Raw genomic sequence first — 57,671 nt, 5'->3', positions numbered from 1 at the left:
ACCCCTCATTTATTATAAGTGTGAAACTAATCTATTTTGATAAAAAAGAAAAACCCAGTCCTAAAAAAGGACGGAGTTTATTTATCCGCGGTACCACCTTTGTTGGTAATCTACTATACCCACCTCAACCTATAACGCTGGTTAAGCGTTAGTTATACTAACTAATAGCTCAAGGACAGGTTCAATAGGGTCTGTACGAAGGAATTTTCCAGCCAATGAATTCCTATCTCTGTTGCAAGACGATCTATTTACTAATCCCTCTCATTGCATTTAAATTTGAAAGAAGCTAACAAGCTAATTTTTTATAATTATCTGATATTTGCACAACGAAAGTCAATAGGATTTAATAAAATGTAATAAAATTATTCTATATGCTTTTTTTAGTGTAAAGAATAAGAATTATTGGTACTATGAAATAACTATTTTGTTTAAATAAAGGGGGAAAGGAAGATGGAAAGGGAAAAAGAAGATTTACTTCGTACAATAACCGCAGCAAGTAATAGTGATCTCGTTGATCTAGTAATTAAGAATGGAAAAATTGTGGATGTTTTTAACCATGAAATTATCCACGAAGATGTTGCAGTTCAAGACGGTATTATTGTAGGTTTAGGTACTTTTAAGGAAAAAAAAGAAATTGACGCAAAAGGAAAATATGTAACACCTGCATTTATAGATAGTCATGTACACATTGAATCCTCCATGGTTACTCCATCAGAATTTGCAAAAGTAGTCCTTCCTCATGGAGTAACAACTGTTGTAGCCGATCCTCATGAAATTGCCAATGTATCAGGTAAAGATGGAATTCAGTTTATGCTAGATTCTTCAGAAGGACTGCCATTGAATGTTTATGTAATGCTTCCATCTTGTGTTCCAGCAACCCCCTTTGAGAATGCTGGTGCATTATTGGGAAAGAATGAATTAGAAAGCTTTTATAGTCACCCAAGAGTACTAGGATTAGGGGAAGTGATGGATTATCCATCCGTTTTGAATAAAGAAGATAGTATGATGGAAAAAATTTATGATGCTAGGAAGAAGGATGTCCCAATTGACGGGCATGGTGCAGGACTAAATGCTGCTGCACTTAATATATACACTGTAGCAGGTATAAAGACAGATCATGAAGCAGTAACTGTTGAAGAAGCGAAAGAACGTTTAAAACGAGGAATGTATTTAATCATCAGACAAGGTTCTGTAGCTAAGGATTTACCAAATTTAATAAAAGCAGTAACAGATAAAAATAGTCGAAGATGTATTTTTTGTACAGATGATAAACACATTGAAGACCTTATTCAAGAAGGCAGTATTAATTTTAATGTGAAGCTTGCGATTGAAAATGGATTAGAGCCTATATCCGCTATACAGATGGCTTCATTAAATGCTGCAGAATGTTATGGATTGAAAAACACAGGAGCAATAGCACCAGGTTACAGAGCTGATTTTTTACTACTAAATGACTTAGAAACTGTAGACATTGATAAAGTATATAGTGCAGGGACATTAGTAGCTGAAAATGGATCTATCGTGAAAAGATGGGATGAAGGGAAGACAAATGAATGGAAGGGACTTATAAAATCGGTAAATATGAAACCGATAATCAAAAAGGATTTGGAAATATACCTAAATAAAGTTGAGATGGCAAATGTAATTGAAATTATTCCAAATAGTTTAATTACAAGGCATATTGTAGAAAACGTACCAACTAAAAATGGTCTTTTCCAGCCATCTACTTCAAAGGACTTATTAAAACTAGCAGTTATAGAAAGACACAATCATACCGGTAATGTGGGGTTAGGAATTGTAAAAGGATTAAATTTAAAGTCAGGAGCAATTGCTACAACAATTGCCCATGATTCTCATAATGTAATTACTGCAGGGACAACGGATGAGGATATGTTACTTGCAATTGAAAGAATTAATGAAATTGGGGGCGGATTAGTAGTAGTGAAAAACAGGAAGGTAATATCATCATTATCTTTAAAAATTTCTGGCTTGTTGTCAGAAAACGGATTTGAAGTTGTTAATGATCAACTAAAAGAGATTAGTGATGCCCTCAAGGATATAGAGGCATCGGAAAAATTTAATCCTTTTTTGACCCTTTCGTTTCTTGCGTTACCGGTAATTCCGGAAATAAAATTAACAGATAAAGGTTTGTTTGATGTAAAGAAATTTAAGCATATTGATATTAACTGAGATAATTCTAAAATTTATCAACAATCAACAATATCACTTGTATTTTTATGAAGTAATTTTTACAATAGTTTGAACAGGGTCTTTTCATTCTTTAGTACTAATGAAAAGTTGTGAATGTTTAATGAGGAGAGATAAGTATGAGTAAAGAACTAACAATAGTACAAGCAACAAATCCAAAGCCGAAGCCACACCCCGACCATTTAGGATTTGGAAAGTATTTTACAGATCACATGTTTGTTATGGACTATCATAAAGATAATGGCTGGTATAATCCCCGGGTGATTCCTTATGAACCGATTACACTAGATCCAGCGGCAATGATTTTTCATTACGGACAAACCGTTTTTGAAGGGCTAAAGGCTTATCCTACAGTAGATAACCGAACATTATTATTTCGTCCTGAAAAAAACTTTGAAAGATTAAATCGTTCATGTGAAAGACTAAGTATTCCTCTAATAGATGAAGAATTCGTATTGAGTTCATTAAAGGAGCTTATAAAGCTTGACAAAGAATGGATTCCAACGTCCGAGGGGACTTCTTTATACATACGTCCTTTTATCATTTCAACAGAAACAAATTTAAGAGTTTCCCCAGCAAATACGTATCGTTTAATAATAATATTATCACCAGTAGGTTCCTATTATCCTGAAGGAATTCATCCTGTAGGCATTAATGTAGAAAAAGAATACACAAGGGCTGTTAAAGGTGGAACAGGTACGGCAAAAACAGCAGGAAATTATTGTGCAGGATACAAAGCACAAGCAAGTGCTAGTGAACAAGGGCAAGCACAAGTTCTTTGGCTTGATGGTATTGAAAAAAAATATGTAGAAGAAGTAGGAAGTATGAATGTATTCTTTAAAATAAAAGGTGAAGTCGTTACTCCAGAGTTAAATGGTAGCATATTAGAGGGTATTACAAGAATGTCTATTATTGAGATGTTAACTGACTGGGGAATTCCAGTTGTAGAGAGAAAAATTTCTATTGATGAAGTGCTTCAATCATACGAAAATAATTCCTTAGAAGAGGCCTTTGGAACTGGAACAGCAGCGGTTATCTCTCCAATTGGTGAATTGAACTTCGAAGGGAAGCAAATGCTCATTAACAAAAGAAATACAGGACAGCTTTCTAAAAAGCTATACGAATCAATTACTGGAATTCAAACAGGAAAACTTCCAGACCCATATAAATGGACAGTTGAAGTAAAATAAAGCCAGCATTATAAAAAGCCGCCCTTTATATATAAAGGGCGGCATACTATTATGAAGCAGATGGTTGTGGTTGTGGAGATACCTCTGTCGTTGAATGTTTAATGGCGATTTTTCCTTTAAAAATATTAATGATTAAAGATATCATAAATACTGACATGATGGAATAAAAACCCCCTAATAAGCCAATCGAATATACTCCTGTCAAGATTACAAAAAAGTCAAAAAAAAACGTTGTTAAGCCAGGATTTAGTTTATACATCTTCTGTAAATCTTTGGATTTATGGGGAGAGGTTCAGAAGGATTCATGCAACACAATGTATTTTGTAAGGAGATGTGTTTTTTGACAAAAAAATTATATTATGATGATCCGTACATAAAGTCTTTTTCAACAAAATGTAAGATGAAAGTACAAGATGAGGAAGGTTGGTTTGTTGTTTTAGAGGAAACAGCTTTTTATCCAACTGGTGGTGGGCAACCTTATGATGTTGGATTATTAAACAATGTAGGAGTATACAGAGTGGAAGAAAGGAAAGGGGAGGTACGTCATTACATAAAGGATCCATTACCAATTAATGAAGGTGACAGAATAGAAGGCTCCATTAATTGGACGAGAAGGTTTGATCATATGCAGCAGCATGCTGGGCAGCACCTTCTTTCAGCTGCATTCGAGGAATTATTTCAATATGAAACAGTTGGATTTCACCTAGGGGAAACGCATTTAACGATTGATTTAAATATTGATCAATTAACAATAGACCAAGCATTTAAAGCGGAACAATTATCAAATCAAATCATTTTAGAGAATAGACAAATAGACACTAGATGGGTGAATGAGCAAGACCTTTCAGACTATCCACTGAGAAAAATGCCGACAGTATCAGAGGATATAAGATTAGTGGTAATAGATAATTTTGACTACAACGGATGTGGTGGAACACACCCTTCTTCAACTGGTCAAATAAGGGCAATCAAAATATTAGGTTGGGAACGACAGAGGACAAAAATCAGGATACAATTCATTTGTGGCGAACGTGTTTTAAGTCAATTTCAATCAAAGCATAAATTACTTGTATCCTTAGGGAGTTTATTGCATTCATCAGAAGAAACAATGGTAGAAGCAGTGGAACGATTGCAACAAAAAGAAAAGAACCTGGAGAAATCCTTAGAAAGTGAAAAAGAAAAGGTCATGGAGGCTGAAGTACAAGGATTAATGAAAAATAAAATGAATGTTAATGGACATTCATTAATTTGTACTGTGTATAAAGGTCGTTCTATGCAAGATTTACAAAAGATTACCCGTATGATCGTTGAAAATAATGAATATGTGATTGCATTTGTTGTGTGTGAATATGAGAAGCAATTACGTTTTGTACTAGGTAGAGGTAAGAATGTAGAGGTTAATGTAAAAGAAATTGGTAATCACCTAATAAAACACATTAATGGAAAAGGGGGAGGAAATGAAGCATTTATACAAGGTGGTGGAGAAAAAGTAGTATTAGGAGAAGAGTTATTGGAGTTTGGATTAGTCCTTTTTAAACAATTAAAAAATTAGAAAAAATAAAATCCTAAAAGATTTAATGGTAATCTTTTAGGATTTTTACTCTTAATAAATTGTTTTCACTTCAAAAAGTTTAAACCTTTATATAGCAATGTTGAAAGCGTTTTAGTAAATAAACATTGAAGTGACGCTATTTAAATACCTTGTTAGATAATCTTACGGATTTGTTGTTTCAGAAAATTTCAAAAGTATAATTGGACTTAACAAAGGATGTTAACAACATTCACACAAAAAGGGAGAGGTGTAAGATGGATCCAATTTACTTAATGAATAACGTCTTTATTATTGTTTGTTTTACTTTAGTACTACTGATGCAAGGTGGATTTATTTTATTGGAAGCAGGATCCACAAGAATGAAAAACGCCGGTCACATTGCCGGTAAAACGATCTTTACAGTTGGGGTAGCATCCATTGTGTTCTGGGCTGTAGGGTATGGATTTATTTATGGAGAAGGAAACGCATTTATAGGCTTATCCGATTTCTTCTTTGGTGACTTTACTTCTGAAGTCGATGGGTTAGCAGGCTCTACGGACTTTATGTTCCAACTTGCATTCGCAGCCATTGCCTTAACGATTGCCTTCGGTGGTTTTGCTGAAAGGGCGAAACTTACTGCTTATGTTGTTTTCGCTATCGCGTTCTCAGCAATCGTCTATCCAGTTGTTGCTCACTGGATTTGGGGAGACGGATGGTTAGCAGATCTTGGAAAACAAGACTTTGCAGGTTCAACCGTTGTTCATTTAACTGGTGCTATGGCAGCATTAGCAGCAACGATAATTTTAAAACCACGTATTGGGAAATTCAACAAAGATGGTTCACCAAACGACTTAGCTGGACATAACCAAGTATATACAGCATTAGGTGTTCTAGTCCTTTGGGTAGGTTGGTTTGGATTTAACGCAGGTAGTACATTAGGTGTAGATGGTGCCTTCTTCGGTTATGTAGCACTTAACACACAATTAGCAGCAGCAGCAGGTGCTATTGCAGCCATGTTTATCGTATGGGCGCTTTCTGGAAAAGCAGACATACCAACAACTTTAAATGGTGCTTTAGCAGGTTTAGTTGCAATCACAGCATCTTGTGCTTTCGTAGCACCTTGGGCAGCAGTAGTAATCGGTGTGATTGGTGGATTAATCGTATATGCGAGCATGAAATTCTTTGAGAAAATGCAAATTGATGACCCAATATTCGCTTTATCTGTTCATGGTATTGCAGGTATTTGGGGAACCATTTCCACCGGCTTCTTTGCAACACCTGAATTAGCAGCAATGAACGGTGGAGAAGCGGGCCTATTCTACGGTGGTGGTTTAACACAGTTAGGTGTTCAAACTATAGGGGTTGTATCTTCAGGTTTATTCGCTTTCGTATTATCATTTATTATCTTAAAGGTAATGGTAACAATCATGGGTGGTATCCGAGTATCTGAGGAAGAAGAGCTAATTGGGCTTGATATGGCAGAGCACGGAAGCTACGGTTACCCAGAGAATATGCCTACTGAGGAAAATAAAGCTCCGGGAGCATAATAGATATACCTCTATAAACAAAGGGGTGATAGAAGATGGATATTCTTCACAAGGTATGAGGTATGAGGACATAAAAGAGTTACGGTCAGATCGGATTAAAGTGATAACAGAAGATCACATATTACTAAATGAAATACACGATGAGTTAATGCAATCTATTGTAGAAATAGCTGTTGCAGAAGTTAAAAGTGAGTTGGGGTCGCCCCCTTCTCGCTTTGCTTTCTTTCTAATGGGAAGCGCAGGTAGGTTTGAACAATCATTTTGGAGTGATCAAGATCATGGAATCATATATGAGAAATCAAATAATGAGAATGCTAACTATTTTATAAGGCTTGGAAAAGAAATATCAAAAGGGCTATCTATTTGCGACTATGATTTGTGTGATGGGAAAGTTATGGCTTCTAATCCGTTGTGGTGCAAATCTATTGATGAATGGGAACGGCAGGTAAGCGGGTGGTTAACGGAAGATAGCTGGCAGTCCCTTCGAAACATTTCTATTTTATTTGATTCCAGAGTGCTAGTAGGAGAGAGTGATTTTTTAAGAGTTTTAAAAGATATCATTTTTAAAAGATTAGACAAAGAACAGAACATAATATTTCGATTGTTAGATAATGTGGGGTATGTAAAAAAAGGTATAGGTTTCTTTGGACAGCTACTCCCTGAAACGAATAGTAAAGGAAAAGGGCATATTCATATAAAAGAAAAGATATTATTCCCATATGTGAATTCAGTCCGATTACTTGCATTTAAAGAAAGAATTTATTTACCTTCCACTTTATCGCGATTTAATCATTTAACAGCATTTTATAAGGATATGAAAGAATATGAAGAAACTTTTCATAGAATTCTTGAATTGCGTTTGCATTTTCAAAAAAGGTTGAATGAAGATGATAATGTAAATTTAATAAGTATTGAAGCATTATCATCAAATGAAAAGAAAGAAATTAAAATAATGATGAAAAATGGTTACAAGTTGTTTCAAAAGACAAAGGGGATTATACAACAAAGGGGTTAAAGATATATGAATCCAATGATTCAATTTATAAAACAGCTATCAGGAAAGTTAAATCCAAATGTATACTCTACTGTCTTAAATCAAACAGATGCTCGACAGGTAGCGTATCTCAGACAACTACAAAGGGAAATAAAAAGAGAAGATTCCCTTGAGATACCCTTTTCAGATCTGAATGTCATCGTGTTCGATTTAGAGACTACAGGTTTTTATCCTAGTAAAGGGGATAAAATTTTATCAATAGGAGCTGTTAAAGTAAATGGCGATCATGTTTTGGAGGACGATGTGTTTTATTCCTTAATATTAAGTCAAGATGCCCCTTCAAAAGAAATTGAAGAATTAACTGGAATTACAAAAGATCAATTAGAGAAGGCTCCCCCAATTGAGAAGGTACTTATAGACTTTTATAAATATATACAAGGGAACACCCTTGTAGCACATCACGCTACGCATGAAAGAAACTTTATGCAACATATGACCTGGAATGTTTTAAGAACACAGTTTGAACACCGGATTGTTGATACAACCTTTTTAACAAAGATTATCGAGCCAAGTGGCAATTTAATAACGTTAGATGATTGTTGTAATCACTTTGGTATTACAATTAATCAGAGACATCATGCCTTACATGATGCTATTGGAACTGCAAAGCTATGGGCAGAAAATATTGGAACGATTCAAAAGTTAGGGTTTAGTAATTTAAAAGATGTGTACACATATTTAGCTAACAGTAGATAACAATTTCTTAATTTTTGCTTCTACGTGCTAAAAATACGCCTAAGAGCTGCTTATGTCCAGTAGGCAAGGGTGTACCTAACACACAGACAACCCTTGGGGAGAATTATCTTTCAGTTTGCTCTGTCTCTTCTTTTGCAAGTTTTGCTCTGAAGCTAAATCCGTTGAGACAATTGGCAAATAAAGGGTGATATAAATGCTCGTAGCTATTGCTCTTCCCGCTGGAATCTGACATCATCTGGAAAAAATCAAATTTCTATTAAACAAAACCATCTTTTATCACAGCCTATTAAAAAGAAAATTAGATTCAATGAAAAGGGGGGGAGGTGTCGTGTTAAATCATATACCAAATCATTTAGCAATATTTCCGATGCGCTTTGTTGAAGATGTAACAAATTTATCAGGAAGACAAATTCGTTACTATGAGGAGCAAAATTTAATCACTCCTGTAAGGAATAAAGGAAATCAAAGAACATTTTCCCTTAATGATATAGAACGTTTAACGGAAATAAAATATTTAATTGATAAGAAAGTAAACATTGCTGGAATTAAGGCAATTATTGCTTCTAAGGAACAAAAAGAAAATGTATTCATTAAGGATGAAGTAGTTCATTCCTTTACTTATGAAGAATTAATGGAACTTCTATATCAACAAGATAAATTAGAATAATTTTTCTGTGTCAGGTTCTCCTAATAGAGAACCATTTTTTATGATGGTTTAAAGTCAAGTATGTTCGTATCTATTGCTTTTCCCGCTAGAGTCGCCTCCCTTCACTACTGAACTATTTTTGGTACAATAATTCATTTTCTATATTTATCAACTTCTATTTTCAGGGTAGACCGCCTATGCAAGTGTAAATTTGCACCATGGGGATGAAAATTTTCTATCTAAGGAGGTATACTACCTTCCGCAAATCCAATCTCATACCGTTTGCGGGAAGAATATCGGCTTCATCATCCCGCAATTCTGCTTTTCTGCCATTTGCGGTAACAAAGGAGGCTTCTTTTATCCCGCATTTTTGTTTTTCCGCCGTTTACGGTAACAATGGCCGCTTCTTTCTTATTTTCAGGGTAGACCTCCGATGTAAGCAAAACTTTCACCATGGAGGATGAAAATACTCATCAGGAAGTTCATCCGTTCTATGCGGAACAATTATACCTAAGGGAAGCCCACGTCCTGTGGGCAACGGCATAATCCTGCCATCCTGGCTGTGCGGGCAACGCCTCAGCCTCCCCCCTTCCCACTTACGTGGCGAAGGGTCGAGTCTTCGCCTGTTGCTTTCTCCGCTAGAGTCGCCGCATTCCACTCCTGAACTAACGCTTATTTTCAGGGTGAGACTTTGTGATAAAAGGATATTTACCATTTATGTAGAATACAGTGTTATACGAGAAAAGAGGACAAATCATACAGTTAAAGGAGAATTGCATGGTTAATTTAATCGAGATCAAAGAGGTTTCAGAAAAAGTTAAAGAAAACATTTCAAAAGTAATGATTGGAAAAGATGACGTAGTGGATCTACTACTTGTATCCTTGATTTCGTCAGGTCACGTCCTCCTTGAAGATGTACCTGGTACTGGAAAGACACTCCTTGCAAAATCTTTAGCGAAATCGATTGATTCAACGTTTAAGCGTGTACAATTTACCCCTGATTTACTCCCGACAGATGTAAGTGGAATAAACTTCTTTAATCAGAAAAAAGGAGAGTTTGAGTTTAGACCAGGACCTATATTTTCAAATCTAGTACTTGCAGACGAAATTAATCGCGCTACACCTCGAACGCAATCTATTCTTTTAGAATGTATGGAAGAGAGACAAGTAACGATTGAAGGGGTAACCAGAAAATTAGAACGCCCTTTTCTAGTCATTGCAACGCAAAATCCAGTTGAAAATCAAGGAACATTTCCTCTACCAGAAGCACAATTAGATCGCTTTTTACTTAAAGTTAATCTAGGTTATCCTTCACCAGAAGAAGGAATAGAAATTTTAAAACGATTTAAAGAAAATAATCCTATAGAAAATTTGCAACCTATCGTTTCAGAGGAGGAAGTAATATTAGCACAAAACCATTATTCAAAGGTGTATGTTAGTGATGAGATATTAGCATATATTATGGATATTGTGGAAGCAACAAGGAATAATTCACAAGTGAAATTAGGGGTTAGTCCAAGGGGGAGTCAAGCACTTCTTAAGTCAGTACAGGCATATGCTGCAATTAAGGGAAGGACTTATGTGATACCAGATGACGTGAAGAGGATGGTGAAACCTGTATTAAGTCATCGATTGGTATTAAGTCAGTCGATGAGGATGAATCCCAATGAGGCTAATCTTATATTAGATAGACTTTTGGAGGAAGTAACTGTTCCATCAGAAGAAACATTGGAAAAGGAGTTACAGAAACGATGACTCTCCAATGGTTAATCTTCTTAACAGTTGTCATCATTTTCTTGCAACGAGTCCTTTATGAAAAAAGAGCTCTAAAGCATATTTATTACAACCGCTACTTTAATAAGGACGCAATATTTGAAGGGGAAGAGCTAAAAATGATTGAAGAAATCGTTAATCGGAAGCTGTTACCGGTTCCATGGTTACGATTAGAATCAAAATTTAGTGAACACCTTCAATTTCAAACCAAATCGACCTTAGATATTGCACATGATCAGTTTCACCGAAGCTTATTTAGCTTACTTCCTTTCCAAAAAATTAAACGACATTATTATTTAAAAGGGGAAAAAAGAGGACACTATTGGCAAAAGCATGTTTCAATGACAAGTGGTGATCCTTTTGGTTTGGTAAATAAAAAAGAAACAATTAATATATCAGCGGAAGTATTTGTATATCCAAAGTTACTTTCTCTTGATGAAATACCACTTCCGTCAAGAAGTTGGCAAGGGGATATTACGGTTCGAAGATGGATTATGGAAGACCCCTTTATTATTGCAGGTGTTAGGGAGTATTCCTATGGAGATCCGATGAAAACAATTAACTGGAAGGCTACAGCAAGAACAAATACTTTGCAGGTAAGTAAGAACGACTATACTGCAGATCACCACTTAATGATTTATCTTAATTTTGATCTTACAGAGGATATCTGGATGCCTATTCAAAATGAGGGGCTCATTGAGACTGGTATTTCATATGCTGCTTCTATTGCTCAGAATGCCATTGAACAAGGAATTTCAACAGGCTTTGGTTGTAATTCATACATTATTGAACCTGGTGCCAAAGTTGAACGGATAAAGAAATCGGTCCGTGTTGAACCGAACTACGGCTCAGATCACTTGCATTACCTTTTTCAAACGATGTCAAAATTAAAGATGGATAGGAGCAAGAGCTTCAATCGCTTCTTGGAAGAGGATGTAACAAGTAAAAGAAGAGATACTGATATTTTATTTATTACGTCTATGATGACAAGAAAAATGGAAGAACATATTTGGGAGCTTGAAAAGGAAGGGAATGCAGTTGAGATTCTTTGGTTGCAAGACAGCAAAAACATAGATGTCGGAATAGAGCAGGGTGAAAAGAATGTCCAATAATCCTTTGAAAGAAATTTTGGTGAAATGGGCAACTGGATTTGTAGAATATTTAAGCTTATTTCCTTTACTAGTAATAATAGGTATCTACTTTATTCCAACAGATTTAATACTAATATGGTTTATTATTCTTCCTGTTATATTTCTTGTGGGTGTGATTTGTGGGGCTTTGTTAAGATTAGAACGGATGATGTTTTTTATACTTATCTCAGCTGTAGTAAGTGTATCCGTGGGTTATTTCATCATGGAAGAGATATTTTCACGATTGTTTATGATGTTCTTTAGTATGTTTATGATGATGAGAGGGATAAGCTATGGAAAGAAAGAGTGGGCTTCAGTATATCATACCGTTTTTTCATGGCTTAGTTTATCGATCTATTTTATTCTCGCCTTCCTTTTTCCGAACATAGATCACTTACAAGCGTATACGAATCTAATTATTTGGGCAGGAATGCTTACTCTAGTAATTACTTTGTTTATACAGAATTCAAGACAGCTACAGGTTGTAACTTTATCAAAGAAGAAATCATCCTTACTAAGTCGTAGTGTGATACTACAAAATAGATTTTTTATTATATTGACACTTGTATTTGTCGTAATTTTAGCGAATTATAGAATGATACAAGATGGTTTTTTAAATACAATTGGTTTCATATTTTTATCGATTTCTAGATTTGTTACATGGTTGTTTACGTTTCTTAATGGTGAAGAGATTTTGGAAGAAAGAGAATTTGGTATGGCCCCACCTACAGGTGAACCAGGTAATATGTCCAATACACTCCTTATTATTTTATTAATTTGCATAAGTGTTGTCGTGATTTTAATGATTGTATATATTATAAAAAAATTCATGAGAGTACTAAAGGGTGTATTCTCTTGGGTAATGAAATGGTTGAAACAACTTCTTAATAAAGCAGGTGCTGAACAAGATGCTAGTCATTATTTTGATGAAAAGGAAAGTGTGTTGAATTGGAAGGATTGGAGAAAAAAATATCAAGATAGAGCAAAGGATTTTCTTTCAGACATTTTCAAAAGGGAACCAAGCTGGACTAGTTTAAAAAATAATCGAGAAAGAGCACGTTACATTTATCGTCATGTCATTTTAGAACAAATTAAACAAGGGTATCCCTTTAAGCGAAGTGAGACCCCGAAAGAAACGTTAAGGAATATAAAAGGTAAGGAAAAATATCCATTGGAAGAAAATAAGCTGAATAGATTAGAAAAAGCATATGAAAAAGCAAAATATAGCAATGACGAAATTTCTGATAACGATGTAATGGAATTAAAACAGCTAATAAAAAAGAGAAATGACTAATGAAAAAAGTCATTCCTCTTTTTTTTGTAAAATGTAAAAAGGGAGATATAATAGGATAAACATGACAATGGCAACAAGTTCAAGTGATAATATGTACCATGGATAGGGGCCTAGTAGATCAAGTATACTAGGTCCTTCAGGTTTTCTTGCTAAGAACATATAGTTTGCACCAGTCATTATATTAACCCAAAAGACGATAAAGGCTATGACGTTTAAAGCTACAAAGGATTTAATCATGGATCGAAATGTTGGCCTAAATTTATATACAAATACCATATAAAAAATCCCTAAGATAATGGCGATATGTGCTATGAAAAAATGAAGGAAACGAAAGTGTGGAAATGTGTAAAATAAATCTGGTGTTAGTAAAGCTTGTATAGCTCCTCCAACTCCAAAAAAATAAACAATTTCGAATATGGCGTAGGAACGAAAAACAATCATAAAAGCTGTAACATAGAGGCTAATGGTACAAAGATTTAATGGTAAATGAAAACGTACACTCCATAGCCCATGGTATATTGTCCAAGCTATAAGTGAAATTTCAGAAAAAATAAGGAGCACAAAGATAATCCAACGTACATGCCTCATGTATTGTTTGTTTCTATGGAAATAGATCCATACCATAGATAGAACAAATACGATAAGTACGATAATGTGTGCTGGTGAAAGAAATAAGGCTTGTTCACGAAAAGTAGATGGGTTTAAAAACTGTTCTATCATTTTATACACCACCAATTAACATAAATAAATGTAATCAAATCATATCATGTTTAATTTCTTAATCAAAGATAACTTTGTTCATTTTTTCCTATTCTAATTCGTGAAATTATACTATAATGAAAACAAATGTTCTCTTTTGGACGTATTATTATGCCTATGTAAAGGTGGTTTCAAATTATGAAATTAATCATTGCTGAAAAGCCGGACCAAGGATCTAAACTTGCATCACCATTTTCTCATCAAAAAAAAACTGGCTATATCGAAATTTCTCCAAATCAGGTTTTTCCAAAAGGTGCTCTCTGTACATGGGCAGTAGGGCATTTATGTGAGTTAGTACCTCCAGAAGAATATGATAACAAATGGAAAAAATGGTCATTGGATGCGTTACCAATCATCCCAAGCAAATTTAATCATCGTGTAAGTCGTTCTAAGTGGAAACAATTCAATATTATTAAAGGTCTTGTACACCGTAGTGATATAGAAGAAATTATAATAGCTGGAGACGCCGGACGAGAAGGGGAGGCTATTGTTCGAATCATTTTAAACTTATGTAAAAACAATAAAAGAATGAAACGGCTGTGGATATCATCTTTAACACCGAAAGCTGTGACAAAAGGATTTGAAAATTTATTAGATGAAGCAGATACAAGAAATATTTATTTTGAAGCACTAAGCAGATCATGTGCAGATTGGCTTATTGGGATGAATGCTTCGAGAGCATACACTCTCTTACTTCAGCAAAAAGGTATTAACGATGTTTTTTCCACTGGTCGAGTTCAAACGCCAACACTAGCATTAATTGTGAAACGTGAAAAAGAGATTAATCAATTTAAACAAGAGGATTTTTGGGAAGTTAAGGCAACATTTAAAATGGATGGAAAAAAATATGAAGGTACATGGCATAAAGAAAAAGAATCCCGTCTAAAAGAGAAGGAAATGGCTGAAAGAATAAAGGGATTTTGTATTGGAAAAGATGCAACCATACAATCGATAGAAAAAAATCGAAAAGAATTTCCAGCCCCATATTTATTTAATCTTTCTAGCTTACAAGCTACAGCAAATAAGCGTTTTAAGTTCTCACCACAACAAACGTTGGATGTTGCTCAAAAGCTATATGTAAAAGGTATCATCTCCTATCCTCGAAGTGATTCAAATTTTATTACGAAAGAAGAAGCAAATATGCTCCCATCTATTCTTCAAAAAATAAGTGAAATTCCAAAATACAAAACATTTTTTCCGTTACATCACAAATCATTAATAAGTAATAAACGCTTTGTAAATGATAAAAAAGTTTCTGACCATTATGCAATTATACCAACAGAGCAAGTGACTGATCCTACGAAGCTATCTAATGAGGAAGAAAAGATATATACATTAATAGTAGAACGCTTGCTTTCTGCACATGAGGATAAAGCAATTGTTGATTACACGACGATACATACACTAGTTGACCACCGAGCAACATTTATTTCAAAAGGCAAGGAAACAGTACAAGAAGGCTGGAGAAGAATTATATTTAGGGATCGAAAACAAAAGGATAATTCAGAAGAAGAGGAACAGGATTTACCTTCCTTAAAGGAAGGAGAGATAGGAAAAGTGGAGGATGTTGCAATTAAAAAAGGAAGGACACAGCCTCCAAAAAGGTATACAGAGGGTGAATTAATCACACTAATGAAGACTGCAGGTAAGCATTTAGATGATAATGAACTTGTAAAGATCCTTAATCGAACAGAAGGACTTGGAACAGAAGCTACTCGTGCAGGGATTATCGGTGTTTTAAAGGATCGAAAATATATTAATGTGGAAAAAAATCAAGTATCCCCAACAGAAAAAGGGAAATTATTGATTGATGCAGTTGGTTCTAGTATTTTAGCATCACCAGAAATGACGGCAAAGTGGGAACAACGCTTGTTCGAAATTGGACAAGGTGAAGCGTCTCCAAATGTATTTATGGAGCAGTCAAAAAGACTAACAGCAAAACTGATCGAGGATGCTATAATACAGTCAAAGCATTGGTCATTAGATTCAGTTAATATTGACGATATAAATAAAAATTCAACAAAAACGAAGGGATTTAAAGGGAAAAGAGGGAAAGGACCCATTGGTAAATGTAAGAAGTGTACAGATGGGTTCGTTGTAGATAAAGGTTCCTTTTATGGTTGTTCAAATTATTCAAAAACGAATTGTAATTTTACCATTTCTAAAAATGTATTAGGAAAAAAACTTTCCATGTCTAATGTTAAGAAGCTATTATTGGAGAATAGTACAAATAAGCTTGAAGGTTTAAAGAAGGGCGGTAAAACGTTCAATGCTTATTTAGTTTGGAATACTGAGAAATCTAAAATGGAATTTAAATTTTAAGATACCCTTTTCACCCTCACACCCAATGGTACAAATGATTATTTGCATGAGAGGTCTACTATTAAAATAGACTGGTTCAGCAGTGGATGATGACGACTCCAGACGAAGTCACAAAGGCTACACTTATAATATTAGTACACCAAAACAAATATAAACGTTTTTCATCAATCATTCTCTCTGAATTAAAACGGATTGATGTAATCATAAGTGAACTTCTCGTATTAGGTAAGCCTCAAGCTTTAATATTTAAGCCAGTGGATATTCATGCTTATTTCAGATGTTATTATTTTGTTCGAAGTTCAGTTAAAATCGAAAAACATTGAAGTTATTCATTATTTTCAACCTGATTTTTCATTTGTTTACGGTGATGAAAGCCAATTGAAGCAAGTATTTATAAATGTAATAAAGAACGGAAAAGAAGCAATGCCTAATGGTGGAAAGCTTCTCATTTCCACTTCCCAGACAGAAAAAAATGTTATTATCGAAATTACAGACACAGGTGAGGGCATTTCCGAAACTGTTATTAAAAAAATAGGAACTCCATTCTTTTCAACAAAGGAAAATGGAACTGGCCTTGGGATGATGATAACCAAAAAAATTATTGAAGAACATAATGGACTATTAATAATTAAAAGTGAAATAGAAAAAGGGACAGTCATTCGAATTCTCATCCCTCCTATTTCAAAAAGTAAAGGAGCAAGGTGAATGAATTGCTCCTAATTGAAAGACACTAAATCATAAATGATCACTAACGACTGCTAAGAAGGAGACGATTTCATGGAATTATTTTTCTCTCCAGAACTTATTAAAAGTGATGCACAAGTATTAAATATCATTACAAACAACAATAAAGCCGTTGGATACTTAGCGTTTCTGATGGAGGAAGAAAAAATGAAAATGTACGTGTATGGGCAATTAGAAGAGGAAGGAGTCAGGGAAGACTTTAAAGATCTAGTAAAGCCATATATACAAGGATTATTAAAAGTAAATCCAGACTTTGAAGTATATAGTTACCTATCAGTTGGCGGTACAAAGGTGGAATTTGAATCAGAAAAGGAATAAAAAACTCGCTGAGGCGAGTTTTTTATTTTATATAATTCTTCATTATTTTTTAACTAGTTGAATAAACATGTACAAGATCTCCTTGTCCCATAAAAATAAACTGGAGGATTGTTACATGCATATTTTTCTCACATATATTTTTTTAGGCTTGTCTTTAGCTGCACCAATTGGACCTGTTAATGCAGCTCAAATTGATAGAGGCATTAAAAATGGTTTTTTTCATGCTTGGCTAGTAGGATTAGGGGCTACGATTGCAGATGGTTTTTACATGCTCCTCGTATTTTTAGGTGTATACCATTTAATAGAGATTCCTTTTGTTCAATCCTTCTTATGGTTATTCGGTTTTTTTGTTCTAGTGTATACGGGTATAGAAAGCTTATCTAGTACAAACCAAATCTCATTACAAGACATGAGATCCAAAAAAGAGTCGCATTTAAAATCATTTTTAGCAGGCTTTTTTATGTCTCTGTTCAACCCTCTGACTATACTTTTTTGGCTTGGTATTTTTGGTTCTATATTAGCAAAAACGGTTACTGCATATGGAACAAGCCAAGTAATTGTATATTGCATAGCTATTTTCATTGGAATTACAGTTTGGGATATTACAATGGCTTGTCTAGCCAGCACCATGCGTAAGTTTCTTACAACAAAGCTACTTACTACTATCTCAGTATTATCTGGTTTGTCTCTCATTGGTTTTGGAGTTTACTTTGGAATCCAAGCAGCTAAAGTTTTATTTTCTTAAATAAGGAAGTAGATTCTCTTTTATTTGGATTTTTAGGTTTTTTATTCCAAAAGTGCCTCATTACAAGAGTCACGATAGCAATGACAACAATAAATAACATGCTTACATAAAATCCAGGTCTACTTGTATCGTGAAATAGTGTTCCAATGATGGCTAATAGAACAAGTGCAAACCCTGTGAAGCGCTTTATATTTTCTCCTGTTGTGAGCTTTTGTAATCTGCCGTAGGATCCAATAATGAAAAACCAATTGTACAATAACATTAATCCAGCAGCAGTCGTAAAGTATTCGTAAATGCTCCCAGGCATTACAAGGGATAAAATAATCGATATAATAACACCAGCTGTTGTTAACCCAACTGCAGGTAGAGCAATCGTATTATTTTTTATTCTTTTAGCTAAAAAGGAAGGAGCATCCTTATCTTCTGCTAATGTAACTAATATGCGTATAACAGCAAATAAGGATGCAACCATCGTTGAAAAGCCTGCAATTATAAATACTCCGTTAAAAATATGTGGTACATATGGTATGGCATAATTATTTAATGCAGTAACAAAGGGGCTATTATCCGTTGTGAAATTGTCCCATGAAACGATGATTAAAGCCAGTCCAATGGACGTAACATAAATTATCGCTAAAATAAAAAGCATTACCTTGCCTGATTTTGTTGCATCTTTCATCTCCTCTAGCCGAACTGCTAATAATCCGATTATTTCAATTCCAGCAAATCCATAAAAACCATAAATAAGTGATGGTAAAAACCCTGCTATTCCATTAGGGACGAAAGCATCATAAGTTCTAGGAATAGTCGTTTGTTCATTACCAGGACCAAATATACCAAATAAAGCTAAGGATGCCAAAATAATAAACATAACGATTGCAGCAATTTTCAATACTGCTAATAAATTTTCAATTCTGTCAAAACCTTTTGTTCCCGTTAATATGACACCAATACCTAATACTGCATAAATGCATGCAAAAACCCAAAGTTCTATTGTAGGAAACCAAAACCTAGTGAAAATTGACAATGCAGTCATTTGACTACCCATGATGAGCATTTCTGAAACCCAGTAAACCCAACCGCTGCTAAAGCCTGCCCATCGACCATAAGCTTTTTTTGCATAGGAACGAAAGGAGCCTGATTGTGGGTCGGCTATAGTCATTTTAGCTAATGATTCATAAACAAAATATGTTCCTAATGCTGCTAATACAAACGAAAAGAGAACGGAGGGGCCAGCCATAGAAATTGCAATACTAGACCCAAGAAAGAAACCCGTACCAATAGTACAGGCTACACCAAGTAACGACAGCTGCCACCATTTTAATGGCTTTTCCTTTTGTTCTGCAGGTTTCGTTTTCATTTTACAACCTCACTTTATGTTTCTTCCCCTTATTCTTCTAAAAATAGAGGTTCTTTATGTACCAACAAATATAGTTTTCTCCAATAAGTTATCTCGTTTGTATGATGTTTCGAAAATATTTGTCGACGTAAAACAGCATAAATGATGGATATTTTACCTTTTCACCAATAAGTATGATAAGTAAGGAGTATTTCTTTAAATGTATGGGAAGGTAGGGGAATACATTTGACGATCATAGGAAAAAGTGTTGTTCGGAAGGAAGCAGAGGAAAAAGTATCAGGTCGAGCAAAATATACGAATGATTACAATAGTTCATCCTTTCTTCATGGGAAAGCAGTTATTTCTACATGTGCCCATGCCAAAATAAAGGAAGTAGATACAAAAGAAGCGGAAAAATTAACAGGTGTTCGAGCTGTTTTAACAGGGACCCCTCATGTATTAACGGGGGAGGAAATTCGAGATCGCCCCCCAATTGCCTACGATAAAGTTCGGTTCCATGGTGAAGTTATTGCCGTTGTTGTAGCTGATAATCCTATAATTGCCAAACAAGGTGCCAGTTTAATAAAAGTAGATTACGAAGCACTTCCAGTTGTGAATTCACCAAGGGAAGCGATAAAAAAAGATGCTCCTCTAGTACATGAAGATGTTAGTAAATATGAAAGAGATGATGGTGCTAATCCTATACCCAAATCAAATATATCTAATTATTTCCGAATTAGAAAAGGGAATGTGAGTCATGGATGGAGTGAAAGTGATGTGCGGATAGAAATGGAATTTTCCTTTCATCCATCGGATCATATTGCAATGGAGACGAGAGCTGTAACAGCTGAGATAAAACCTAATGGTTATCTATATATCACTTCTTCATCACAAGCCCCATATATGATAAAAAAATTACTTAGCTCTTATTTTAATATAGAGGAAGGGAAAATCATCGTTAACACACCACTTGTAGGTGGTGGGTATGGAGGTAAAGCTTCTGTTCAATTAGAGATTCTTGCATACCTCGCCTCAAAGGCTGTTGGGGGACGGCCAGTTAAAATGATAAATTCAAGAGAAGAAGATATGATAACGTCTCCATGCCATGTTGGATTAGATGCAAGAATAAAGTTAGGCAGTACAAAGAACGGTTATTTAAAGGTAGCCGAAATTCAGTATTTATTCGATGGTGGCGCCTATTCTGATAAAGCAGTCCATCTTTGTCGTGCAGGTGGTGTTGATTGTACTGGGCCATATTATATTGAAAATATTTGGTGTGACTCCTATAGTGTATATACGAATCATCCTTACCCAGCACCATATCGAGGCTTTAGCCATTCAGAGGTTTTATCAGCATTTGAAAGAGCAATGGATATATTAGCGAAAAAATTACAAATAGACCCACTAGAGTTAAGAGAAAAAAATGCTATTTTACCAGGACATACAACTCCTACTCAAGTTCGCCTAAATAGTAGTACAGTCGGCAACCTACCAGAATGTATAAAACGTTTAAAGAATAGAATGAATTGGCATGAAGGTACAAGACAGGAAATAAGTGAACGTATTGTTCGACAGAAAGGAATCTCCTGTGTATGGAAAAACTCAACAATTCCAACAGATTCTAGCTCAGGTGCAATATTGACCTTTAATGAGGATGGTTCAATTAATCTGATTTCAGGTGTTGTAGAAATTGGTACGGGGACAAAAACCGTTTTAGCTCAAATGCTTGCTGAAAAATTAAAAATGAACGTTAATAACATTCATGTAAAAATGACTGTAGATACTCAAACGACTCCAGAGCATTGGAAAACAGTTGCAAGTAGAGGGACATTCATGGCAGGAAGAGCTGTATTGGCTGCTGCTGATGATGTCATTAGAAAGCTTAAAGGTATTACATCTCAAGTATTAAGGGTAAATCCAGATGATTTAGCAGTAGGGAATATGAGAGTTTTTATTAGGGAGGAACCAGAAATTGGTCTTCATTTTCATGAAATCTCTCATGGCTATACGTATCCAAATGGAAATGCCATTGGTGGCCAGATTATTGGGAGTGGTACGTATATTCAGAGTAGAATGACAAATTTGGACCCAGAAACGGGAGCAGGAAGACCTGGGCCGGAGTGGGCTGTTGGTGCGCAAGGAGTGGAGATTGAATTTGATAAACGTGACTATACGTATAAAATAATTAAAGCAGTTTCTATACTTGATGTTGGAAAAGTATTAAATTATAAAGGGGCTCGAGGGCAAGTCGTTGGAGCAATGAGTATGGGAATAGCATTTGGCGGACGCGAAACATTTATTTTTGATACAGAAGGAAGAGTGTTAAATCCCCAGTTAAGAACATATCGCCCTTTATATTATGGTGACCACCCAGAATATGTAGTAGATTTCATAGAGACACCACACCTTGATGCTCCATACGGTGCCAGAGGTGTGGGGGAGCAAGGACTTTTAGGTATGCCAGCAGCACTTGCAAATGCTTTATCGGAAGCAGCTAATGTTTCATTGCATAATCTCCCAATCACTCCTGAATTAATATGGTGGGAAAAGGAGGGGAATAAGCAATGATACCATTTCAATTTGAATATTATAAACCAACCACTGTGAAAGAGGCAGTTTCATTATATAAAACATTAGCGATAAGAGGAAAAGAGCCAATGTATTTTTCTGGTGGAACAGAAATTATTACACTAGGAAGATTAAACAATATATACACTGAAGCAGTAATTGATATTAAAGATATTAATGATTGCATGGTACAAAAATTTGATGATAAACATCTATATCTGGGTGCTGCTCTTTCACTGACACAAATAGAAAGCAATGATTTATTTCCATTGTTATCAAAGGTTTCCCGTGAGGTCGCAGACCATACGGCTAGAACGAAAATAACGTTAGGAGGAAATATATGTGGAAATATCTTTTATCGTGAAGCAGTTTTACCTTTCTTATTAGCAAATAGTACAGTTTTAATAGCTAGCGAGGATGGGATAAAAGCCTTACCAATTAATGATATTTTTAATAAAGAGCTTCAACTTGACGATGGAGAAATGCTTATTCAGCTTGTTACCGATAAAAAGTATTTAGATGCCTCACATATAGCAATAAAACGCAGAAGACAATGGGATGCTGGCTACCCAGTTATTTCAATTGCTGCATTAAAGATAGAAAATACAATACGGCTTGCAATTAGCGGACTTACAGAATATCCATTTCGTTCACAACAGCTAGAACAAATAATAAATAATCGAAGTATAACTACTGATAGTAGGATTCAATATTTCATTGAAAACGTCCCAACCCCTATTTTAAATGATACGGAAGGGTCTGATAAATATCGACAATTTGTTTTGAAAAATACATTGAAAGATATTATTTCAGAATTGGAAGGAGTGTAGTATCAATGTCTTTAATAAGTATTACATTAAAGATAAATGGGGAACTAAGGGAAACGACGATTCGTCATAGTGATACTTTGCTGTATGTATTACGTGAAAATTTGGGCTTAACCGGGGCAAAGCCAGGTTGCTTGAATGGTGATTGCGGAGCCTGCACAATAACAATCGATGGTATGCCTATGAAATCATGCCTAATGTTAGCAATTGAAGGAATTGATAAAGAGATTACTACGATAGAGGGATTAAGGAATACGACCATACAGAAAGCATTTATTGAAGAATTCGCATTTCAGTGTGGATACTGTACTCCAGGTTTTATTATGAATTGTGAGGCTTTAATAAACCATCACCCAGATGCGACAGATGAAAAAATAAAAGAATGGTTAAAATCCAATATATGTAGGTGCACTGGATATGAAGAGATAGAAAAGGCTGTAAAATCCGCATTATATGAGAATAGATAATCAGTTTAAAATGCTTTAATGTAAAAAAACTACGGTGCAATTCCCGTAGTTTTTCATATTTCTCAAACTATTCATTATGCTTCTTTAAGGTGTTCTCTTTCATTAGACGCAACTGTAGCACGCATGGAGTGAAGTGTGAAGTAATCCTTCGAAACCTCAAAAAGGTTATATTGATCAATTCCATTATTAATCTCTAAATAAAGGGATTGGTGTATTTCGTTCGCTAACGTTGCATACGGTAGTTTTCGTACAGCATTATTAGAACGTTTATTTTCGACTCTAATCTTTAAAAATACTCGTTCAATGTTTAAGTCATAAAATAATTCATTAAAAAATGCGTCTTTGGCTAAGTTATTATAGCCCTTACCATGAAATGGTTTTCCAAGCCATGTTCCTAAAAAGCCAGCTTGTTGTTGTATATCAAATAAATTAATTGTCCCGATAGGAGAACCCCATTCATCTACTATTGTACGACTGATTAAATTTCCTTGTTCTTCCTCTTCTATTATCTGCTTTGTTAAAAATAAATACTCATCATATGAATATGCTTTTTGACGAACAAAAGGGAAGACGTCTGGGTGCACCATTAGTTCGTATAAAGCCTGACAATCCTGCATTTCTCTTTTCTTCAGCATTCTATTCCCTCCACAATGAGGGCAGACCAATCCATAGGGATCCACCCTCGAAATTTTTTAACGTACAAAAATTTCGGGGTGGGAATCGAACCCACTAGAACCAGGTAATGCTGGTGGCGCACCATTTGCCTTCCCATAAACAACCTATAAAAATAGGTTGTTTAAGCTTTTTATTTAGTTTTAATTGTTTAAGATATTATTGGGAACATCTTTTTATCATGGTTCATATAAAATGATGCTACAGTAATTTAATGTTATCCTTTACGTATAATACAAGATTTTTATCAAAAAGAAAACTGTTTTTTTAAGTAAGAATTTATATGTTTTTTCTATTGATGTCTAGGAGTCAGGATGTCGATATTACGCCGTTGCCTATAGGACGTAGGCTGTACTTAGGCGTAATTGGGGCGCCTTGTGCTTTTCTTACTAAAGGAGTTATAAATTATGGTGCGAATTGGGTTATTTTATTTTACGTTGTTTTTCTCCTTTTCTGTTGTGATTATGTATGTTCCCCTTTATCTCCAAAGTCAAGGCTTAGGAAAGGACCAAATTGGATTGATTGTTGCAATGGGTTCTATTATATCCGTTATTGGCCAGCCTTTTTGGGGTTTTGTAAGTGATAAAATTAAGTCGACGAGAACAGTATTATTGTTTGTAATGATTTTTTCGTTGTTAACTAGTAGCTTGTTTTTTTCTGCTAATACATTTATTTTAATCATTTTTCTTTATACATTTTTTATGTTTTTTATGACTTCTAGCGGACCGTTAACAGATAGTATAGCCATGCAATTTGCTACAGATCATAATAAAAACTACGGAGTACTTCGATCTTGTGGGACGGTAGGTGTTGGTACCTCCTCTTTTATATTAGGAATTATCATTGGCATAGTTGGGATCCAATATATTGGTTGGATGTATGGCATTATTATGATTGTAGCTATTCCTCTTGTTTTTCTTCTATATGATAAACGGAGAGGAGGAAAAAACCAGGCACCAATTTCTATATCTTCCGTAAAAATTATAGTAAAGAATAAAAAGTATTTATGGATGGTATTTATAACCTTTATTTTACTTATCACACACAAAATGAATGATAGTTTATTTTCTATTTACTTAACGGAGGTAGGAGGAAGGGAATCACAAGTTGGTCTTGCTTGGATGATTGCTACTTTTTCCTCCGTACCTGCCTTTGTTTTAACAGGAATGCTTATTAAGCGTTATCATGAAATAGGACTCGTAGCAATTGCAGCATTTCTTTTTTCTATACGCTGGTTTTTGTACGGCTACTTTGATGACCCTCAAATACTAATTTATTTACAAGGGATGCAAGGAATAACTTTTCCTTTTTTATTTGTTGCAGCCTTCACATATGTAACAAAGCAATTACCGAAGGAACTGTTAGCTACAGGACAGCTAATGTTTATGGCTTCTACTATGGGAATGGGTGGCTTAATAGGTAGTGCTGGTGGCGGTTGGTATATGGAGCATTTTTCACCTCAAGGAGCTTATCTGTTATGTGGAATTATCACATTGTTTGGTTGTTTGTTAGCTTCTGTTACTTATGTTTATTTAATGAGAAAAGACAGACGAGAGAAATCTAAAATTCAAATGGAAAATTAACAGGACTACAAGTTTTTAATAGAATTTTCATCGATCGAAGAATTTGGAAATGTAAAATACTTTTCATTATTTTGATATTTGTTATAGTAGAAAGTACAGAGGTGATGAGTAAAGTGACTGTATTAAAAGAACAAGTACATATTGATAGTGAGATATCTTTATTAGAAGACGAAAGAAACCGTTTCAGGAAAATAAATGAAAAAAGTAATTCCAATACATTTGAAATAGCCTTTAGTGGACATTTCTCTTCAGGTAAATCAACAATCATTAACACGTTATTAGGAGCAAATATATTACCTACTAGTCCTATACCAACGAGTGCAAATATTATTAATATAACAAATGGTGAATTAGGCTTAAGCATTATTAAAAGAGGAGTTGAAAATAGTTGGAACCAAGAGATTCCTTGGAATAAAGTAAGAGAGTGGGGGATGGACGGACAAGAGATATCGAATATATCCATCAAAGCTCCTCTCCCGTTTTTAGGAGAAAATAGCTCCATCTTGGATACACCTGGTGTTGATTCAACAGATGAATCACATGAAGCTGTTACAGTGGAGCAGTTATACACGACGGATGTAATCGTTTATGTTATGGATTACAACCATGTTCAATCAGAAACAAACTTATATTTTTTGAAACAACTGTCTTTAGAAAAAAAGACAATCTATATTGTCATTAATCAAATAGATAAGCACAACGAGGAAGAAATACCCTTTTCAAAATTCAAGCAATCCATACTTGATGTATTTAATCAATGGGATATTCATATTCATAAAATTTATTTTACAACGATGAAAGAAAAAACACATCCTCACAATCAATACGTACAATTTGAAAGAGAAATAAAGTCTCTTTTATTTAATAATGAACAGCTCCTTCAGAGTTCGCAGCTTCGTCTAGAGCAAGGGTTTTATCAAATTGTTCAGCAACGAATTACCGAGGAAGAACGGGAGAAAAAAGACGAAGTTGTTGCTAATATGGAAAGTGAAGGATTAGATTTTTCTTTATTAAAAGAGCAAGAAGAGTTAAAAAAAGAACTTGAATCATTAAAAAATTATAAAACAAACATTAGAAAAGAATATACAGAAGAGCTTGGCGGATTATTTAAGAATGTAACTCTTTTTCCTTATACGACAACAGAACTAACAAGAAACTGGATCGAAAGTATTCAACCTGGTTTCAAGGTAGGTTTTTTGTTTTCTAAGAAAAAAACGGAGGAAGAACAAGAAAGACGATTACAGCTGGTTGTAAATGAGCTGCAAAATAAAATAAAAACCCAATTATTATTTCATTTACAAACGTATTTTCAAAAAATAGATCGGTCCCATCTTACAAATGTAAGTGAATTTGAAGAAGCTATAAATAAGCTTACTTTTACGGTGTCGGCTTCATGGTTAAAGGAACGTGTGAAGTCAAATATAACGAATAGGGATTACGTGTACACCTTTACAAAGGAAATAACCTCAATCATTGTTAAGGAAATAGAAAATAAAGGGAAAGTCGTGCTAGATCAACAAATAGCTGGTTTGGAGGAGAATGTAAAACAAAATATTATTAGAATTGAAGAACGTTTACAGAAGCTAAAAGCAGTAGAAGATTACTCGACAGAATTAAATGACATTGAAAAAAGGTATAAAAGGCAAAAAGAAAAGATTGAGGATATTATTAATAAATTCCCACCAGACACATATTACCGAGAATTATTAGAACAGGCTGGCCAAAAATCATATCCAGACGTAGAAAAGAAAAAGTCAATGAATATTCAGCTACCGACAGAAAGTGTCATTGATGCGGAAAAGATCATTGAAGATAAAGAGGAACCTGTTACATTTGATGAAGAAGGAACTGGTCATTGGCTTCAATCAATAAACGAGATATTACTTTCGAATAGGCAACAAGCTATGCTGTATGATGATCGTAACAGCATTATTGAACGAATAAAGCGATATAGTGAAAGAGAGTTTGTTATTTCGTTATTTGGTGCTTTTAGTGCTGGTAAATCAAGCTTTGCAAATGCGTTAATAGGTGAAAATATTCTTCCTGTATCACCAAATCCAACTACAGCAACGGTGAACATCATCCAAAGGGGAAATGAAAAGAATCCTCACGGTACAGCTAGAATATCTTTAAAATCGAATGAAATGCTAAATGATGAAGTAAAATCATTAAGTGAACAACTTGGGATAAATTTAGACCTTTATAATCTAACTAGTTGGAAGCCTTTAAAAGAAAAGAATTTATCAAGCTGGCAAAGAACGTGTAGCCAATATTTAGTTACATTAAAAGAAAGTTTAACTTCAACCGAATGGAACTTAGGGAATGAATTTATTGTAGATCTTGTAGATGTAAATGAAATAATTACGAATGAAAAAAAAGCAAGCCTAGTGAGTGAGGTCAATATTTATTATAATTGTCCAGTCACAGAAAGTGGCATTATATTAGTAGATACTCCAGGGGTTAATTCTATACATGGAAGGCATACAAATGTTGCTTTTCAACAGCTTAGAAAGTCTGATGCAATTTTTTATTTGACCTATTACAATCACTCCTTTTCAAAAGCAGATCAATATTTTTTACAGCAAATAGGGAAGGTCAATGAGAGCTTTCAGAATGATAAGTTATATTTTATTATAAATGCTTCTGATTTAGCAGGAAGTATTGGGGAATTAAATGGTGTCAAAAAGCATGTGAGAGATCAATTAATAAGTAATGGAATTATGAAGCCACGACTTTACGACCTATCGAGTAGAGATGGACTAGTAGCTAAAAAGGAAGGTACCATTCAAGAAACGTCCTTTGGGAAATTTGAACACTCCTTTTACAAAGACACCATTTTGCAATTGAAAATGTTAAGTGTCAATCTAATCACTGATGAACTTCGTCATTATGTTAATAAAATTGGTGATAGTATAACTCTGATGAGTAGATCAGAGGAAGAGCAACAAGAAAATTATTTACAGCTTAAACGAACGGTAGAGGAACAGATTTCTAAAGTCAATGAATCATCACTACAATATCTAGACAGAGATGTTCAAAATGATTTAGAGCAATTAAGTACGTATTTAAAGGAACGTATGACCTACGTATTAAATGATTATTTCACCACAGCGATTAATGTAGCAGTGATGACTAGTGATAATAAAAAAGAGCTATTTAAACAATTTGAAAATGGTGTGAATGAGTGGAAGCATTTTGGTGATCAATTTCTTAAACAAGAAATTGAAGGGAATTTGATTCGTATTGAACAAATATTAGTAACGCGCTTAGAAAAATGGATGGGAGAAAAATTACATTTGATTAGGAAGTTTCTTCCTTATGTTTCATGTGAGACAAAGGTTGAGATGACAGCTGATTCTTTTAAAATCCAATACCCAAAACTACAAATAGAAACAGAAATATATCGAAACGAAGTAAAGTCTAAGAAAGATTTTTTTGAACAAGGGAAAGTGAAAGTGGTGAAGGAAAAGCTAGTTTTTAACGGTAGTAAAGATGCAGCAAGGGTTATTTCTCTATGTACAGAATTGATATTAAAACAGCTTGATGAAAAGCTCAGAACTATGGAAACGGAGCTTAAAAATAGGCTAATTCAAGCAATACATGAAGAAGTGAATCGTTTTAAGTCTTTGACAGATCCTGATCAAAAAGCTACTTTAGAGCAGGAATTTAAGAAATTAGCAAAGAAAGTTTAATTAAAAGAGTAAAAAATTGTATGGAAGGTATCCTTAAAATTTTATTAAGGATACCTTCCATTATTCGTAATAGCCTCCAGAATTAATAGGATGGATTTATCCTTATTAGCTATTACGCATTTGATTAATGGCGTTTTGTACTGGCTCCATTATGTTATTATTCGTTGCATTTCCATTATTACTATTGCTATTATTACGGCCGCGCATCATTCCATAGGCAGCAGCCCCAATACCTATACCAACTAATGACATCATTAATCCATTTTTATTATTGTTTCTTTTTTTCATACCAAACATATCCATTTTAGTCGCCCTCCTTTTGAATGTTGGAAAAACAAAATGTTGCTCCAAACATTATTAGGTTTAGACAGAAAGGTATTTTTATGTGAGGAGATCATTACCACAAATAGAAAAACAATAGATGATGAAACATATGAATAAAGCTAAATTTTTGATAAATAAAGTTGTTTATGACAAAATTGTATTGTGTGATTGACTTCACATATCCAATATTAATTTAAATTGGTATCCCTTTTTCTCAGAATGAAGATAATCACGTTATAACAGAGCTCATCATGATTATTACAATATTATTTTCAGTGATGACCAATACTTCTGAGCTAAGGGAATGCTCAGATAATTTTACAATGGGGTGTTTGTGTTGGATAGGAAAAAGAAGGAAATGAGAAAAGAAGAGATTATAGAGACCTTTAAATTTAGACATGCAACAAAAGAATTTAATCCAAATAAGAAAGTAAAAGAAGATGATTTCAAATTCATTTTAGAGACTGGAAGACTGTCTCCTAGTTCAATTGGTATCGAACCATGGAAGTTCCTTGTTATTGAGAATCCTGATTTGAAAGATAAGCTACATAAAGTAACATGGGGAGGAAAGGGACAGATTCCAACTGCCAGTTATTTCGTCATTATTTTAGCACGAACAATTAAGGATGTTAAATATGATTCGCAATATATTAAGAAGCATATGTTAGATGTTAAGGGATTTCCACCTGAATTGCTGGGGAAAATACAAGAAAGGTACAAGTCCTTTCAAGAGAATGATTTACATTTGTTAGAAAGCGAACGTACAATCTTTGATTGGTCAATTAAGCAAACATATATTGCATTAGCGAATATGATGACAGCAGCAGCCCAGATAGGAATTGATTCATGCCCAATAGAAGGGTTTGATTATGACGCTGTACATACCATCCTAGATGAAGAAGGCCTATTAGAAAATGGTCATCTTGATATATCGGTAATGGTGACCTTCGGATACAGAGTGAAGGAACCGCGCCCTAAAACAAGAAAGCCATTTAATGAAATTGTAGAATGGATTAAATGAAAAGATTTGCTCTTACACCCCTTTCGTCATGATGGTACGAAAGGGTTTATCCAATGATACATAACCACCTTTTGAATTAATATACTATGTACGAAGGAAGATAATAATCATCCTTCACAAAACTTCGTTTAGAGGAGAAAGAATACTTTCATCCAATATCATAATTTTAGAGGAGTAGCTGGAATGTTCATGATAAGATACTAGTAAATCGTGATAAAATTCTACTAAATACTTAATCTTTTCCACATTTTCATTAGAAAAAAGACCAGATCTATTAATTAAGATATTTTCATATTTTCTTACCATTTGTTTTGTTTTCTTAATCATTTTATAAGCATCTTTTAAATGATAAAACTCTTTTAAGTTTTCTTTAAATTGACTCATATCTTTCTGTAATGCGTTTGCTACTTTTCGATTTATAAGTTTAGGTTCATCTGGAACATTTTCAAAGATAAATTGTTTAAGCATTATTTTGTCTGTTCTCAATGGTTCATGTAAAAACGTTAAATAAATTCGAAGTGTATTATACGCATCATGCATTGGATTATGAGCATCACCAATAAAGGAAAGTCCATACAATTGCAAAGCGTTTTCAACGGAAGGGTTATTTTTTGATACTCGTTTTGTAAAAATAGCTTGGAAATCGATATACCTTTTTTCAATTTTGTTTATTGTAGTAAATGGAATATCATTACTTTCACTGTCAATTTTGAGACGAGTTAAATCACTTGATGACCAAGAAAAAAAGCGTGATCGTTTTATTCCTCCAACCCATGTTAGAAAGTCTTCAAAAACATGTTTAAATTCATCTGCATTTATGAGATCACAATCCTTAATTCCAGTAAGTTCTTTGCAAAAGCTTGATAACGGTTTCTTGCTTTGTGGTTTAATAAAGCGATCAAAATACATCGTAGTATTTGAACGGATGTCATATTTAACTGCACCAAGACGTATGCCTTCCATCTTTTCGTATGGCATTCCTCGATCAGAACATAACATTTCAAAATCAAAGAAAATATATTGTTTTACGTCAGTCATGCCTAACCTCCTTTCCAACATTACATTATAAATGAAATTAATTTATAAAAAAAGGACCAATTTATTCCACAACTTGCAGAAAATATATGACAATATAAGGGTGATAAAAGATGATAAAGCCTGGAGAAGTTATGTCTAAGTTAAATCGTTTCGTTTTTTCTATTTCATTAGTAGGCTATAAGCAATGTATACCTACAAAACAGTTCCATACGTGGGAGCATTCATTCCATTCTATTTGGATTATTGCAAAGGGGAAAGGAGAGCTTATTATTGATGGGACAAATTATCCTGTGGAGCCAGGTAAACTATTTTTCTTAAAGCCAAATATGGAGTGTGAACGATATTCTGATTCGAAAGAACCACTTGAATACTTTTTTGTTCGTTTTACATATGCTATTGCTCATGTTGAAAGGGAAAATTGGAAGCTAGAAAAGGGAGAGAATGTTGAATTTCCCTTATCAGGTATGTATAAATTACAAAACCCTCCACAAGTAATAAACCTATTTGAACAAATTTATTACTTAAGAAAACGAAGGGGGGCGATCGTTGCTATGAAAAGGAAGCTCTTATTCAATGAACTTCTATTAACTATCATACAAGACTTCCGTTCACAGAAAGTTACTGGTAATACAACAAATGCCATTGATACGACAATTGAATATCTTATATCTCACTATAATGAAAAAATTACTGTTCATTCCTTAGCACAGCAGGCAGGTATGAGTGTAAGTCACTACTCCCGTTTATTTAAAAAGTTTATTGGATATAGTCCAATGGATTACTTAAGACATGTAAGAATGGACCGTGCAAAAGAATTAATTGTTTTATCTGAATATAAATTAAAAGCAATTGCGCAAAGTGTAGGTTATCATGATGAATTTTATTTTAGTCGAACATTTAAAAAGGTTGTAGGAATGTCTCCAACGGAATTTGCAAAGAGGCATAGAACAAAGAGAGTGACGAAAAAGTAGAGGCTTCCCAAATTCAGTTATCTATGGGAGAAATAATAAACCACCATTGCTACTTTTTATGCAATGGTGGTTACTTTTGTAAGGTAATAATAGGAGCTTCTAGGTAACCCTTTTCTTATGATGAGGAGTAACTCATATTCTTAGTATCTATAGCTTCCTTGTTTTGTAATTCATATAGGTGATGGTAAATTCCTCTTTGCTTTAGTAGTTCTTCGTGATTTCCAGTTTCACGAATCTCTCCTTTATCCATTACAATGATGTTATCAGCATGTTTAATAGTAGATAGTCTATGGGCAACTATAATTGTCGTTCGACCATGTGATAAATAATGAAGGGCTTGTTGAACAAGTTCTTCCGTTTCTGTGTCTATGTTTGCTGTAGCTTCATCTAATATAAGGACGTCAGGGTCAAATGCTAATGCTCTTAAGAAGGAAATGAGTTGTTTTTGACCGCTAGATAAAGTAACACCTTGTTCTCCTAACAATGTTTGGTAGCCTTTAGGTAAACTAGATATAAAATCATGAATTCCGATTGACTTTGCTAGTTTAATAATCTCTTCTTCAGAAATGTGTTCATGATGAAGACGAATATTATACAATACATCCCCTGTAAAAATGAATGGATCTTGTTGTATGACTCCAATTCTACGTCGTACATCCTCTACTTTAACTTGTTTTATATCGTAACCATCAATAAAAATAGTTCCTTTTTGAATATCATAAAAACGATTAATTAAATTAATAATAGAGCTTTTACCAGCTCCAGTAGCACCTACAAATCCTACAGTCTCTCCAGAATTTATTTGAAAGCTAATATCTTTCAAAACATACTCATCAGGCTGATATGCAAATGAAACGTTATGAAATTGGATCTTTCCATCAATTTTATTTGGAAAGTTTTTTGCGTTAGGACTATCATTAATTTGAGGTTTTTCATCTAACATATCAAAGATTCTTTCAGAGGATGCCATGGCGGTTTGAATTTGATTATACTTATCAGCAATCGCCATCAATGGTTGGAAAAATTGACGTATATAGTGAGTAAAAGCATATACAACTCCGAACGTTAACGCACTATCCATAACCCCTCTTCCCCCATACCAAATGATGATCGCTAACGCAATATTACCTAGAAAACCAATGGCAGGGTTAAAAATGGAATTTAAAATGGTGCCTCTCATTCCTGCACGGTAATGTTCATTGTTAAGATGATCGAATTGGTGAAGTTGTTTCCTTTCCCGTGTGAAAAATTGAATAATTCCAATGCCATTTAGATTCTCTGCGAGGTTAGAATTGAGACGTGACAGCAATAGTCTTGTATACCGGTGTGCATCTCGAATTAATCTTTTATAATAAAATACAAGGATTACGAGAATTGGTATTACGGTAAAGCTTAATAGAGTAAGCTCTACACTCATTTGTAATAAAATAAAAACTATACCAATTAAAATTAATACTTCTTTTACTAAATTAACAATTACTTGAGAATAAAGTTGATTCAATGCTTCTGTATCATGGGTAACTCTCGTTACAATTCTTCCAACAGGATTACGATCAAAAAATTGCATGTGCATACTTGCTAAATGACGAAATATCTTTTGTCGAATGTCAAAGATAATAGACTGTCCAGTAAACTGAAGTAATTTTTCTTGAAGATAAGTCATAGATGAGGTTAAGAAAATTGTAAATAAGAATAGTACTCCAATCATAACAAAGCCTTGGAAGCTTTCTTCAACAGATGTTTGTACTGTCAAGTAATCATCGATAGCAACTTTAATTAAGTACGGCTGTGCTAGATTAGCCACGACGAATATGGAAGCTAAAAAAAAGGCGAGTAATATTTTTTTCCAATATGGTTTCGCAAAAACTAATAACTTAGTAATAAGTTTTCGATCAACTACATTTACGAGCTGTTTCTCTTTATGAATATTCATCTATCTACCACCTACATCCTTTTTATGGAGATTTCTTTACGTTGATTACCAACGATTCTGTTGTGACCGAATGTTTGTTTTTCATACATTCTTCGGTAAATCCCCTTTTGTTTAATTAAGGTAGCGTGAGTTCCACGTTCTACAATTTCTCCATCATTCATCACAATGATTTGGTCTGCATGTTTGATAGATGAAATTCGATGACTCACAATGATGGTCGTTCGTCCATCCATTTTTTGTTTTAATCCTTTTAAAATTTTTTCCTCTGTTTGAGCATCTACTGCCGATAAGCTATCGTCAAAGATTAAAATGGGAGCATTTTTTAATAACGACCTTGCAATACTAATTCGTTGTCTCTGTCCCCCTGATAAGGAAATACCTCTTTCACCTAAAGGTGTTCGAAACTCCTGAGGAAAATCAATAATATTATCATAAACTTGTGCTAGTTTTGCAGCCTCTGTTACGTCTTCGTCACCATAGTAACCTGGATTAAAAGCAATGTTTTTCTTAATATCAGATGAAAATAAAAAGTTTTCTTGTGGAACAATTCCTACGGACTTTCTAAGAGTTTGTAGTGGGATTTGAAAAATATCGTTCCCATCAATAAAAATAGATCCCCTAGGTGGATTATACGTTCTCAATAAAAGGTTAATTAATGTAGTTTTACCACTACCGACTCTCCCCACAATAGCCAAGCTACTTCCTTTAGGAACAGTTAAATCAATATTACGTAATGTTGTTTCTTCACTATCTGGATACGAGAATGATAAATTCTCAATTTGAATATCTCCCTGAACTTCAATATCTTCTAGAACCTCATCTTTGTTATCTTGAACCTCTGATTGAATATTGAAAATCGTTCGAAGACGATGGTTTGATGCCCAGCCTCTTTGCAGAATATTGATAACTTTTCCTAAGTTTTCTACTGGTTGAATAAGCAAGGACAAATAAGTATTAAAAGCAACGAATTCTCCAAGTGAGATGGTTCCATTCATGACGAGGAGACCGCCAAAAAAGATAGATAATAAATAGCTTAATCCTACAATTGCCATACTGGCAGAGATGAACATTGAGTTAGTCAAGATAAGATGTTGATTTGCTTTTACGTTTTTATTATTTTCTGCTTCAAATTTTTTCTTTTCATTCTTTTCTTGACTATACGTTTTAACAACGCGTATACCGGAACAAAACTCTTGCACAGTACTAGTTAGATGGCTAATAGCCTCTTGTACATTCTTGGAACGTTTTTGAATTTGAAATCGGAATTTATAAGCTAAAAAAGTTAATCCTGGTAAGGGAAGTATTACCACCAAAGTAAGCCATGGATTAATTGTTGTTCCCATCATGGTCACGGCTATAGTAATGAGAATAACCACTTCAATAGAAAGAAATATCCCCCCCATTGCTACCTCTCGAATAACATTCACATCGTTAATAGCATGAGACATAAGATCGCCGATACGTTGTTTATTGTAGTATTGCAAAGGAAGTTTTAACCAATGGGAAAAAAGTCGTCTCCTCACCTTTTTTTCAAGTATTCTTGATAATCGAAAGATGTAAATTCGACTGATGGAACGAAAAAATGCGATGCCGAGGCCTACGAGAACAACACTTATTGTTAGTTGAAGTAAAAGAGAATTATTTAATGTTCCATCTTCTGCACTGTCGGCAAAAGATTCTAGAAATACTGGGATTTGTAATTGAAGAATACAGGAGATGGACAATAATATCACGCCTAAAATGTATTGCCATTTATGTTTTATTATATGATTTTTTACAATTGATCCTGATTCCAAAAGCAATTCCTCCTATTTTCAAACAATTTTTAATGTTTGTAAAATAACGATATATTTATTTAGGCTATTTAACCATGGATTAATATATCAGTTTACATGGATAATCCTGCTATTCTTATAAGAGAAGGTTAAGAAAAACAATATAGAATAAGTTCGAGTGTAGCTAAAATCTTTGTCTTTTCATTTATGTTAATAAAAGAAGGTTTGAAATTTCCTATTATGGTGTTCTACCTCACAACCTCAAATTAGGATATACGATACGATAGTCATAGATTATAAGAATAATAACTTTTGAAAAAGTTAGGGAGGAAACTAATATGGCAGAAAGAAAAATAGTTCAACAACTTCATGCACCAGACATTGAACCTCGTCTTCGTCACCCAAAAATATTTGAGGTGTTTGATGGATTACAGACTGGAGAATCATTACAATTAACAAACGATCATGATCCACGTCCATTACAATACCAATTCATGATTGAACGAGAAGGATTATTCGAATGGGATTATCTAGAAGAAGGCCCAAAGCAATGGTGTGTTGTAATCGAAAAAAAATAAATTAACGAATATGCAAATGGAAGGATGTCTCAAAAAGTTGGATTTATCAATCCTCTTTAAGAGATATCTTTTTTTTCGATACTAGAATTTATAAATTTTTTCTAACGTTGTCTAGGTGTCAGGACAATGATGATTTAACCGTTGCCCACAGGACGTGGGCGTTCATAGGTTAAATTGATGCGCCATCACCTCGTGTCAAATAACCTGTCCGCATAAAAAGTAAAAAGCACTTTTAAACGGCCAGAACATTTACATTTGGGGGGAGACAGGATGTCGATATTACGCCGTATAGGCTGTACTTAGGCGGAATTGGTGCGCCTTGCGCTTTTCTAATGACATTAGTGAGTTTGTTGGTATTTTGTGAACATTTAACATTGATATCCTTCATTTGTGATTATTGTCACATCATTCTTTTATTAACAGAGCTAAGCTAAAAGGTATAGGTAGGAAAAGAGTTGTCCTAAATATAAGGAGGGGTAATTGATATGTTTCCTCAAAATTATGATGAAAATCCATTTATTGTGATATGGGAACTTACTCGAGCATGTGAGTTAAAGTGCCTCCATTGCCGAGCTGAAGCGCAATATCGACGTCATCCACAAGAGTTAACGTTTGAAGAAGGAAAAAAGCTTATTGATGACATCTATTCTATGAATAATCCTATGCTCGTATTTACTGGGGGAGACCCACTAATGCGTGAAGATGTTTATGATATTGCTAAATATGCTATCAATAAAGGTGTCCGTGTTTCCATGACACCATCTGCAACGCCAAATGTTACGAAAGAAGCTATGGAAAAAGCAAAGGAAGTAGGATTATCACGTTGGGCTTTTAGTATTGATGGTCCAAACGGAGAAATTCATGACCACTTTCGTGGAACGACAGGCTCATTTGATCTAACGATGAATGCTATTCGCTATTTACATGAATTAGAAATGCCAATTCAAATCAATACAGTAATATCACGCTATAATCATGATCATTTAGATGATATGGCAAAGCTTGTGGAAGAGTTAGATTGTGTTTTGTGGAGTGTCTTTTTCCTTGTCCCAACAGGCCGAGGGCAATTGGAGGATATGATTTCGCCTGCAGAGCACGAAAAGGTATTTCAGTGGCTTTATGATTTATCTAAGAAAGTGTCTTTTGATATTAAAACGACAGCTGCACAGCATTATCGACGTGTCGTTATACAAAATAAAATGAAAGAAAACAGAGTAGAAAAGACAGACGCCATCCAATATAAGGATGCTTTGAAGGAAGGGGCAACGAGTAAAATTGGTGGATTAGGTCGTGCTCCTAAAGGTGTTAATGATGGTAATGGTTTTGTATTTATCTCTCATGTAGGAGATGTGTATCCTAGTGGACTTTTACCTATTAAAGCTGGAAACGTAAAAGAAACACCACTTTCAACCATTTATAGAGAGTCGAAAATCTTTAAGGATTTGAGAAATCCTGATGTTTATAAAGGAAAATGTGGTGTATGTGAATATAAACAAGTTTGCGGTGGTTCTCGTTCTAGAGCATATGCAATTACAGGGGATTATCTAGAGAGTGAACCATATTGTGTATACATTCCAAAAGCCTTAAGAAATAAACGACAAACTATGTAATACAATAGTAAAGGAACTTTAAAATAATATCTTTTTGTGAAAAAAGCTTGGGAAACTTCTGTTTCACCAAGTTTTTTCCAATTTAATGAGACGTGCAAAAGCAGAAAAAATTGATTTGTTCTGGTAAAAAGTCTTTAGATTTCAAATTTCGACTTCCGCATAGAACAGAAGAACTTCCAGATGAGTAATTTTCATCCCCCATGGCGCAATTTCCACTTGGATGGATGTCTACCCTGAAAATAAAACAGTTCATGAGTGGATAGCGGCGACTCCAGTGGGATCAGCACGAGTCCGAAAATCCCCTAGCACTTACTGTGTAAGTGCTAGGTAGTTGAGGCCGTTCCCCACGGTAAAGAAGACACTGTGAAGCATGAACAGATGTCGCACTTATGCCTGTGGTGAAAGCGTCCGCAAGAAACGTATGAACCACCTTGATGTATAATTTTCATCCTCCATGGTGCAAATCTCCACTTGCACGGGCGGTCTACCCTGAAAATATTTTTCAAATGCAATGTATTTATTAAAAACGTAAAATAACTAGATATTTAGACTATTTTTAAAAATGAACGAATTAATATTCATTGTCATGTTTTTAATTCCATTTGTTTATGATAGTATAAATCTAACTATTCATTAGGTAAGGAAGGTAGGAAGGGAAATTAGCATGAATAAAACAGACAATAAAATTCAAATTAAAGATATTATCATCGCCCATCAAGTTTTGAAGGATATCGTTGTTAAAACTCCTTTACAAAAGGATGAAATTTTATCTGATCGATACGGATGCAATGTATTTTTGAAAAGAGAGGACTTGCAGGTAGTTCGTTCCTTTAAAATTAGAGGGGCATACAATGTAATGCAAAGTTTGTCCGATGAACAGCTTCAAAATGGAGTTGTTTGTGCTAGTGCAGGTAACCATGCACAAGGTGTAGCATATTCCTGTAAAGCACTAGGAGTAAAGGGAAGAATTTTTATGCCCAGCACCACACCTAGACAAAAGGTTTCCCGTGTAGAGTTTTTCGGTGGTCCTTTTATAGAAGTTTTTCTCACAGGAGATACCTTTGATGATTCTTATTATGAGGCTGTTGAATTTTGTGATAAACATCAAATGGCTTTTATACATCCATTTGATGATTATTTAACAATTGCTGGTCAAGGAACCATTGGAATGGAAGTGTTAGACAGTATAGATGAACCAATTTCTCACATTTTTATGGGAATTGGTGGAGGTGGCCTCGTTTCAGGGGTAGGTTCTTATATAAAAAGTATTAGTCCGAGTACTAAAGTAATTGGTGTTGAACCTATGGGAGCACCAGCAATGAAAAACTCCATAGCACAAAGTAAAGTAGTGACTTTAGACCAAATTGATAAGTTTGTAGATGGTGCAGCAGTAAAACAGGTAGGAAAAATTACGTATGAAATTGCTAAAGATGTTATTGATGATATTATTCTTGTACCAGAAGGAAAAGTCTGTTCAACTCTACTAGGCTTGTATAATGAAAATGCTATTGTAGCAGAACCAGCAGGAGCATTATCTATTGCTGCATTAGATTTTTATAAGGATGAAATAAAAGGGAAAAATGTTGTTTGTATTGTAAGTGGTGGAAACAATGACATTGATCGAATGCAGGAAATGAAAGAAAGATCATTAATATATGAAGGCTATAAGCACTATTTTATCGTAAACTTCCCTCAGCGTGCAGGAGCATTAAGGGAATTTATGATGGATGTTCTTGGTGAAACAGATGACATTACAAGGTTTGAATATACAAAAAAGAATAACCGTGATAAGGGGCCTGTTCTTGTTGGTATTGAATTAAAATACAAAGAAGATTATCATCCACTTATTGCAAGGATGAACAAAAAAGGTTTTACTTATGTAGAAATTAATAAAGATCAGGACTTATTCAACCTACTAATATAAGTTTGTCTACCCTAAAAATAGACTGGTTCAGGAGTGAAGGGCGACGACTCCAACGGGAAAAGCAATAGCAGAAGACCCGACACTTCGCACGATAGTGCGAAGTGTGGAGGCTGAGGCATTGCCCGCGGTAAAGAAGACACTGTGAAGCATGAACAGATGTCGCACTTATGCCTGTGGTGAAAGCTGTCACCTGCAACGAATGAACACCTTAGTATGAATATTTTCATCCTCCATGGTGCAAATTTTCACTTGCATGGGCAGTCTACCTAAAAATTATAAAAATCCGTTATGAACAAGCTTTTTCATAACGGATTTTTATTTGCTTTCCATCGATTCAATATAAATTTTACAGAAATAGTAAAGGATATTATTATTGACATAATATATTGATTTTTATTGCGAGGGATGCTTCTTGAATAAATTACTTAGTGAAACATATAACAAAGCTATAGAACAGACAAAACGAAAAGTAGTAGAGGATATCCGTCATTATTTGGGAAAAAGAGATAAAAAACCAACGTTTGAAAGTTATCTTTTAGATAGAGGTGAGTACATTGCTCAAATTTGGACGAATATTTGGATAAATAAAGCTACGAATGATACATCTAAAAGAGATAAAAAGGAGTTTCTATTTGATTTGGGTTATGAGGTAGAAGAAATACCTCGAAAACAGCTTAATCAATTTTTTAGAACGGAAATGAAGCATTATTATCCCTTTGATGTGGAAGATTGGTTGAAGAAAAAACGTAAAGATAATGTGAACTATTGGGACGATCTTTATATAAAGGCAAGAAAAGAATATTTAGATAAAGCTGAAAAAATAAAAGTAGCTGAGCAAAAGGGGGAAGTAAAATCTGCTATTTTAAAAGCCAGTAGTGAAAGGTTTTTAGAAAAACAACTTTCGTATTATGTTCAGTTACGATGGATGATAGCTAAGAAAGTAATCACTGACATTAAGAAGGAGAAGTTTCATTCAGTTGATACATACAAACTTGAAGAACAGCTAGTTGTATCTGGGAGTTTCAGTATTGATGAGTATATAACTTTATCTGAATTCATGTATGAATTAACTGGTTCTGTTCATAAAACAGAATATTGGGAATATGAAACATATGGTGATGTTTATGGAAGGATCGTGTCAAACTTCTTACTTGATGATATTACGAACGACATTGTAGAAAATCTATCTCAACACATAAAAAATAGTTATTTGGATTTGTTTCAGGAAGAGTTAAAGGAAGAGGCATTAGTAGAAATAATTGATGAATTCTTATATGAACAACAACTACTTTTTGAAGAGCTGTTAAAAGAGGAGTGTATGGAACATTTACTATCCCTCACAGAAAAGGTATTTGATGTAAATGAACATTTAAAAATATTTGAACGCGACAAATTAGATCGAGAACGAATAAAAGAAGAAGCCATCATTGCTGAAGAACGTAAGCAAAAAGCGGAAGAAAGGATGTTAGAAGATATTTTCGGTCGTGAATATAATCCTCCTCTAGGTAGGAATATTCATTATGTTCTCCATATTGGAGAAACAAACACAGGTAAAACATTTCATGCTCTACAAAGTATGATTGCTGCAAAAAAGGCCATTTACTTAGCTCCACTCCGGTTATTAGCATTAGAGGTCTATGATAAATTAAACCAGGAAGGAATCCCTTGTTCACTGAAAACGGGTGAAGAGGAAAAAGAGGTAGAAGGTGCGAACCATGTTTCCAGTACTGTGGAAATGTTTCATGAAAAGGATTATTATGATGTGATTGTTATTGATGAAGCCCAAATGATTGGGGATAAAGATCGTGGATATTCGTGGTACAAGGCCATTACAAAGGCAAACGGAAAGGAAGTTCATATTATCGGCAGCCGTAGTGTGAAGGAAATGATTCTTCGGCTATTGGGGGATTCTACTGTGACAGTCCATGAATATAGTCGTGATATTCCACTTAAGGTTGAGAGAAAGGAATTTAACCTTAAACAAATAAAGCGAGGAGATGCTCTCGTTTGTTTTTCTAGAAGACGAGTACTTGAAACAGCATCAACGCTAGAAAATAATGGACATCGAACAAGTATGATTTACGGAAGTATGCCTCCTGAAACAAGAAAGAAACAAATTCAACGGTTTATTCTTGGGGAAACGAAAGTAATTGTTTCCACTGATGCAATTGGTATGGGATTAAATTTACCTATCCAACGAATAGTGTTTTTAGAAAATGAAAAGTTTGATGGTACGAGAAGAAGGCGGTTAACATCCCAGGAGGTAAAACAAATTGCTGGACGAGCTGGTCGAAAGGGTATATTTGATGTAGGAAAGGTTGCTTTTACGAAAGATATTAAGTTTATGAAGCACTTATTAGATCAAGATGATAAGTCTGTACAAACTTTTGCAATTGCCCCAACAAATGCTATTTTTGAACGCTTTCAAAAGTATTATCGTGATCTTGGAACATTTTTTGATTTATGGGATCAATTTGAAAGTCCATCTGGAACCAAGAAGGCAACTCTTACTGAGGAACGACAGTTATATGAAATTGTTCGAGGAACAGAGGTAGAACATCGTTTTTCTATGATGGACTTATACGGGTTTCTTCATTTACCATTTTCAAAAAATGAATCACATTTACTCTCGCAATGGGAAAATACAATGTTTGCAATTGTGAGAGGGGAAGAACTTCCAGAGCCTAAAATCAGCACAAATACATTAGAGGAACTGGAGCTTTCCTATCGAATGATTGGTCTCCATTTATTGTTCTTATATCGATTAGGGAAAGGAACGGAAGCGTTGTATTGGGAACGGTTACGGGAAGAAATTAGTGATGGTGTTCATGAATTTTTAAGGACAAAAGTGAAAAAGTTAACGAAGCAATGTAGACGATGTGGAAAAACGTTACAGCTCAATTTTCCTCACTCTATTTGTGATCAATGCCATTTCTTTTATGATCGTCATCCTAAACGATATAGATAATCCAATAGAGAATTAAAATGAATTGTGCGACATAACAGATTTTAGTTTTTTACAAAGTTAATAAATGATATAATATTTAGGTTGCTTACATTTAAAAATATGTGACGAATGATGATTATCCATGTCTCAAATACGAATAATAGGGTAATGAAAATAAAAAGCAATAGGAGTATTAAAAAAGTATAAAGGTTAAAAATACGTACATGTTAATTCTTATGAGGAGTGAATATGATGTCTGAAAATGAAATGAATGAAACGGTTGATGTAAAAGTTGGAGATGTAGTGAAGGTAACGAAAGGTGAAAATAAAGGGGATAACGCAAAAGTTATTGCAGTTTATACGAATTCAGTTGCAGTTGAGTTAAATAAGCTACAGAAAGATGGAACATTAGCAAGGACTGTTCTAAATCATAAGGAATATGAGCTTGATAAGAGTGAATAAATCTTATTAGTATTTTTCTTTAAAAATCGTCCATGGAGGATGGTAAATGAAAAAGGAAACTCGTGATAATACGAGTTTTCTTTTTTAGTTTCGTCACAGTAAATTAATGTGTCACAGGTGATTGGTGAGTTTTGATGTAATTAATGTACATAAACTTGTTCTTTAATGTATAGAAATACTTCTGATGCCATAATGGAAATTATATTAATTTTCATACTATAATAGTTTAATATGAGGTTTATAAAAAAAGGGGTGTTTTTTGTGAAAGAAAGAAATTGGATGGGAAAATTTGATACATATTGTACTTATATTCAACAAAAGTATAGTGTTCCCGGTATCGCAATTGGTTTATCGGACAATGGAAATATTGTTTTAGAAAAAGGTTATGGGTACAGAGATATAAAGGATAAAAAGGAGGTAACCTCTAAAACTATTTTTGGAATTGCTTCTATTACAAAATCATTTACTTGTGCTGGAATTATGCTATTACAAGAAGCGAATAAGTTATCTGTTCAAGATAAAGTTAGAAAATACTTACCAGAATTTCAGCTTCCAGATAAGAATGAGCTGTCTGATGAAGTAACGATACATCATTTAATGACACACACAACAGGTATACCTCCTCTTTCGTCCTTGTCCTATGCAATGAAGCGTTCCATGGATGTAGATGCTTCTGCAGATGACTACCCTGGATTAGCTTTATCTGGAAAAACAGGTGCACCAATCGATACATATAAACAATTGATGATCCATATAAAAAATAGTGATGTAAAATTATTAGGGAGGCCAGGGGAACAATTTAGCTATTCAAATGATTGCTATGCCTTATTAGGAGCAATTATTGCACAGGTTAGTGGACAAACATACGAAGCTTTTATTACAGATAACATATTGAAACCTGCAGGAATGAACAATAGTACGTTTGATTTACATCAAGTAAAACAAGCATCCAATGTCACAGAGCAATATTCTATGTCCGTTTCTAATAGTGGTGATGATAAAGCATATGCAGCACCTGTTTGGTGGGATGCTCCAGCTATGAGGGGAGCAGGATTTTTAAGATCTACAATGGAAGATATGCTTAAGTACGGTGAGATATATCGTACTGGTGGAATGGTAGGTAGTACTAGAATTCTCTCAACAGAAAGTGTCATACAAATGATTCAACCATATGTAAAGTTTGAACCAAATCGATTTTATGGGTACGGACTAATGATTACACCAGATTATCATGGTGGTACTTTAGTTGAGCACGGCGGTAGTTTAAAAGCAATTTCTTCACAACTTAGTGTAATTCCTGAAAAAGGAATAGTGGGGATTACTTTATCTAATTTAGTAGGTGTACCAGCCTTCGATTTAATGAATGGAGTTATTAATGGTGTATTAGGACTACCTATTGAAACTCCGTTTAAAACGTTTAATGTTGAAGATAATGTTGATGAAGAAGAGTTAGAGCAATATATTGGTACATATTGTTCCGAAGAAGGTGCTAATTTAACAATCGACATGGATGAAACAGGATTGAATTTGACTCAGCAAGAAAAATCATTTCCCTTAAAACATATAAAAGAATCATTATTTACTATTAAAATGAAGGAGTCTGAAGCACCAGTACGGTTTTTGTTTGCTGAAGAAGGTGAGGTTCGAGGTATTTCTATGGGATTAAGGCAAATACCTAAAGTAACATCATAGTATATTATTAAAAGAATAAGAATTTCTTTTTCTTGTAGAGAGGAGTTTTGTCATGGCAGGTCAATTAAAATCTATCTGGATTAAACGTATGAAAAATGGTCCAATGGATGCTGTGGAAGAAGCATCATTATTAGCAAATAAAGGTCTCGTGAACAATGCAGATCAAGGTGGAAAGAGACAAGTGACTATTATTGAAGAAGAAGCATGGAGTGTTTTAATGGATGAACTCCATGCTTCATTAAATCCGTCTATCCGTCGAGCAAATATAATGGTTTCTGGTATTAATTTATATGAAAGTAGAGGGGAAATCATTAAAATAGGCCCATGTAAAATTAAAATCTACGGAGAAACTAAACCTTGTGAACGGATGGAAGAGGCATTACCTGGATTAAAGGATGCAATGAATTACCAATGGCGTGGTGGTGTATACGGAATTGTATTAAATGACGGAAAAATTAAACTAGGAGATGAAGTAACCATTTCTTAGTTACGTGAGGCAATTTCATAATTCACTATTTCATTCTAAAACACGAACTGGGCACGGCTTCAACTCCACACTAGACATTTTATAACAGCTAAAGCATATGGTCCTGTCTCTTCCTCTATAATCGAAAAAATATTCGTCTTTTTCAACAATTTATTAATTATGAAATTCATTCAAGTATAATATTTAATATTTTTATATTATTGGCGTTTTTCATTCATAGGTGGAAGTTATTTTTGAATTTTTCTTTTGAAAAGAGAACCTTCTCACTACAGAGCAGGTTCTTCTTTATGAGATAAAATGAAATTCACAAAAGGGTTTACCAGTCAGGGCGATGAGGGTTCATCGCATTGCGCTTTTCTTATTTATGATGATTTTCATCTTAATAGAAAATAGGATATAATGAAAAACGTTATAATAGTAGATGAATACATATATTTAGGTGGGATAACAATGAATGAATTAAAAGCAGGAACGATTGAAACATTAACTGTCTTAAGGAAAATTGAAACGGGATATGTGTTAACAAATGGAAATACGGAAGTTTTGCTTCATTTAAACGAAGCTGATGGTGACCTAGATGTAGATCAAGAAGTAGACGTATTTTTATATCAAGATAAAAAAGGCCAGTTAATTGCAACGATGGCATTACCTAATGAATACCTATATACATATGACTGGGCAGAAGTTGTTGACTCAGTAAAAAATCTTGGAGTTTTTGTTGATGTTGGTATACAGAAAGAGATTTTAGTTTCAAAGGATGATTTACCACTTCTTGAAGGTGTTTGGCCACAACCAGGCGATGAGCTTTTTGTTACGTTAGAAACGGATAGGAAAGGCAGGTTATTAGCCAAACCTGTCACGGAGGAGATTATTGAACAGGAGAGAGATAGAGCAACGAACTCAATGGAGAACCGTGACGTGAGTGGGCGCATCTATCGTTCTACGAAGGTAGGTTCTTTTATTATTACTGAAGAGGGCTTTCGAGGATTTATCCATCATTCGGAACGTAAAGAAGAGCCGCGACTTGGTGAATGGGTAAAGGGGCGTGTAATTGAGGTGAAAGATGATGGGACATTAAACGTCTCTTTACGGCTACTAAAATTGCAGAGTAGAGATGCAGATGCAGATTCGATAATAGAATACTTAGAGAAGAATAATGGAACAATGTTTCTAACTGACAAAAGTAGTCCAGAAGAAATTAGAGAAACTCTTCAATTAAGTAAAGCAGCATTTAAACGTGCAATAGGAAAACTTTTGAAGGAAGGGAAAATTGAACAAAGAGATGGAAATACGTATTTAAAGTAATTCCTACCTTGAAAACAGCCAGACGGTTATCATTCGTTACAGTGTCGTCTTTACCGCGGATGAGCTGTCGCCAGTAACGGATGAACCTCCCTTTAAGAATATTTTTATCCTCCATGGTGTAAGTTTACTTGCATGAGAGGTCTACCCTGAAAATAAGCGTTAGTTCAGTAGTGAAGGGTGACAACTCCAGCGACGAGCATATGCTTCACGAATAAGCTTCGAGTTGTCTCGACGCATACAACATCAGAGCAACACTTGCAGAGGCAGAGACAGGACAATATACTTTAGCAGTATACAAAATGTATAGTGTGGAGGCTGAGGCATTGCCCGGAGCTAGGATGGCGACATTACGTCGTTGACTACAGGACGTAGGCGGTACTTAGGTGTAATTGGAGGATGGCAGTATTATGCCGTTGCCCACAGGACGTGGGCTGCCCTTAGGCATAATTGTTCCGCATGTAACGGATGAACTATCTTTATAGGTACATTCAATATAGCTTAAAAACTGGATGTGAAAAGGAGACTGGTGTAGTGAAATGAAGCAACCCATTCTCCCTAATACTTAATTGGTATACGTAAATTGGTAGCATGCGTTCTGCTATTTTAGAAAAACATTTATTAAAAAAATTCCAATCATAATAAGCTGAATGAAACCTTTTGCAAATGTACTACTAAAAAAAGCAAGTATAGTGCCAATGGCTATTTTTGCGGATTCATTGAATGTTTTCTTTTGGACTAATTCAACGAGAAGAACGATGATGAAAGGTACAAGTAGTATTCCGAATGGAGGAATAACGAAGCAGCCAATAACAATTCCAATTGTAGCAGCACGTACTCCCCAAACAGACCCTCCTGACCTCTTTACAAATAGGAAACTAGCTAAAATATCAATTCCAAATAGTAAGATTGTGAAAAACAGAAAAGATCCCCAAGTCCACCAAGTTAATACTTCCGAATCAATGAAAAAATGAAAAACTAAACCTCCAGCCCATATTAATAAAACTCCAGGAATAATAGGGTATATTAAACCTACAAAGCTTAGGATGAAAGCCGAAATGATTATAATCCAAATGACCCAGTCCAAAATGAATCCCCTCCAGCCCTTATTCGCTAGAGTAATACTAACATAAATATTACTACATATGCTTAATTAAACTGTTGAATTATTCGTTACAATTGAATAAAATGAGTATAGTAAGATAGTCACAATCGATAGAACCATTACATAGCTGTTAAAAGGCAAACTTATTGAAAAATAAGGACGTAAAGTCAAAGGCCTAAAAATCGTTTAATAGTATTATGGTAACCGGTTGCACTAGAAAGATTTTAACCATTTTACATTGGTGTAAATTAGGTTTTTCTTTTTGACAAAGAATAACAACGTTTTCATTTAATATTTGTATACAAAATATGCATTAAACAAAGAACAGAAGTGAAGTTTTATTTCAAAACGGAATAATGTAAGCCTTTTCAATTTTGTGTTATAGCTACATGGGGGGAGAGGTGTGAGTGACCTCATTAAAGAATAAAATAGATTATAAAAATAAAGAACGAATTTTTAATACAGTAAAAGAAATTTCTACAGAAGGTATCATTGTTACCGATAAAGATGTAAATATAATGTCTGTAAATCCAGCCTTTTCAGCAATCACTGGTTACTCAACGGAGGATGTAATAGGAGAAAATCCGCGTATCTTTGCGTCTGGCGTACATAATAGTGATTTTTATGCGACAATGTGGTCATCAATACACGAACATGGTATGTGGGAAGGTGAAATTTGGAATAAAACAAAGTCTGGAGATATTTTTCCTGAACGTTTAAAAATAAGGCGAGTTGTAAATGAAGTAGGAGAGACGGAAAATTATATTGGCATATTTACTGACATATCCAAAATTAAGGAAACCGAAAGTCATATAAATTATATTTCTAACTTCGATTTACTTACAAATTTACCTAACCGATATCTTTTTGAAAAGAAATTAAAGGAACACATTAACCAAAATAATCATAATAAATTAATTGGGCTCCTACACATTAATTTTGATCGATTTAAAATAATTAATGAATCATTTGGACATGCTGTAGGTGATTTTTTTCTACAGGAATTAGGAAGTAGATTAGAAAGTATTTTAGGGGAAGAGGATATACTTGCAAGATTTACGGGGGATGAATTCACTATTTTACTTTCAACTGTTTATAAAGCGGAAGAAGTGGAAAACCGAGCCAAAAAAATATTTCAATTACTAAACACGCCATTAAAGTATAAAGAGGTAGAAGTGTATGTAACAGCAAGTATTGGTGCTTGTGTTTATCCGAATCATGGGAATGATGATGAAACATTAATAAAAAATGCAGACATTGCAATGGCGAAGGCTAAGGAACATGATGGGAATACATTTCAATTTTTTAAAGCCAGTTTAGAAAAGGAAATGTCTAGAGAATTTACTATTGAAACTTACCTTAGAAATTCATTAATTTTTGATGAGTTTTCCATTCACTATCAACCACAAATTGATATTCATTCTAATAAAATAATTGGAGTAGAAGCGTTATTAAGATGGAAGCATCCTATTTTAGGTCATGTTTCTCCAATGGAATTTATACCAATTGCAGAACGAACAGGACTTATTATTAAAATTGGACACTGGGTCATTGAAGAAGTATGTAAGCAAATAGTAGATTGGAAAAATAGAGGTCTTCCTCCTATTAAAGTAGCAATTAATTGTTCTCCAAAACAGTTTTTCCATCCAGCATTAATAGAAAATTTATCGAAAATAATTGAACGATTAGAGATTAGTCCTGAACTTATTGAACTTGAAATTACAGAAAGTGTTAGTATGCATGATGGTAACAGAATATTGAACACATTGAGAAAGTTAAAAAGGATTGGAATTCAGGTCTCCATAGATGATTTTGGTAGAGGCCATTCTTCATTAAGCTATATTAAAAGCTTCCCTTTAAATACAATAAAAATTGATAAATTATTTGTTCAAGATATTAATGATGAAGGGAACAGAGTGATAATCAAAACGATTATTGAAATGAGTCATGGATTAGGCTTAAAAGTGATTGCCGAAGGAGTAGAAAGCTTAATGGAGCTACAATATTTAAAAAAGCAAGGTTGCGATATAGCTCAAGGGTATCTATATTCAAAACCATTGACTGTAAATCAACTAACAGTTTTATTTAATGACTGCAAATATAATGGCAGCTATTACATAAGCTAAGTGAAGGAGAAAGTAAGTATAGTATTTGTTCTGTCTATTACAATTATAGGATCAATTGCCATGAAAGTGTCTCTATAGATCTATAGAGACATTTTTTATTTGTTTAGGAAATTATAAAATTTTTCCTAATGTGGATAACTTGTCAAAACAGCGGCTAGCTCCAGGCGTCATCTGATTCTCTCGCCGGAATCAGGACGATGAAATTACACCGTTGCCCACAGGACGTGGGCGTTACTTAGGTGGAATTGAGGCACCATGCGCTTTTGTTCTATTTATACCGTCATTAGAGGCTACTGAATAAATAGCGAACACTTGGGTGGCAAGGAGATACTAACTAATCTAATGTACGACTTACACATGCTAGATAAATAATTTTTTATAAAAAACTTTTGTAAATTCAATAGTGTGCTATTCTATAGGAAGTGATTTTTTTACAAAACACCTATTATTATTATTATTTTTTAGACTAGGAGATTTTTAATGAAACAGCATATTCTTCGATATTTCATATATTGCTTAGGATTTCTTATTTTGGCCCTAGGTTTAACTTTAACAATTAAGGCAAATCTAGGAACAGGACCGTGGCCAGCCCTAAACGTAGGATTAGCTAGTTCCTTTGGCTTAACTGTAGGTAGTTGGACATTTATTGTTGGTATTGTTCTAATACTCATAAACTCAATATTAATAAAGGAACTACCATCATTCTTATCGATCATTCCAATTTTTATATTAGGGATATTTCTTGATTTTTGGTTGTTAATTGTTTTTAATAATATTACTATTCAGACGCTTATGTTCCAATTTGGATTGTTATTAGTAGGTATTATGTTAATTGCTATTGGAGTATCCTTATATATTCAAACGAAATTACCCCTTAATCCCATTGATGGATTTATGCTTGCTGTTCAAAAACGATTTCAAGTGAGCATGAGAAAAGGGAAAACAATAACAGAGTTAGTTGCATTATTCTTTGCTATTTTATTTTCGGGACCTATTGGAATAGGGACAATTTTCGTTGCTTTATTGATCGGACCAACGGTGCAATACTTTTTTAATGTAATGGAAACACTTGTAAAACCAGTAATTACAGAAAAATCTAAAGATGCAGCATAATAAGGCTTTACCTATTAGGTTAAATAGAGTTTCTGTTAGAATAAATGGATAAAATGGGTGATTCGTTCACTTTAATTAACTCCTTATTTAATAAGGGGTTTTTTTAATAGGTTTATTAATTAAATAAAAATTTTATCTTTTAATATACAAACATTTTAGCTAGAATTAAAGTTAATTAGATTCTGTCGGTAAATGTTCTATAAAAAAGAACAATGTTAATATATGTTGAATTCCATGTTGAGAAGGGAGGAATACCCCCTATATGGAGGGGGAATATCTGTGAGGAAAAAACGAACTAAGCCTAATTCATGGTCAGTGATTCTTTCGTCTGGTGCAAATGAACCAGTGAAGCAATTTCGTCTTTCGAAAATATTGTTTTATTCTAGTACAATCTTTGTCTTTCTTCTTATTATATCAGTAGCTAGTTTAACCTACTTCATAAATGAATTAAGTACGGATCAAAAAGGCTTGTATGTAGAATTGGAAAAAAGAGATATGAAAATAGAAGAGGTTAAAAGTGAATATGTAAGTTTACAAGAAGAAGCTCTTGCTGTTCAACGTTCCATAGAAGAATTTAGAGCATTTGAGGAACGGTTAAATCAAATAGACTTACAAGTACCTAGTGACTTAGAAGAAGTAGCTCTCGATGGTTTAGGTGGAACAGAACTACCTGAAAAAACTATTGCTGAAAACGAAGAAAATATTTCTGCTAGTTTAAGAGTCATGAGAGAGAAATTACCTCAAATGATCCGTGATTTTGAAGATACAGTAGAACGATTATTAGCCTATGAAGAGGAATTAAGGACCATTCCTACAATAATGCCTGCAGCGGAAGGGCGTATTACATCTGAATTTGGAAATCGAACGGACCCAATTTCTTGGGATTCATCGTTTCATTCTGGTATTGATATAGCAGCTCCGTTGAATACACCAATTTATTCAACTGCAGATGGAGAAGTGATTGCAGCAGGACGTGATGGAGGGTACGGTCTGAGAATTATTATTGAACATGGTGATACATATGAAACCCTTTATGCCCACTTAAATTACATTGATGTAGAGGTAGGAGATAAAGTGAAAAAGGGTGATAAGATAGGTGGTATGGGAACAACAGGAAGAAGTACTGGTGTCCATGTTCATTATGAGGTTCGAAGGAACGGAGAATTAATTAACCCTTATTTATATATGACATTTCACGAAACAGACAAGGGAGATGAAAAATAACTTTTAGTGGAGGAAGTGGATAGATATATGTTTGCTAAACAAAAAGATAAAAAGTTAAATGAAATAACCACTATCATTGGGTCTGGAACTACAATTAAGGGACAACTTCATATTGAATCTAGCATTCGTATAGATGGAAAAGTTTTTGGTGAGGTAAAGTGCTTAGGTGATGTAACAATTGGTAAAGAGGGATATGTAGAAAATGCACTTTCTGCTCGTAATTTATTTATTGCAGGGACAATGAAAGGGAATGCAAATATAGAAAACAAAATTCATATTTATGAAACAGGTTTTTTAGATGGATCTGCTGAAATGCAAACAATTGTAATTGATGAAAAAGGCCATTTTAATGGGAAGAGCATGATGAAAGGCAATAAAGACATGTCTATTAAAGGGAATATTGTTGATATTGAACAAGAGAAATCGAAGGAAGAAAAATGAAGGAATAGTAAAAAACATCTGGAATTATTCAGATGTTTTTTACTATCATTAATTGTATTAAAATATCACATCAGTCTTCCCTAGTTCTTTACTTTATTAGGAGGCAAATTTAATGTTTTTCCAATTAGGTATTGACTAAACGTAAAACGACTGAGGACAATTGAAACGATGATTGACCCTATAATACAATAGAAATATGCCAAAAGAAAATAAAGGAATGGGTGCAAAAAACTAATTGGTTGCAAATAATACAGGAATATTTTATGTAACAAGTAAATATGGAATGAATATTTACTAATAAATAGTATTACTTTAGGTATTTCCTTAAACTTTGCTACGATGGAAATGATAACAAAAATAATGCTCACAGTATACAGAATCATATCCACTCTTTTTGAAGATACAATGATCAATATATCTTTTCTCACTAAAATAACAATAATGATAAGAAATAAGATAGGGAGAAGTGGTAATATTTTTTTATATTTAATTAATGTACCTTTTAGTTTTTCAAAATGCCTACCACAATAAAAGCCTAAACAAAAATAAAAAAACCAACCTAAAAACGGGACCCAATATCCTGTTTTCCAAATTTGTTCTCCAAATGGAATGTTCATTGGTTCAGTAAAATTAAAGTAAGCAAGGTATAAACCGTTAATAATAAATGAAACCAACAAAACAGGTTTCGGTGATAAATTATTTAACATTTGATTTAAAAATGCGTGAAGAACATAAAATTGAAAAATAATTAATATAAAATAGCCGAAAAAACCACCAAAGAAAATGTTTAGAAATATTTGATTTAATGCTTCTGTCATGGAATCTGTCGTAATAAATCCAAAGATTAGTGCCATAAAGAAAAAAGGAAGCAATAAAAATTTTATTCTTTTAATAAAAAAATCTTTTGGAATACCATTTGGATAAGCGTGAGCAAGTATAAGTTCGGAAATAAATACAAAAGTAGGTGTACCAAAAAAAACCATGAAACGAATAAAAATTAATACATATTCAACAAATTGAGTAGTAGAATCCTCATAATTTGTAAGTGTTGTATTAACAGCGTGTGAAGTAACTACTGCGAGACAAGAAATGGCTCTAAGCCAATAAGCCTCATGAATAAATCTTTTTTTGTCCATTCCTTCACATCCTAAACATAATCTAATACGAGAAAAGTTCATGAATACAATTTTCTAATATAAATTATGTCTTTAAGGGGGAAAAGAAATACTTTCAAATAAAAAAATACAGAACTTTAAATATTACCTCTATGTATATTGGATGATACAAAAATAGAATGATGAAGGGAAAATCACTTCATCATTCTAAAGTTTCAATGGATGTTATATTAATTTGCAGATTTTCGTAAAAAGAAAGGCCATGTAGGGTGTTAGCCGTCTTTAAACATAGGTGTATCAGAAGCTAGAGAATTGTTCAACAAGTTGAGAAAATGATTTTAACGCATTTTCGATTGGTTCTTGTGAAGTTAAATCTACACCTGTTTTCTTTAATAGTTCTAATGGGTAGTCTGAGCTCCCACTTTTTAAAAACGTAAGATAAGACGTTATAGTTTCTTTTTCTCCATCTAAGAGCTTGTTTGCGATTTGTATAGCAGCAGCAAAGCCAGTAGCGTATTTATAGACATAAAAAGGTCGATAAAAATGAGGTATTCTAGACCAACCGTATTTCACTTCTTCGTCAAATACTAGTGCATCCCCATGATATTCTCGAAATAATAATTCATAAGTTTTGTTAAATACATCTCCGTTAATAGGCTCTCCTTTTTCAACCATTTCGTGTGTTTTCTTTTCGAATTCAGAAAACATTACTTGAGTAAAAAAAGTTCCTTTGAATTTATCAATAAAATGATTAACTAAATGCCTCTGTACTTTTTTCTTCGTTGAGTTTTTTATCAAATAATTAATCAATAATACTTCATTTACAGTAGAAGCTACTTCAGCAACAAAAATAGTATAGTTAGCAGTAATTTGAGGCTGATGCCTGTTAGAGTAATAACTGTGCATAGCATGACCCATTTCATGTGTTAAAGTAAATAAACTATCTAAATCGTCTTGGTGGTTTAATAGAACGAAAGGGTGAACACCGAAAAGTCCTAAGTTATAGGCACCAGAACGTTTTCCAGGTGTTTCTCTTACATCTATATATCGTTTTTCTTTAAACGAATGTAATGTATCAACATATTCTTTACCTAGAGGTTGTAACGCTTGAAGCATAGTATCGTAAGCATCATCGTAAGGAATAGATTGTTTGACTCCTTTAACGAGAGGGACATTTAAATCGAATTGTCTTAGTTCATCAACTCCTAATATTTTCTTTCTTAATTTTGTATATTCATGATAGGGTTGTATATTTTTTTTCGTTGATTCAATTAAATTATGATAAACATTTAAAGGTATGTTGTCAGCAAATAAAGATTTTTCTAGTGCTGAAGGATAGTTACGAATTCTTGAAATTAAAACATTGTTTTTAATGGCAGCAGATAAAGTGGAGGCAATGGAATTATTTAGTTGTACATAAGGTTTATAGTATGCTTTGTAGGCTTCTTTTCGTTTATCTCTATTTTCATCTTCAATTAACTTCGAATACATTCCTCTTGTAAGTTCTACTTTTTGTCCTTCATCTGTCGTTACTTCTCCAAATTTAATATCCGCATTATTTATCATGCCAAATGTTTTACTTGGTGACGCTAAAGCTTCTCCCATTTGTGAAAGAACTTCTTCCTTTTCCTTTAATAACACATGTGGTTTGAAACGATAGGCTTCAAACAAATCATCTTCAAAATACGTTAGTTTTTCTGCACTTAATATATACTCTTTTAACGTGCTCTCCTTTAAACTTAATAAGAACGGCATAAAAAAAGCTGTTGCTGAGCTTACTTTAACACTTAATTGTGAGGCTCGATCTAATAAGGACTGAGCTTCTGAATCTCGAGTATCTACATCTACATGCAACATTGCATAAACATAAACTTTTTTAAATATGTAATGAAGTTCTTCCTTTTGTTTTAAAAAAAGATACAAGTCATTACCATTGTTTATATTATCTTCGTAGTTTTTTAACTTTTCAGCTAATTTCTCCACTTCATGATAATTATTTTCCCATTCAGATACCGAATTAAAAATATCCTCTAAATTCCATTTCTCATTACTAGGTATTTCTTGTCGTGAAGTATATGTATTCACTATCAATCACCCCATATCATTAGTATTCTTTTTACCAAGTCCTTAGCTTTAATTATACTATTTCATAAACCTTTCATATATGTTTGGTAAAATGTGTTCACCTTATGATAGAAGAACAGCTTAAGTTATTTTAAGAAAATGTACAATAAAAAGAAAGGTGTGGTCAAAATTGATAAGGTTGAGTAACTGTTAGGATTAGGACAGGAATAGAATATTTAATAATAATTAAAGTAACGGTATTATATATGTAAGAACAAAATTAAAGAAGAATTTTCTAAGGGGATAGCATGAATAAAAAAATTGTTTTTATTACTGGTACGAGTAGTGGCTTCGGATCTTTAACAACATTACAACTAGCAAAAGAAGGGTATTATGTTATAGCTACAATGAGGAACATATCTAAGAAATCATCATTGTTAAAAAAAGCGAATGAATTAAATGTAGAAAATAATATTGAAGTGATGCAACTAGATGTTACGAATCAAGATCAGATTAATAAAAGTGTGGAAAAAGTAATAGATCGTTTTGGCAAAATTGATATTTTGATTAATAACGCTGGTTATTGTTTAGGTGGAATAAGTGAATGTATACCAGTTTCTGATTGGAGGGATCAATTTGAAACTAATTTCTTTAGCATTGTAGCATTAACAAATACTATTTTACCTATCATGAGAGAAAGAAGAGATGGAAAAATAATAAATATTGGAAGTATTAGTGGGAGACTTGGGTTACCTGGGCTAGGGCCATATGCCTCTTCAAAATTTGCATTAGAGGGGTATTGTGAATCATTACGATTTGAGGTAATGCCTTTTCAAATAAGTGTAAGTTTAGTTGAAGCGGGCTCCTATAAAACAAATATATGGGAAAAGGGTTTACAAAATATTAATCGGGTAAATAGTATAAAGGAGTACAATGATTATATAAATTCTCTCTATAATAATGCAAAAAAAACAGCTCAACAAGCGGCTGACCCAATGGAAGTTATTCAAACAATAATAAAAATATGTAGGTCGGAAAAACCAAAATTCCGTTATCCAGTTGGAAAAGGAGTTAAAGCGACACTCCTTTTAAAAAGTATACTTCCATTTAGCTTCATAGAATGGATAATTAAAAAAAGAATAAAATAAATTATTAATAAATTATTAATTTAATGGTGAAGCAAAAAAATGCCCTTAAGTAACTTTAGTAATTGTAAGTAAAGTGAAGTTATAATTGTTATGGATTTCTTTTGTAGATCTTCCGATTTGCAAGCGTTAATTTCCTAATAGTTAGAGTAAAATGTTTGTGGGTGGA

Annotated in this window: 45 protein-coding genes, 1 riboswitch and 1 other annotated feature; of the genes, 34 read left to right on the top strand and 11 right to left on the bottom strand. The window is 33.8% G+C overall.

Annotation, left to right across the window (positions count from 1 at the left end; translation table 11 throughout):
- Nucleotides 1-63: 63 nt before the first annotated feature.
- Nucleotides 64-274: a binding site (T-box leader), on the bottom strand.
- 176 nt (nt 275-450) lie between these two features.
- Nucleotides 451-2,190: an adenine deaminase gene (gene ade / locus QA612_RS19105; protein ID WP_278285429.1), complete on the top strand. Its 1,740-nt coding sequence runs from the start codon at nt 451-453 to the stop codon at nt 2,188-2,190.
- 137 nt (nt 2,191-2,327) lie between these two features.
- Entirely contained in the window at nt 2,328-3,398 is a 1,071-nt protein-coding gene (locus QA612_RS19100) for a branched-chain amino acid aminotransferase (RefSeq protein WP_278285428.1), read from the top strand.
- 49 nt (nt 3,399-3,447) lie between these two features.
- On the opposite strand, the gene QA612_RS19095 is transcribed toward QA612_RS19100, so the two are convergent.
- A complete protein-coding gene (locus QA612_RS19095) occupies nt 3,448-3,657 on the bottom strand; it encodes a hypothetical protein (protein ID WP_278285427.1) in 210 nt (69 codons plus the stop codon).
- An 81-nt stretch (nt 3,658-3,738) separates the two neighbouring features.
- Here QA612_RS19095 and QA612_RS19090 point away from each other — a divergent pair, with 81 nt between their 5' ends.
- The 8 genes from QA612_RS19090 to QA612_RS19055 all read left to right on the top strand — a co-directional run bounded on the left by QA612_RS19090 (nt 3,739) and on the right by QA612_RS19055 (nt 13,069).
- Nucleotides 3,739-4,950, top strand: coding sequence for an alanyl-tRNA editing protein (locus QA612_RS19090; RefSeq protein WP_278285426.1), 1,212 nt, complete (start codon nt 3,739-3,741; stop codon nt 4,948-4,950).
- A gap of 254 nt (nt 4,951-5,204) precedes the next feature.
- Entirely contained in the window at nt 5,205-6,476 is a 1,272-nt protein-coding gene (locus tag QA612_RS19085) for an ammonium transporter (protein WP_278285425.1), read from the top strand.
- Entirely contained in the window at nt 6,394-7,491 is a 1,098-nt protein-coding gene (locus QA612_RS19080) for a DUF294 nucleotidyltransferase-like domain-containing protein (RefSeq protein ID WP_278285424.1), read from the top strand. Before QA612_RS19085 ends, QA612_RS19080 begins: the two co-directional genes overlap by 83 nt.
- Nucleotides 7,492-7,497: 6 nt before the next feature.
- Entirely contained in the window at nt 7,498-8,226 is a 729-nt protein-coding gene (locus QA612_RS19075; RefSeq protein WP_278285423.1) for an exonuclease domain-containing protein, read from the top strand.
- A 328-nt stretch (nt 8,227-8,554) separates the two neighbouring features.
- A complete protein-coding gene (locus QA612_RS19070; protein ID WP_278285422.1) occupies nt 8,555-8,893 on the top strand; it encodes a MerR family transcriptional regulator in 339 nt (112 codons plus the stop codon).
- A 756-nt stretch (nt 8,894-9,649) separates the two neighbouring features.
- A complete protein-coding gene (locus QA612_RS19065) occupies nt 9,650-10,627 on the top strand; it encodes an AAA family ATPase (protein WP_278285421.1) in 978 nt (325 codons plus the stop codon).
- Entirely contained in the window at nt 10,624-11,757 is a 1,134-nt protein-coding gene (locus tag QA612_RS19060; protein ID WP_278285420.1) for a DUF58 domain-containing protein, read from the top strand. Before QA612_RS19065 ends, QA612_RS19060 begins: the two co-directional genes overlap by 4 nt.
- On the top strand, nt 11,747-13,069 hold the full coding sequence (locus QA612_RS19055; protein WP_278285419.1) for a hypothetical protein: 1,323 nt from the start codon (nt 11,747-11,749) through the stop codon (nt 13,067-13,069). The genes QA612_RS19060 and QA612_RS19055 overlap by 11 nt, the downstream gene beginning before the upstream one ends.
- A gap of 9 nt (nt 13,070-13,078) precedes the next feature.
- Here the strand turns inward: QA612_RS19055 and QA612_RS19050 are convergent, their stop codons facing one another.
- Complete coding sequence (locus QA612_RS19050; RefSeq protein WP_278285418.1) at nt 13,079-13,789, bottom strand: YwaF family protein; 711 nt, start codon at nt 13,787-13,789, stop codon at nt 13,079-13,081.
- A gap of 177 nt (nt 13,790-13,966) precedes the next feature.
- Between QA612_RS19050 and QA612_RS19045 the strand changes: the two genes are divergently transcribed.
- The 4 genes from QA612_RS19045 (at nt 13,967) to QA612_RS19030 (ending at nt 17,957) form a co-directional block, all read left to right on the top strand.
- Nucleotides 13,967-16,150 (top strand): DNA topoisomerase III, encoded by a 2,184-nt coding sequence (locus QA612_RS19045; protein WP_278285417.1) that lies wholly within the window; start codon nt 13,967-13,969, stop codon nt 16,148-16,150.
- 264 nt (nt 16,151-16,414) lie between these two features.
- On the top strand, nt 16,415-16,855 hold the full coding sequence (locus QA612_RS19040; protein ID WP_278285416.1) for a sensor histidine kinase: 441 nt from the start codon (nt 16,415-16,417) through the stop codon (nt 16,853-16,855).
- A gap of 72 nt (nt 16,856-16,927) precedes the next feature.
- Nucleotides 16,928-17,212: a hypothetical protein gene (locus QA612_RS19035; protein ID WP_278285415.1), complete on the top strand. Its 285-nt coding sequence runs from the start codon at nt 16,928-16,930 to the stop codon at nt 17,210-17,212.
- 115 nt (nt 17,213-17,327) lie between these two features.
- Nucleotides 17,328-17,957 (top strand): LysE family transporter, encoded by a 630-nt coding sequence (locus QA612_RS19030; protein ID WP_278285414.1) that lies wholly within the window; start codon nt 17,328-17,330, stop codon nt 17,955-17,957.
- Here the strand turns inward: QA612_RS19030 and QA612_RS19025 are convergent.
- A complete protein-coding gene (locus QA612_RS19025) occupies nt 17,938-19,317 on the bottom strand; it encodes an amino acid permease (protein WP_278285413.1) in 1,380 nt (459 codons plus the stop codon). The two genes, QA612_RS19030 and QA612_RS19025, sit on opposite strands and share 20 nt — an antisense overlap.
- Before the next feature lie 225 nt (nt 19,318-19,542).
- Between QA612_RS19025 and QA612_RS19020 the strand changes: the two genes are divergently transcribed.
- The 3 genes from QA612_RS19020 to QA612_RS19010 are packed head-to-tail and all read left to right on the top strand — an operon-like array spanning nt 19,543 to nt 23,158.
- Nucleotides 19,543-21,864, top strand: coding sequence for a xanthine dehydrogenase family protein molybdopterin-binding subunit (locus QA612_RS19020; protein WP_278285412.1), 2,322 nt, complete (start codon nt 19,543-19,545; stop codon nt 21,862-21,864).
- On the top strand, nt 21,861-22,694 hold the full coding sequence (locus QA612_RS19015; protein ID WP_278285411.1) for an FAD binding domain-containing protein: 834 nt from the start codon (nt 21,861-21,863) through the stop codon (nt 22,692-22,694). The genes QA612_RS19020 and QA612_RS19015 overlap by 4 nt, the downstream gene beginning before the upstream one ends.
- Before the next feature lie 5 nt (nt 22,695-22,699).
- Nucleotides 22,700-23,158: a (2Fe-2S)-binding protein gene (locus QA612_RS19010; protein ID WP_278285410.1), complete on the top strand. Its 459-nt coding sequence runs from the start codon at nt 22,700-22,702 to the stop codon at nt 23,156-23,158.
- 74 nt (nt 23,159-23,232) lie between these two features.
- Here the strand turns inward: QA612_RS19010 and QA612_RS19005 are convergent, their stop codons facing one another.
- Nucleotides 23,233-23,793 carry a GNAT family N-acetyltransferase gene (locus QA612_RS19005; RefSeq protein WP_278285409.1) on the bottom strand — a complete coding sequence of 187 codons (561 nt, stop codon included), beginning with the start codon at nt 23,791-23,793 and terminating at the stop codon, nt 23,233-23,235.
- Between the two features lie 444 nt (nt 23,794-24,237).
- Between QA612_RS19005 and QA612_RS19000 the strand changes: the two genes are divergently transcribed.
- Together QA612_RS19000 and QA612_RS18995 are read left to right on the top strand one after the other, a co-directional pair.
- The gene (locus QA612_RS19000) at nt 24,238-25,413 is read left to right on the top strand and encodes an MFS transporter (protein ID WP_278285408.1); all 1,176 of its coding nucleotides are present in this window, start codon (nt 24,238-24,240) and stop codon (nt 25,411-25,413) included.
- A gap of 113 nt (nt 25,414-25,526) precedes the next feature.
- The gene (locus QA612_RS18995) at nt 25,527-29,105 is read left to right on the top strand and encodes a dynamin family protein (protein WP_278285407.1); all 3,579 of its coding nucleotides are present in this window, start codon (nt 25,527-25,529) and stop codon (nt 29,103-29,105) included.
- 105 nt (nt 29,106-29,210) lie between these two features.
- Here QA612_RS18995 and QA612_RS18990 read toward each other — a convergent pair whose 3' ends face one another.
- Nucleotides 29,211-29,408, bottom strand: coding sequence for a hypothetical protein (locus tag QA612_RS18990; RefSeq protein WP_278285406.1), 198 nt, complete (start codon nt 29,406-29,408; stop codon nt 29,211-29,213).
- 379 nt (nt 29,409-29,787) lie between these two features.
- On the opposite strand from QA612_RS18990, the gene QA612_RS18985 reads away from it, so the two are divergent.
- Nucleotides 29,788-30,450 (top strand): NAD(P)H-dependent oxidoreductase, encoded by a 663-nt coding sequence (locus QA612_RS18985; protein ID WP_278285442.1) that lies wholly within the window; start codon nt 29,788-29,790, stop codon nt 30,448-30,450.
- Nucleotides 30,451-30,564: 114 nt separating this feature from the next.
- Here the strand turns inward: QA612_RS18985 and QA612_RS18980 are convergent, their stop codons facing one another.
- Entirely contained in the window at nt 30,565-31,488 is a 924-nt protein-coding gene (locus tag QA612_RS18980; protein ID WP_278285405.1) for a 3'-5' exonuclease, read from the bottom strand.
- A 110-nt stretch (nt 31,489-31,598) separates the two neighbouring features.
- Here QA612_RS18980 and QA612_RS18975 point away from each other — a divergent pair, with 110 nt between their 5' ends.
- Nucleotides 31,599-32,459, top strand: coding sequence for an AraC family transcriptional regulator (locus tag QA612_RS18975; RefSeq protein ID WP_278285404.1), 861 nt, complete (start codon nt 31,599-31,601; stop codon nt 32,457-32,459).
- Nucleotides 32,460-32,574: 115 nt separating this feature from the next.
- On the opposite strand, the gene QA612_RS18970 is transcribed toward QA612_RS18975, so the two are convergent.
- Nucleotides 32,575-34,392: an ABC transporter ATP-binding protein gene (locus QA612_RS18970; RefSeq protein WP_278285403.1), complete on the bottom strand. Its 1,818-nt coding sequence runs from the start codon at nt 34,390-34,392 to the stop codon at nt 32,575-32,577.
- 11 nt (nt 34,393-34,403) lie between these two features.
- Nucleotides 34,404-36,188, bottom strand: coding sequence for an ABC transporter ATP-binding protein (locus tag QA612_RS18965; protein ID WP_278285402.1), 1,785 nt, complete (start codon nt 36,186-36,188; stop codon nt 34,404-34,406).
- Nucleotides 36,189-36,505: 317 nt separating this feature from the next.
- Here QA612_RS18965 and QA612_RS18960 point away from each other — a divergent pair, with 317 nt between their 5' ends.
- The 8 genes from QA612_RS18960 (at nt 36,506) to QA612_RS18925 (ending at nt 47,172) form a co-directional block, all read left to right on the top strand.
- Nucleotides 36,506-36,745 (top strand): DUF2249 domain-containing protein, encoded by a 240-nt coding sequence (locus tag QA612_RS18960; protein ID WP_278285401.1) that lies wholly within the window; start codon nt 36,506-36,508, stop codon nt 36,743-36,745.
- 485 nt (nt 36,746-37,230) lie between these two features.
- A complete protein-coding gene (locus QA612_RS18955; protein ID WP_278285400.1) occupies nt 37,231-38,355 on the top strand; it encodes a TIGR04053 family radical SAM/SPASM domain-containing protein in 1,125 nt (374 codons plus the stop codon).
- 664 nt (nt 38,356-39,019) lie between these two features.
- Entirely contained in the window at nt 39,020-40,279 is a 1,260-nt protein-coding gene (ilvA, locus tag QA612_RS18950; RefSeq protein ID WP_278285399.1) for a threonine ammonia-lyase IlvA, read from the top strand.
- Between the two features lie 412 nt (nt 40,280-40,691).
- The gene (locus tag QA612_RS18945; protein ID WP_278285398.1) at nt 40,692-43,247 is read left to right on the top strand and encodes a DEAD/DEAH box helicase; all 2,556 of its coding nucleotides are present in this window, start codon (nt 40,692-40,694) and stop codon (nt 43,245-43,247) included.
- Between the two features lie 231 nt (nt 43,248-43,478).
- A complete protein-coding gene (locus QA612_RS18940) occupies nt 43,479-43,688 on the top strand; it encodes a DUF2187 family protein (RefSeq protein WP_278285397.1) in 210 nt (69 codons plus the stop codon).
- Between the two features lie 261 nt (nt 43,689-43,949).
- Complete coding sequence (locus QA612_RS18935; protein ID WP_278285396.1) at nt 43,950-45,380, top strand: serine hydrolase; 1,431 nt, start codon at nt 43,950-43,952, stop codon at nt 45,378-45,380.
- 52 nt (nt 45,381-45,432) lie between these two features.
- Nucleotides 45,433-45,867, top strand: coding sequence for an MOSC domain-containing protein (locus tag QA612_RS18930; protein WP_278285395.1), 435 nt, complete (start codon nt 45,433-45,435; stop codon nt 45,865-45,867).
- Between the two features lie 450 nt (nt 45,868-46,317).
- Nucleotides 46,318-47,172, top strand: a complete 855-nt coding sequence (locus QA612_RS18925; protein WP_278285394.1) for a CvfB family protein — start codon at nt 46,318-46,320, stop codon at nt 47,170-47,172.
- Nucleotides 47,173-47,770: 598 nt separating this feature from the next.
- On the opposite strand, the gene QA612_RS18920 is transcribed toward QA612_RS18925, so the two are convergent.
- Nucleotides 47,771-48,256: a DUF456 domain-containing protein gene (locus QA612_RS18920; RefSeq protein WP_278285393.1), complete on the bottom strand. Its 486-nt coding sequence runs from the start codon at nt 48,254-48,256 to the stop codon at nt 47,771-47,773.
- A 144-nt stretch (nt 48,257-48,400) separates the two neighbouring features.
- Nucleotides 48,401-48,490, top strand: a riboswitch (cyclic di-GMP riboswitch).
- 191 nt (nt 48,491-48,681) lie between these two features.
- Here QA612_RS18920 and QA612_RS18915 point away from each other — a divergent pair.
- The 4 genes from QA612_RS18915 to QA612_RS18900 all read left to right on the top strand — a co-directional run bounded on the left by QA612_RS18915 (nt 48,682) and on the right by QA612_RS18900 (nt 53,178).
- A complete protein-coding gene (locus tag QA612_RS18915; protein ID WP_278285392.1) occupies nt 48,682-50,400 on the top strand; it encodes a putative bifunctional diguanylate cyclase/phosphodiesterase in 1,719 nt (572 codons plus the stop codon).
- A gap of 480 nt (nt 50,401-50,880) precedes the next feature.
- The gene (locus tag QA612_RS18910; RefSeq protein ID WP_278285391.1) at nt 50,881-51,513 is read left to right on the top strand and encodes a YczE/YyaS/YitT family protein; all 633 of its coding nucleotides are present in this window, start codon (nt 50,881-50,883) and stop codon (nt 51,511-51,513) included.
- Nucleotides 51,514-51,792: 279 nt separating this feature from the next.
- Nucleotides 51,793-52,737, top strand: a complete 945-nt coding sequence (locus QA612_RS18905; protein ID WP_278285390.1) for a M23 family metallopeptidase — start codon at nt 51,793-51,795, stop codon at nt 52,735-52,737.
- 27 nt (nt 52,738-52,764) lie between these two features.
- A complete protein-coding gene (locus QA612_RS18900; RefSeq protein WP_278285389.1) occupies nt 52,765-53,178 on the top strand; it encodes a bactofilin family protein in 414 nt (137 codons plus the stop codon).
- An 80-nt stretch (nt 53,179-53,258) separates the two neighbouring features.
- Here QA612_RS18900 and QA612_RS18895 read toward each other — a convergent pair whose 3' ends face one another.
- Together QA612_RS18895 and pepF are read right to left on the bottom strand one after the other, a co-directional pair.
- The gene (locus QA612_RS18895) at nt 53,259-54,314 is read right to left on the bottom strand and encodes an acyltransferase family protein (RefSeq protein WP_278285388.1); all 1,056 of its coding nucleotides are present in this window, start codon (nt 54,312-54,314) and stop codon (nt 53,259-53,261) included.
- Between the two features lie 276 nt (nt 54,315-54,590).
- A complete protein-coding gene (gene pepF, locus QA612_RS18890; RefSeq protein ID WP_278285387.1) occupies nt 54,591-56,378 on the bottom strand; it encodes an oligoendopeptidase F in 1,788 nt (595 codons plus the stop codon).
- Between the two features lie 287 nt (nt 56,379-56,665).
- Here pepF and QA612_RS18885 point away from each other — a divergent pair, with 287 nt between their 5' ends.
- Complete coding sequence (locus QA612_RS18885; RefSeq protein ID WP_278285386.1) at nt 56,666-57,505, top strand: SDR family oxidoreductase; 840 nt, start codon at nt 56,666-56,668, stop codon at nt 57,503-57,505.
- Nucleotides 57,506-57,671 lie beyond the last annotated feature (166 nt).

Origin of the sequence: Evansella sp. AB-P1 (assembly GCF_029688925.1) — a bacterium.
Lineage (GTDB): Bacteria > Bacillota > Bacilli > Bacillales > Salisediminibacteriaceae > Evansella.
This window is presented reverse-complemented; position numbering and strand designations above follow the sequence as displayed.

Excerpts from the sequence above, each read along its gene's own strand:
- ade (WP_278285429.1), top strand. The coding sequence starts at position 451 with ATGGAAAGGGAAAAAGAAGATTTACTTCGTACAATAACCGCAGCAAGT.
- QA612_RS19100 (WP_278285428.1), top strand. The coding sequence starts at position 2,328 with ATGAGTAAAGAACTAACAATAGTACAAGCAACAAATCCAAAGCCGAAG.
- QA612_RS19095 (WP_278285427.1), bottom strand. The coding sequence starts at position 3,657 with ATGTATAAACTAAATCCTGGCTTAACAACGTTTTTTTTTGACTTTTTT.
- QA612_RS19085 (WP_278285425.1), top strand. The coding sequence starts at position 5,205 with ATGGATCCAATTTACTTAATGAATAACGTCTTTATTATTGTTTGTTTT.
- QA612_RS19075 (WP_278285423.1), top strand. The coding sequence starts at position 7,498 with ATGAATCCAATGATTCAATTTATAAAACAGCTATCAGGAAAGTTAAAT.
- QA612_RS19065 (WP_278285421.1), top strand. The coding sequence starts at position 9,650 with ATGGTTAATTTAATCGAGATCAAAGAGGTTTCAGAAAAAGTTAAAGAA.
- QA612_RS19060 (WP_278285420.1), top strand. The coding sequence starts at position 10,624 with ATGACTCTCCAATGGTTAATCTTCTTAACAGTTGTCATCATTTTCTTG.
- QA612_RS19055 (WP_278285419.1), top strand. The coding sequence starts at position 11,747 with ATGTCCAATAATCCTTTGAAAGAAATTTTGGTGAAATGGGCAACTGGA.
- QA612_RS19050 (WP_278285418.1), bottom strand. The coding sequence starts at position 13,789 with ATGATAGAACAGTTTTTAAACCCATCTACTTTTCGTGAACAAGCCTTA.
- QA612_RS19045 (WP_278285417.1), top strand. The coding sequence starts at position 13,967 with ATGAAATTAATCATTGCTGAAAAGCCGGACCAAGGATCTAAACTTGCA.
- QA612_RS19040 (WP_278285416.1), top strand. The coding sequence starts at position 16,415 with ATGCTTATTTCAGATGTTATTATTTTGTTCGAAGTTCAGTTAAAATCG.
- QA612_RS19035 (WP_278285415.1), top strand. The coding sequence starts at position 16,928 with ATGGAATTATTTTTCTCTCCAGAACTTATTAAAAGTGATGCACAAGTA.
- QA612_RS19030 (WP_278285414.1), top strand. The coding sequence starts at position 17,328 with ATGCATATTTTTCTCACATATATTTTTTTAGGCTTGTCTTTAGCTGCA.
- QA612_RS19025 (WP_278285413.1), bottom strand. The coding sequence starts at position 19,317 with ATGAAAACGAAACCTGCAGAACAAAAGGAAAAGCCATTAAAATGGTGG.
- QA612_RS19015 (WP_278285411.1), top strand. The coding sequence starts at position 21,861 with ATGATACCATTTCAATTTGAATATTATAAACCAACCACTGTGAAAGAG.
- QA612_RS19010 (WP_278285410.1), top strand. The coding sequence starts at position 22,700 with ATGTCTTTAATAAGTATTACATTAAAGATAAATGGGGAACTAAGGGAA.
- QA612_RS19005 (WP_278285409.1), bottom strand. The coding sequence starts at position 23,793 with ATGCTGAAGAAAAGAGAAATGCAGGATTGTCAGGCTTTATACGAACTA.
- QA612_RS19000 (WP_278285408.1), top strand. The coding sequence starts at position 24,238 with ATGGTGCGAATTGGGTTATTTTATTTTACGTTGTTTTTCTCCTTTTCT.
- QA612_RS18990 (WP_278285406.1), bottom strand. The coding sequence starts at position 29,408 with ATGGATATGTTTGGTATGAAAAAAAGAAACAATAATAAAAATGGATTA.
- QA612_RS18985 (WP_278285442.1), top strand. The coding sequence starts at position 29,788 with ATGAGAAAAGAAGAGATTATAGAGACCTTTAAATTTAGACATGCAACA.
- QA612_RS18980 (WP_278285405.1), bottom strand. The coding sequence starts at position 31,488 with ATGACTGACGTAAAACAATATATTTTCTTTGATTTTGAAATGTTATGT.
- QA612_RS18975 (WP_278285404.1), top strand. The coding sequence starts at position 31,599 with ATGATAAAGCCTGGAGAAGTTATGTCTAAGTTAAATCGTTTCGTTTTT.
- QA612_RS18970 (WP_278285403.1), bottom strand. The coding sequence starts at position 34,392 with ATGAATATTCATAAAGAGAAACAGCTCGTAAATGTAGTTGATCGAAAA.
- QA612_RS18960 (WP_278285401.1), top strand. The coding sequence starts at position 36,506 with ATGGCAGAAAGAAAAATAGTTCAACAACTTCATGCACCAGACATTGAA.
- QA612_RS18955 (WP_278285400.1), top strand. The coding sequence starts at position 37,231 with ATGTTTCCTCAAAATTATGATGAAAATCCATTTATTGTGATATGGGAA.
- ilvA (WP_278285399.1), top strand. The coding sequence starts at position 39,020 with ATGAATAAAACAGACAATAAAATTCAAATTAAAGATATTATCATCGCC.
- QA612_RS18940 (WP_278285397.1), top strand. The coding sequence starts at position 43,479 with ATGTCTGAAAATGAAATGAATGAAACGGTTGATGTAAAAGTTGGAGAT.
- QA612_RS18930 (WP_278285395.1), top strand. The coding sequence starts at position 45,433 with ATGGCAGGTCAATTAAAATCTATCTGGATTAAACGTATGAAAAATGGT.
- QA612_RS18925 (WP_278285394.1), top strand. The coding sequence starts at position 46,318 with ATGAATGAATTAAAAGCAGGAACGATTGAAACATTAACTGTCTTAAGG.
- QA612_RS18910 (WP_278285391.1), top strand. The coding sequence starts at position 50,881 with ATGAAACAGCATATTCTTCGATATTTCATATATTGCTTAGGATTTCTT.
- QA612_RS18900 (WP_278285389.1), top strand. The coding sequence starts at position 52,765 with ATGTTTGCTAAACAAAAAGATAAAAAGTTAAATGAAATAACCACTATC.
- QA612_RS18895 (WP_278285388.1), bottom strand. The coding sequence starts at position 54,314 with ATGGACAAAAAAAGATTTATTCATGAGGCTTATTGGCTTAGAGCCATT.
- QA612_RS18885 (WP_278285386.1), top strand. The coding sequence starts at position 56,666 with ATGAATAAAAAAATTGTTTTTATTACTGGTACGAGTAGTGGCTTCGGA.